We start from the raw sequence: 57,671 nt of genomic DNA on the forward strand, positions 1-57,671 counted from the left end.
ATAATGCTTAGTCTATTAGCACTGTACTGGACATTTGCATACGATCTTGAGCGCCATAATTTTGCAAAACTTATTAGTCTTTACGCAGCTCTTTTCTTTTTGAGTCTTAAACTTATTCAGTTCTTAAAATTAAATTTTAAAACACTTCTCATACTCGGTATACTAGTGCGCCTCATTTTTGTAATTGCCTTACCCAATTTGTCTCAAGATTATTTTAGGTTTTTATGGGATGGTAGATTAACGGCTCAAGGTTTAAACCCCTATCTCTTTACACCAGATCAATGGACGCAGTCCGGAACATTCCCTATTGAACAGGCCAATGAACTCCTAAAAGGAATGGGAAGTCTAAGTGCCCGGCACTATTCAAACTACCCACCGGTAAATCAATTCTTTTTTTGGCTTTCAGGAATACTTAGTGGAAATTCTATTTTTGGAGGAGTATTAGTTTTAAGACTATGTATTATAACTGCAGATTTAGGAATTCTCCTTATAGGTCGTAAACTTTTAGAAAGTTTAAACCTCCCACAACATCAGATTTTTTGGTATTTCTTAAATCCGTTTATTGTTATTGAACTCACCGGAAACCTTCATTTTGAAGGCGTCATGCTTTTCTTTCTTTTAGCAGCTCTATACCTATTACATCGTGAAAAATGGGTGTGGTCTGCTGTGGTTTTGGGGCTTTCAATTTCTGTAAAGTTGGTTCCTTTACTACTGCTTCCGTTATTTTACCAGCTAGTCATAAGTCAAACACCCGGCTTGGCACAAATACCCGAAAATCTGAATCATCTTGTTAGAAAACCGTTTCCGTCAATAATTAGGCTTTCAGCATTTTATGCACTTGCTATTCTTGTTTTTTTAGGTTCTTTTGCTCCTTTTATCACTCCAGATTTAATCAATCACTTTACAAGTACCATCGCACTTTGGTTTGAGAAATTTGAGTTCAATGCAAGTGTATATTACATCATACGGTATATAGGCTTTCAGACAAAAGGATTTAATATTATCGCAACAGCGGGACAAGAACTCCCTAAGTATGTGATAGCTGGTTTGCTGCTGCTCACTTTTATTAGAAAAAATAACACAACGATACGGCTATTGCCAGCTCTACTTTTTGGGATTAGCATTTATTTTTTACTATCTACCACTATACATCCGTGGTATGTAGCAACACCTCTATTGATTTCTGTTTTTACTAAATACAAATATGCTATCGTCTGGAGTGGTGTTGTAATGCTAAGTTATTCTGCATATCATATAGATTCTGTGTCAGAAAATCTCTGGCTTATTGCATTAGAATACGTTGTGTTAATAAGCTTTGTGTTATACGAATTTTCTCTAAAAAAGCTTAAAGACATTAATTATTAACAACTTAGAAAAACTCTATAGCCTATTTTTGATGCGAAATAATTATTAAACATTTACTCTTGAACTTTGTTGCGCGTTTTTCTCTAATAATATTTGCATATTTTGTCGTCCCAAGTATTTACTGTCAGGTTACTGAAATACCTGATTCAAATTTTGAACAGGATCTTATTGCCCAGGGATACGACACTAACGGACTCAATGGCAACATTCTTGATGCAGATGCCGCTGCCGTTACTGCCTACACTGCCGGCCGTAATGATATTACAGACTTTACAGGATTAGAAGCTTTTGTGAATATTGAAAATATAAACACAAATTCAAACTTATACACCACCATTCCCTTAAATACGCTTACCCGGCTAACTGAGTTTAGATTCTCAAATAATCAACTTATAACAAGCTTAGATTTTTCAAATAATCCTAATCTTAAAATTTTAAATATAACAGCTAGTATTAGAACCCCAATTCCTACGATTACTACACTGGATTTATCTAATAATTTATTTTTAGAACGAGTAAATATTTCAGTTTTTGCAAGTATAACTTCATTAACTTTCCCCATAACACCTACTCTGGTTGACATTGATGTTGCTCAGTTAAGTGTTCCTGTGTTTGATTTATCAAAATTAGAAGGTGATGTAGATTTTAGAATTATAGGGAGCAGAGTTGATACTAAGATTATTTACCCTACAAGTCCTACAGCACTTAAAAAACTTGAGTTAAGCAGTATCAATTTTCCGCAAGTAGATGCCTCTTCTCAAAAAGGTCTAGAACGTTTAGGAATATTTTCCTGCGATATTGAAGATCTTATTTTGCCCGAAACAAATACGCTAACTTACATAACTATTTGGGGACACAAATTTACCTCCTTATTAGACTTTTCTATTGTTCCCCAACTTACAGATCTTGATATTAGATCTAATAATGGTAATGTCCCACTTAGGGTTAATCTTAGAGATAATTTAGAACTTACAGATCTCAATTTTACCGGAGACTTAATGTCTGAATTAGATATTTCTCAAAATTCTAAATTACGTACTCTACGATTGTATAATAACTTATTTACTAATATAGATATAACAAATAATCCGGTTATAACCACTTTTGATGGTTACGACAACTTACTTACAGATATAGATTTGACAAAAAATTTATATCTCAAATACTTAAACATATCTCAAAACAAGATTCCCAATTTAGACGTTAAACTCAACACTGAACTTTATAGTCTTAATATTTCAAAAAATCTTTTTGTAGGTTCTGGTATTGACCTTACCCAAAATACTGAACTATCCTCTTTAGATGTTTCCTATAATCAAATCGAAAGTTTAGACATAACTCAGAATATTAAACTTTCTCGCCTAAATATTTCACATAATCTTTTTCCAGGTAACGATATTCTAAATCAGTTTGCTACAATTGTTGAAAATACAGGTAGATTAAATGGTTCGCTAATAGCTAATAACAACTTACTTTCAGGATCAATTCCAGATTTTTACGGCTTGTATGATTCCGCCGTTCAAACAAGACGGTTTCAACTGTATATCAATGATAATGAATTCCATTTTGGGGATTTTGAAGACCAACATTTTGGCCTGGTTGATTTGACAACAACCCAATCTTTAGGACCTTCGCCAGATGTTGTTATTCAAAACTATGAGTATGCACCACAGGCAAAAGTGAACCCCATTGAAAATTACACCCCAAATTCGGGTGATAACCTTACACTCACTACAACCGTAAGAGGCTCTCAAAACCATTATAAGTGGTTTAAAGATGGGATTGAACTTCCTGATGCACCAGACAGCCCTAATCTGGTTTTAGAAAATATCAACTCCTGCGATGCCGGGGTTTATTATTCTGAAATCACAAGCGAACTGGTTCCCTTTGAAAATTCGAATCCGCCGGGTACTAACGGTAAAAATTTGCTTTTAGTGCGTAATGATATTACGCTTACTGTAAATTATACAGAGCAATGTTCGGCATTATTAAATCCTGCTGATGGTGCTGTGAATGTTACCCGAAATCCCACAATAACCTGGCAAGATAGACTTGCTGCGTGCAGTTATATTTTAAATGTAGGAACAACCAGTGGTGGCGGTCAGATTCTAAATGATATTGATGTTGTTGACGCAAATTTTTATCAGTTTGTAAACAATTTGCCTGCTAATACAGAGATTTTTGTAAAGGTTACTCCGGTCTATGCCAGCGGCCCTATAACCAATACGTGTACTATCCGCTCCTTTACCACAAACACCACCCAACTTGATATTCCTACTTGTACTAACCTCATCGCTCCGTCAGATAATAGTGCTGATGTGGCAGTTGACACCAATCTTAGCTGGACACCCATTACTAACGCAACAGGTTATTATCTCACAATAGGTACATTTCCCGGTGGTGGTGATATACTTCCAAAAACAGATGTGCAGAACGCTACTACCTATAACGCCACAGCAGACTTTGCGAATGACATCTCTATATTTGTTACCATCAATCCATACAACACAGATGGTGAAAACATAGGTTGTAGTTCTGAGCAGTTTAGAACCGAACGTGCAGCAACTTTACAGCCGCCTTCTTGCACCTCATTGACCAGTCCGCTTGATGGGGCGACTGATGTTTCTATAAACACAGATTTAAGTTGGAACGCCGCAACCGATGCTACGGGGTATAGACTTACCGTAGGAACAACTTCAGGTGGAAATGAAATTCTCACAACTACAGACGTTACTGGTACAACGTACAATCTAACTGCTGACCTGCCCGAAAACACAGAGATTTTCGTTACTCTAATTCCTTTTAATACTGCCGGAAACGCCACAGGATGTAGTGAAGAATCCTTTACTACAGAAACTGTTTTACAGCCGCCTTCTTGCACCTCGTTGACGAGTCCTCTTGATGGGGAGACTGGTGTTTCTATAAACACAGATTTAAGCTGGAATGCTGTAACCGATGCTACCGGGTACAGACTTACCTTAGGAACAACTTCCGGTGGAAATGAAATTCTCACAAATACAGACGTTACCAGTACAACGTACAATCTAACTGCTGACCTGCCCGAAAACACAGAGATTTTCGTTACTCTAATTCCTTTTAATACTGCCGGAAACGCAACAGGATGTGCCGAAGAATCCTTTACTACAGAAACTGTTTTACAGCCGCCTTCTTGCACCTCGTTGACGAGTCCTCTAGATGGGGAGACTGGTGTTTCAATAAACACAGATTTAAGCTGGAATGCCGTAAGCGATGCTACAGGGTACAGACTTACTGTAGGAACAACTTCAGGTGGAAATGAAATTCTTACAACTACAGACGTTACCGGTACAACATACAATCTAACTGCTGACCTGCCAGAAAACACAGAGATTTTCGTTACTCTAATTCCTTTTAATACTGCCGGAAACGCAACAGGTTGTAGCGAAGAATCATTCACTACTGAAACACTTTTACAGCCACCTTCTTGCACTTCCTTAACCAGTCCGCTTGACGGAGCTACAGATGTTTCTACAAATACAGATTTAAGTTGGAACGCCGCAACCGATGCTACGGGGTATAGACTTACCGTAGGTACAACAGCTGGAGCAACTGATATTTTAAATGAATTTTCAGTAACTACAACGGCTTATGATTTACCAAATAATCTGCCCGAGAATACGCAGATCTTTGTGACTATTGTACCTGTAAATGCCACAGGTAGTGCAACAGGATGTAGCGAAGAATCATTCACGACTGAAACTGTTTTACAGCCGCCTTCCTGCACTTCGTTGACGAGTCCGCTTGATGGGGAAACTGATGTTGCTGTAGAAACCGATTTAATCTGGAATACTGCACCAACTGCAACCAGTTATCTGCTTTCTGTAGGTACAACAGCCGGCGGATCGGAAATTTTAGATGCTGTTTCAGTCTTAGGCACCACTTATAATTTACCAGACAGCCTACCAGAAAACACAACGGTTTTTGTGCGTATTACACCTGTAAATTCCGCAGGAAATGCAACAGGTTGTATCGATGAATCATTTACTACCATCACTTCAATCGTACCTCATAAGTTACGCTATGGCATTTCGCCAGATGGAGATGGCATTAATGAGTTTTGGAAAATAGAAAAAATCACAGATTATCCTGAGAATTTAGTACAGGTATTTAATCGCTGGGGAGATCTTGTTTTTGAGACCATTAATTATGACAATAGCAACAATGTCTTTAGAGGTATTGCCAACCGTAAGATGAATATGGGAGCAAATACGCTACCTGAAGGCACTTACTTTTTTAGAATAGATTTAAAGGGAGGTACAGAACCTCAACTCATTGAGGGCTTTATAGTCTTAAAACGTTAATTGATGGGATTTAAAAAATTATTACCTCTTAGTGCCTTCTTATTGATCTCTTGTAATACACTTGTAGCTCAGCAGCAGCCAGTATTTTCAGAATATAATTACAATACCTTGCTTTTAAATCCTGCTCATGCAGGATATTACGAAAACTCAGAATTTACACTATCTAATCAAAGTAGTTATAGCGGTATTGATGGTGCACCATCTACTTTTAACGCAACCGCAAACTTGACTTTAAACAATGAACACGTAGGTCTAGGCGCAGGTTTTTTACGAGATGAAATAGGTGTAAGTACAGTAACTAGTGCGTTTGCCTCTTATGCTTACAAACTCTATTTTGGTCTACAAGCCGCTGCACCACGGTTTCATAATTTTAATCCTAATGTAATTTCTTTTGGGATTACTGCAGGAGTGTTTAATTATAACGAAAATCTATTAGAACTAGGAATTTCTGAAGACCCTAATTTTCAGCAAAATATCTCAGGTACTATACCTACTTTAGGAATAGGAATTCTCTTTAATCGGAATAATCTATATGCTGGGCTATCTGCACCTAATTTGTTAGGTAATTCACTTGCTCCAGATAATGCCATTGCTATAAATACAGCAGCATACGCTTATGCAGGATATCGAATTTATACCGGAGTTTTTGATGAATTAGAGATTAAACCAAACTTTTTAATTCGTTATGAATCTGGCGCACCCTTATCTGTAGATCTTAATGCGATTGTTAATTATAAAAACAAGATCGAATTAGGAGCAGGCTATCGAACTTCTTCTGCTGTTAATGCAATCGCAGGTGTTTATCTTTTTGAACATTTTAGAATTTTATATAACTACACAATGCCTTTGATGAGCTCGCCACTTCCCAGTACTCATGGTCTGGTATTGAGCTATAGATTAGGTGAAGGGTACACAAATTAATCTATTTAACCGTTACGCTATATATACAACCTATTCTGCGTGTTTTGTAATTACGATCTTTTTTTGAAGTAATATTTCCGTCAAAACACTGGTCTAAAGTCAAATTAAAAGCCTTCAGTTCACCTTTTACAAGCTGCTCCTGCCCTTTTTCTATTATTAAGTAGAATGTAGATACCTCAGGCAAAACAAGGCTTCCAGAGGTCTTAATTACAGGTAACCGCTGTCCTAAATCCCAAATGAGTTCTGGAGACCCATTTTCAAATAAAAATACTGGTTTTCCATCAGCCTTAAGGGATTCTATTTTTGGTGCAAGCATTGCATAATCTTCATTTGTATAAGTAGCTTTTACTAGAGGAAAACCAAAAGTAATAAGTGCACAAGAGAAGATGATAACTGCGTAAAAAGCATTTTCAATATTCTTAGATTTTAAACTTCGGAAGATTAATACCGCGATAAATACTACTGAAATTTTAAGGAAGGTAAACCAAACCCACATAGAACCCGTGAAAGTATCTGCAAAAAAATACAGGACTATAGGACCGGCAAGTATGGCCACAAATGCTACAACTCCAAAATTAAAATAAACAGGATAGGTCTCTCGTTTATCTCGTAACTCACTAAATTTTCTAACCAGATATTCTATATAATAACTGGTATTTAATGCAAGTGGAATTAAAACAGGTAGTAAATATCTCGATTTCTTTTCTGGTATTACCGAAAGTAAAATCACCGCTGCAAGCGTCCAAATTAACGTGAAGCGATACGTTTTTAAATCTGACACCCGCGTTTTTAAATACGGATAAAGTAAACTGATAAATGCAGGGATAGTCCAAATTCCGCTTTGCGTGAAAAAACTCCAATAATAAAAGAACGAACGTGTATTATGATTTGCCCAGGCTGCAGCTTCCTTATCTGCTATAGAAGAGGCCGTATCTACATCACCAAAATATATAGTAAGTGCCCACCAAGAACTCAAAGCTAAGGCGATAAGTAGTAAAAGACTTAAAGGTAGTATTCGATTTTTATAAGATCTAATTTTATAAACCCAGGTGTATGCAATTAAAAAGGGTAATAACAATGCAAAGTGACTTACCGGCCCTTTACTCATAAAAGACATGCCTATAAATAGTCCTGCCAGAATTGCATTTCTATATACCCCGCGAATTTCGGCAAAAAACTGAAAAAGGAAATAAATACCTGCCAGCATAAAGGAATGTGCAAAAATATCCCAGGTGCCGTTACGCCCTGCAAATAACACATAAAATGATGTTGCTAAAATTAAAGATGCATAGAATGCTTGTTTAGGTATTAGCTTTAAGCACTTGTTAGAAAATACGTAACTAAAAAGCACCATTAAAGTTGTAATAATTGCAGAGGGCAGTCGCAATGCCCATAATTTTGTAATCCCAAAAATTGCCGCAGAAAATGCGCTTAGCCACGTAGGTAAAGGTGGTTTTTCATAGCGAGCTTCGCCATTCATCGTTGTAAATACCCAATTATCGTAATGCAACATTTCGCGGGCCGTATTAAAATTACGGGCTTCCATAATATTAGCATACAACACATCAAGATGTGGGAAAAATAAAAACAGACAGACTGCTATTAAAATAAAGGGATAATATCGTTGATGAATTTTCATTCTTTGTCAATACCTATTGCGAGACGCATATTTCTGAAATATATAAAAACACCCATCACATGCCCAACAAGTAAAACCGGATCTCTTCTAAACCAGGCATAGATTAATATAAGTATTCCGCCTATGAGACTAAGCAGCCAGAAACCTAAAGGTAAGGTTGATTTTTTCTTTCGTTCAGAATAAATCCATTGGTAGATAAATCGCAGTGTAAAAATGAGTTGTGCGACACTCCCTAGTAATAATAACCACAAAGGTATATCATCATTTTTAAAGAGTTTATCTAAATCGTAATGCCCGTTATTATACCCGTAAATCACAATTATAAGAGGAAAAACGAGTAAGAACAACCGTATAGCTTTTGGTGACTTTAGCCACTGTCCTTGCAGTTGTAGATTCCGTATATAAATAAAGTAAGTAAGTGTCTGACCTAGCATTATTGCAAAATCATCACGCAAATAACCATAAACAAAAAGTAAAAAAGAAGCACCCAGACTCAACCACCAGAATGTAGATGGTGTTAATACACGCTTTTGTTTTTCAGATAAAAACCATTGAATAACCAATCTACCCGAAAACATAAGTTGTGCAAAAAAACCAATGCTATAAATCCAGTAGGGACTACTCATATGATTTTTTAGCTACTGTATAATTGATATACTTTCTCTTCATCCATAAATAAGCGAAGCAATCCATTAATGGTCCTAAAAGCCTATTCCAAACTCCAAAATTTGCGGTACCGGCAACTCGTGGAAAATGTCGTATGGGTACTTGTACCGTTTTACCCTGCTGTAACATAATCATCGCAGGAAGAAAACGATGAAGCCCTCTAAACATAGGAATGCGCTGCGCGTATTCAGTTCTAATTATTTTTAATGGGCAACCGGTATCGTCCATTCCATCGTGTGTAAATGCTCTACGTATGTTATTTGCAATTGTACTCGACATATTCTTAACAAAAGAATCTTTACGGTCTGCACGATGTCCCGTTACAAGATCGTATTCTCCTATAAAAGGCATTAAGGTATTAAAATCTTCTGGCGTAGTTTGTAAATCACTGTCTATATAACCTACAAGTGGTGTTGTTGTATGGTCAAACCCAGCTTTAATAGCAGCACTCAAACCACAATTTTGAGCAAATGCAATAAATTGAAAGCCTTCACTTCTACTACAAATTTGCTCTATGAGCTCCTGGCTGTTATCTTTAGAACCATCATTAACAAAAAGTACCTGAGTAGGTACCGCTGCAATTTTAAAATAATCTTTAAATACCTGCTCTACACGAAGTAAGTTATCTTCTTCATTATAAACAGGAACCACTACGGTTAATCTATAAGACATACTAATAAATGAGTGTGCGAAAATAAGCAATACTTCTAAAGCAAATCTAAAGAATACCGATTTTTGTTAAATACCAAAATTTTTAAAACTAAAAAAACCTCATAAATACTAGATTTATGAGGTTTCATATATTTTTAAACGTTAAGCTTACATATCTAGCAAGTATGCAAAAATAAGTGGAGCCACAATTGTCGCATCGCTTTCAATTATAAACTTTGGTGTATTAATATCAAGTTTACCCCACGTAATTTTCTCATTAGGCACAGCTCCTGAGTATGAACCGTAGCTGGTAGTTGAATCTGAAATCTGACAGAAGTAACTCCAGAATGGCGTATCCTCACGCTCCATATCCTGATATAACATAGGTACTACACAGATTGGAAAATCTCCTGCAATACCACCACCTATTTGAAAGAAACCTATACCTTTCTCACTGTTGTTTGTGTACCAGTCTGCAAGGAATGTCATATACTCGATTCCAGACTTCATAGTTGTTGCTTTAAGCTCTCCTTTAAGAACGTAAGATGCAAATATGTTACCCATCGTACTATCTTCCCAACCCGGGCAGATAATAGGAAGGTTCTTTTCTGCAGCTGCGTACATCCAGGAATCTTTAAGATCTATCTCATAGTACTCTTCAAGCACACCACTTAAGAGCATTTTATACATATACTCATGTGGTAAGTAGCGCTCACCTGCATCATCTGCATCTTTCCAAATCTTGTGAATGTGCTTTTGTAATCTTCTAAAAGCCTCTTCTTCAGGAATACAGGTGTCTGTAACTCGGTTTAAGCCTTTTTCTAATAAATCCCACTCATCTTGAGCGGTCAAATCGCGATAATTAGGAACACGCTTGTAATGAGAATGAGCTACAAGATTCATAATATCTTCCTCAAGGTTTGCACCTGTACACGATATAATCTGCACTTTATCCTGGCGAATCATCTCAGCAAAAATTTTACCAATTTCTGCTGTACTCATTGCTCCCGCAAGAGATACCAGCATTTTTGCACCATTGTTTAATTGCTCCTCATAAGCTTTTGCAGCGTCAACTACTGAAGCTGAGTTAAAGTGCAAGTAATATTTTTCTATAAATTGAGAGATTGCTCCCTTAGTCTTCATCGTCATTTAAATCAAATTTATTTACGTTGCCCTTACTAGGCTTAGCAACATAACTATTATCGTAATTCTCTTCTATGTCCTGCCCTTCAAATTTATAGCTCAGCATTTTGTAATATAACTTTGCTGCTAAAAAGTCTGAAGAATTATCATTAGGGTTGGGGCAAAGTTCCATAAGGTCAAAACCTACCACATTTTTTTCAGCAAAAAGACGCTTTAAAAAATCCATAGTTTCATACCAAAACAAACCTCCCGGTTCAGGTGTACCAGTAGATGGCATAATTGAAGGATCTAAACCATCTAGATCAAATGTGATAAAAACATTTTCTGTACAAAGGTCTATAACATTATCAACCCAGTACTCATCCTGCACCATCTCGTGAGCAAAAAACGTTTTGTCTTCATCCATCACAGTTTTCTCAAGAACGTCCATACTACGTATCCCTACTTGAATAAGGTTTGTAGTCTGGCTTGCTTCATACATTGCACAAGCGTGATTACAGGTACTACCCATATACTCTTGTCTCAAATCTGCGTGCGCATCTATTTGAATGACTGTTAGATTATCAAAAAGCTCATTAAAAGCGCGTATTGCTCCTATCGAAACAGAATGCTCTCCTCCAAAAAGGGTTACAAATTTATTACGCTTTATAAAATCTTTAGTCACTTTATGCACTTCGGAAACAAGTGCTTCTGGAGAACTATTCTCTGTAATTGCCGGCGCTAAATAAACACCTTGCTGATATACTTCGGTATCTGTTTCAATATCGTAAGTTTCCATATTTTCAGAGGCATCTAAAAAGGCTTGAGGCCCTTTGTCTGCTCCTTTACCCCAAGTACTTGTACCATCGTAAGGCACGGGAATTAATACTATTTTTGAGGTTTCAAGTTTGGCAAATTCATCAGGGATGCCGGCATAATTTTTAGTTGTATTCATAACCTAAAATCTTGAGCAATTGTTCTGCTTTTTGTTGTTCGTTAAATATACGGGTTGTTAAGTTACCATTTTCATCTCTATCAATAAGAATATGTTTTGGCTGCGGAATTAAACAATGCTGCAGACCGCCGTATCCTCCTATTGATTCCTGATAGGCTCCGGTATTAAAAAAGCCAATATATAATGGTTTATCTTTCTTGTATTTAGGTAAGTAAATAGCATTACTATGCTGCTCACTATTGTAGTAATCATCGCTATCACAGGTAAGACCGCCTAATAGTACGCGCTCATACTCTTCTTCCCACCTATTAATAGGCAGTAAAATAAAACGTTTGCTAATTGCCCATGTATCTGGTAATGTCGTGATAAAAGATGAGTTTATCATGTTCCACTTTTCTCTGTCGTTCTGTTGTTTCTGATACAAAACTTCATATATAGCACCACCACTTTCACCTACTGTAAAGCTTCCGAATTCTGTAAAAATATTAGGAACTACAACATCTGCCTCTTCACAAGTGATTTTTATCTGGTTAATGATCTCATCTACCATATAGGCATAATCGTAATCAAACGCCAGTGAATTTTTTATAGGAAAACCTCCACCTATATTCAAGCTGTCTAAACTTGGACATATTTTTTTAAGACGGGTATATACCTTAAGACACTTATTTAATTCGTTCCAGTAATATGCAGTATCCCGTATTCCAGTATTAATAAAAAAGTGAAGCATCTTTAGCTCAACCTGATCATTATTTTTAATCTGGTCTTCGTAAAATGGAACAATATTCTTATACCCAATTCCTAAACGAGACGTGTAAAACTCAAATTTAGGCTCTTCTTCTGAAGCTATACGAATACCTATTTTAAAATCACCCTTAATGCCCTCAGACAGTAGGTTGATTTCTTCATAGTTATCTATAATAGGCACACAGTTTTTATGACCGTTATTCATTAGGTTTGTTATGTTCTCGATGTATTGATCTCTCTTAAAACCATTACATATAACATACGTATCGTCTGTGATTTTGCCGTTTTCTTTTAGCTTATTTACAATATCTATATCAAAAGCTGATGAAGTTTCAATATGAATATCATTTTTTAAAGCCTCATCTAAAATATGTTTGAAATGGGAACTTTTTGTACAATAACAATAATTGTAATGGCCTTTATAATTATGCTTTTCAATAGCATCTTTAAACCAGGTTTTTGCTCTATTGATATTATCTGATATTTTTGGCAGATAACTAAACTTTAAAGGAGCGCCATATTGCTCTACTAAAGCCATCAAGTCTATATCGTGAAATTGTAAGTGATTTTCTTCAAGCTTAAAATCTTCCTGAGGAAAATAAAAGGATTGATCTATAAGATCTATATATTTCGTATTCATCAAATAATTTAAAGTGTGAAATGTAAAAAAAGAATTTGAGATAAGACACCAAGAAATCTTAAGGTATTGTAAAAGATCTCTTATTTACCTCAATTTTATTTATCTATTCAACCATTTTAGATTCAAATTTAAAAAACAAGCACCCATCTATTGCAGAGTAGGTACTTAAAGCATCATTAGATTATTAATTTCCTGTTGGCTCAGATGTTTATATTTTCCGCGCGGAAGATCTTTTTTAGTAAGAGAGGCTATAGTCACACAGTCAACACGTACCACTTGATACTCTAATTGTTCAAAAATCGTACGTATTACACTGTTACCCACGTTACGTAATTTAAGTCCTATTTCCTTTTTAGGAGAACCAGTTACATAACTTATATCTTCAACAAATATCTTTTTACCTTCAACAACAATACCCTTAGCAATTTTTTCTAAATCTTCTGCTTTAAGGTTTTTGTCTAGTTCTATATGAAATAATCGAGGCAGCCCAGCTTTAGAGTTCGTTAACTTCTGCATTAATTTCTCATCATTAGTAAAAAGAATGAGACCGGTTGCATTGCGACCTAATCTGCCTACCGGCTGTATTCTAGATTTAGTAGCAGGTGCTACAAGATCCATCACAGTCATCCCTTTTTCATTACTTGTAGTTACCGAAAATCCTTTAGGTTTGTTAAGTAAAACGTAAGCTTTAGGCTCAGGGTTAATGCGCGTACCGTCAAAACGAACATCGTCATCTAGCTTCACTTTGTACCCCATTTCATTAATGATCTCGCCATTTACTGAAACCTGACCTGTTGCGATATACATATCTGCCTCACGTCTTGAGCAAACACCACTGTTGGCAATATATTTATTAAGACGTATACCATCTTTTGCTTTATTCTTTGCAGAAGTACCTTTTGAAGCCTCTGATGCTTTACTTTTTGCTGCAGCGGCCTTTGCAGGGTCTGTTGTTTTCCTTTTAATAGGTGCATTGCCTCTTGCATTGCTTTTACTGCGTATATTATTAGAACCGCGACCAGACGCTTTCCCGTCTCTACTGCTTTCCTGATGTCTGCTCATAAATTTAAATTTTGGCAAAGATACATATTTAAATAGCGAAAATAGAGGATATAAAAAGGCTCGCAATTTCGTTTTCAATAGGTTATTTTATCAGATCAATTAACCTTTACTTCATATAGTTTCAATCCTTTACCTATTGAAGTATTAATGGCGTAACTAAACTTCTTTCTAATTCATATAAAAATAGCTGCAAATTGAAATTATTCTGACAAATGATATAATTCTGTTTCAGTTTTGACAATTGTAACGCTTGTGTTAAGCGTACTATGGTTAACCTAAAAGGAAAGATTTAATTGGTTTTTGATAATGTCGTAATTAGCGATTCACTAAGCTAATGACACTACATTTGACTCATCAATCTTAAACAAAATGTTATGAAAAAATTACCGCTTATTTTATTCTTATCAATCTTTAGTTGGGTAAATGCATCAGCAACTACAGACCCAAAACCAGAAGCCGCCAGCGCAGTACTTAGAAATCAAATAATAAACTTATTAGGCACTCCCGAACTTGATTTACAGGATGAGCTTTTAGAAAGTACTATTCAATTTATAGTGACTGCTCAAAAGACTATTGTCGTACTTAATGTCACTACAGAAAGTGCCCAGTTAGAAAATTACATTAAGAACAGACTTAACTATAAAAAAACCGAAATAGAAGTAACAGGTAATCGTATGTACTACTTACCCTTCAAAATTAAAAAAGGGTAACTTTTGAATTATTTATTTTATTAGCCAAAAAAAACCACTGCTCTGCAGTGGTTTTTTAGTTTAAATAATTCGGTTTATTACTAGGTCTGTATCTATAAGAAGAATACTAAATACACCAGAAACAATAATAAATTTTAAAATATTATGAAGTAATACATAGTGCATTTTTGCACGTGACCACCAGAGCCAATACGAGAATATAAGTAACAACGCTATGCTTCCATAAAAATAATATCGCATGAGACCCACATCAAAATAATTTACTAATAAGAAAGTAGGCAGAATCGTTAGAATAATAAGAAGAGTTATGACTGCCTTTGTTGTTCGCTCACCGTAAACAATAGGTATATTTCTATGTCCTAATGCAATATCACCCTTTATATTCTCTAAATCTTTAATAAGCTCACGCATAATTATAATAAGACCTAAAAACGTAGCATGTACAAATATGACTTTTTCAAAATTACTGTAGTAAATAAAGACTGCGAAGAAAGGAATTAAAGCTAAAGATGCAGAAGTGAGATTACCTAAAAAAAGTATTTTTTTAAGCTTATGAGAATAAAACCAAATCCCAAATATATATCCTGAAAAAAACAGCACTGCAAAAAAAGAAACTGAGCTTGCGACAACGACTGCTAAAAAATTTAGTATAAAATACAAAGTGAGTATTTTATTTTGACTCACCATATGATCTAATCGGGTCTTTTGCGGGCGATTTATTAAATCTTTCTCGCTATCGTAGAAACTATTTATAATATAACCTCCTGCAATTACTAATGCTGAAGCTGATACAATTGCAAACAAATTGAGATCTAGCAAAACTTCACGAAGCGGGATATCTGGCGATAAAATAAATATAGAGGCTAGATACTGCGCTAAAATAATAATGAGAATATTATACCCCCTCACAACCGAAAACAAACTAAAAAACTTAAGAAGTAAAAGTTTGTTTCTTCTGCTTATACGAGACATAAACTATATTTAAGTAGAAGTATTCTAGAAGTTGTAAACGACCTCTAGCTTATGACCGTCTAGGGCCTTACGGGCTTTATCTATATCTTCGGTAAAACCCAAAATATAACCACCACCACCAGAACCGCAAAGTTTGAGATAAAAGTCGTTAGACTCAATACCTTGCTTCCATAACTCATGAAAACTTGCAGGAATCATAGGTTTAAAGTTTCCTAAAACCGTTTTAGAGAGCTGCTTAACATTACTTAATAAAGACTTCACATCACCTTTCAGAAAATCGTCTACGCAAGCATCTGTATGTTTTACAAACTGTGTTTTAAGCATTTTCCTAAACCCTTCTTGCTTCATACTTTCCATGAAAATATGAACCATAGGAGCTGTTTCTCCCACAATACCACTATCTAAAAGAAATACAGCGCCTTTACCATCTAAAGTTTGCGAAGGTATACCGGCAGGCTCAATATCGTCTTTGCTATTAATTAAAATAGGTAGACTTAAATAACTGTTTAAAGGATCTAGACCTGAAGATTTTCCGTGGAAAAAAGATTCCATTTGACCGAAAATCGATTTTAGTTTTAACAGCTTGTCTCTGGTAAGATTTTCTAGGACCGTAATTTTATCTAAAGCATATTTATCATAAATAGAAGCTACTAAAGCGCCACTACTTCCTACACCATAACCTTGTGGAATAGTACTGTCAAAATACATTCCTTCAGCTACATCTGCTTTTAATTCATCTATATTAAATTGAACCAATTCTGGCTGCTCAGTCTGTAGCGTTTCTAAATAAAAGGCAAAACGACCCAAACTTGCATTTGATTTTATTGCATCTTCGGTAGGATTTTCATCTACTTTAAGAGCTCCATTATAGAAGTTATAAGGTATAGACAAGCCTTTAGAATTTTTGATAATTCCGTACTCACCAAACAGAAGAATTTTTGAATAAAATAAAGGTCCTTTCATAGAATAATCCTAATTAATCAATCACAAAGTTACAACTTTATTGCTCCTATTCCCACGTTATCAAAAATATACCTCTTATCCTGGCAATAAGAACTTAGTGTAGATTTAATAAATTCTTGAACTTCCTCTTTATACTTCTTCGGAAATAAAACGTGAACATTAGCTCCAGCATCTAGTGTAAAACATACCGGAATAGACGTTTCACGACGGAATTCCCAAATTTCATCAATGATTTTTAAAGTATTAGGCTTCATCAAAATAAAATAAGGCGTACTTGTAAGCATCATTGCATGCAAAGTGAGTGCCTCACTTTCTACCAGATGAACAAACGCATCTAGATCACCACTTTTTAATATCTCGATAAGTTTTAAAATATTCTCGTTTGCCTGGTCAAATCTACTTGGAGCGAATGGATGATTATGCATTAAATTATGACCTACCGTACTACTTACCTGCTTTTCTCCTTGATCAACTAATAAAATAGCATCCTGATAATCTTCAAAATTCTCGTGCACTTCGTACGGGTAAGAAATCCCAAAAAGATCACTACTACCTTTTATATCCTGATGTTCACCCCAAACAACCAGCGGCCCTTCAAGAGAGCGACAACCACTGCCCGACCCTAATCTTGCGATAAAGGATGCTTTTTGAATAAAGTATTGATCATCAATAGATGGTTGCATTTCACGCTCCATATCCATAAGACATAAAGCAATAGCACTCAACCCACTAGCCGATGAAGCAATACCTGAACTATGCGGAAAGCTATTAGAAGTATCTATTACAAAAGTGTAATCCTTTACAAATGGCAAATAAGTAACAATTCGGCTAAAAAACTGATGTATTTTAGCTTCAAAACCGGGTTTGTGTTTGCCATCTAACACTACTTTTACTTCAAAATCGTCTTCAAATGTTTCTCGCTTCTCATAATGTAATGTTGTCGTCGTCTTGCACGTATTTAGTGTAAAACTTACAGAAGGATTTTTTGGAATCTGTACACTTTGCTTTCCCCAGTATTTTATAAGAGCAATATTACTAGGAGATGCGTAACTCACAGATTTACTCGTAAGAGCCTGTGTGTATTCTGAAGGTAAGAATTTTGAAATTGTCATAGCACAAATATAAAACCTATAAAAACTTCTCAAAGGGTTCAACAGCTTTTTTAAACATCGAGCACTAAGAAATATTTTTATAAATTAGTCTGAAGAAATACACCTATGATTTCAAAGAAAGTAAGACGTATTTTAATTGCAGTTTCTATTTGCCTTGCAGTAGGATTTATAGGTGCTATAGCAACACAAAGTAGCGTAGCAACGTGGTATCCTACATTAACAAAACCGTTCTTTACCCCACCTAATTGGCTATTTGCCCCGGTCTGGACGGCACTTTATATTCTCATGGGTATTGCAGCAGGTTTAGTTTGGGATGGTGGCTTTTATCATAAATGGGTTAAAACAGCACTTTATCATTTTGGCTTTCAACTCCTATTAAATGCGTTTTGGTCAATTATCTTTTTTGGGCTTCATCTCATAATGCCGGCTCTACTTGTTATTATCGCCCTGCTCATACTACTTCTATTTACGTATAAGTGGTTTAGGGTTGTAAATGTTAAAGCAGCCTTTTTACTCATACCTTATATAATATGGGTATGTTACGCCACTGCTTTAAATTTTGAAATCTGGAGGTTAAATTAGAGCTGCTTTGATATAGCCTGAGCAGCAATGTAGCCACCCGTCCACGCACTTTGAAAATTAAACCCTCCGGTTATCGCATCTATATCTAAAATTTCACCCACAAAATATAACCTATCAAATTGCTTACTTTGGTACGTTTTAAAATCTATTTCTTTTAAATTGACACCTCCTGCAGTCACAAACTCCTCTTTAAAAGTACTTTTCCCATTTACCTGGAAAATACTTTCAAGCAGTTGACGTTCTAAATTCTGAAAATCATTTTTAGTAGCATCGGCCCATTTTTTATCGGGCTGTATAGCTGAAGCTTCAACTAGACTTTGCCATAATCTTTTGGGTAGATCAAATGGGGACCATTTTGTAATTGTCTGCTTTGCTAACTTAATTTTAATATCTGCCAACTGTTCTTTCAGTTCTTCAGATTCTAATTTTGGAAGCCAGTTAACACATATAAAGAAATCATATTCCAGTTCATTTAAAACTCGTGCTCCCCAGGCTGAGAGTTTCAAAATTCCCGGGCCGCTCATACCCCAATGCGTTATCAGAACAGGACCTTCGCTATAAGACAAATCTACGTCAGAAGTACTTGATAATTTAATAGGCTTCTTAGTTCTATCTAATAAACTAACCTTTGCTGGAGTAGATAAGCCGGCAAGTGATTCTATACGCTTATCTTTAATATTAAATGTAAAAAGAGAAGGCACGGCAGATATAACTTTAACCCCTTTACGCTCTATAACATTCAACATTTTAGGATTGCTTCCGGTAGCTAATACAACAGACTTTGATATGAATTTTTCGGTTTTACCTTTTACCTGCCATTGACCTTCAATCTGCCCGATATCTACTATGGGACATTTGGTTTTAATAGTTATACCGAAGGTTTCGGCCTCCTTTAAAAAACAATCTATTATAGTCTGCGAGCTATCACTGGTGGGGAAAATTCTTCCATCATCTTCAATCTTGAGTGATACGCCTCGTTCCTCAAACCAGGCCATCGTATCTCCCGTTAAAAAAGTATGAAATGGCCCTAATAATTCTCTTTTACCTCTGGGATAGTTATCTGTTAAAGGCCTGGGTTCAAATATAGAATGCGTGACATTACATCTCCCACCACCCGAAATTTTAACTTTTTCAAGAACCTGAGCACCTCTTTCAACAATTAGAATGTTTAGGTTAGAATTTAACTTGGCAAGGTTAATAGCCGTAAAAAAACCGGCAGCACCTCCCCCTATTATAATGGCATCATAAGTCATAGTTGCAAAGATACACGTGTAAAAAATAAGGTGATCATTTAAATTAGAAAATCTAACTTTTTATAATCAAACACTTAATCGATTTAGCACCATTAAATACAGCTGTTTAACTTAATTTAACCTTGTTAAAGTGAATTATTTGACGTTTTTCACCTAAATATTGATTTTAAATTATCGAAAAGCATGTTAAATGTTATTAAATTTTTAGAATTTTCATTAATTTAAAACCTAAAGAATACAATGTAACTATCAAGCTGTTTGTTCATATGCTTTGCATTATTGATAATTTTAGATCAAAAAATAATCGATTTATTAATTAATCAGCAATACATTGCGAATAAGCGTATAAAATACGTGCTTTTTTACTACATCGATTTCGCAACTTAAACGTTGTAGTAGCCGCTATTATTCATTTTTTTGTATAAATTTAACAACCAGAATCTTTTAAAAACTAAAACAATTTAAAATTAATTTTATGAAGCAATTTATACTTAAAAGTATGCTCTTTTGCGCTTCGCTATTACTGGCAGGTATGGCACAAGCACAAACGGTATCGGGAACAGTATCTGAAGCAAATGGCCCGCTCCCCGGGGCTAACGTTCTTGTAAAGGGAACAACAAATGGTACAACTACCGACTTTGACGGTAACTATACCATAAATAATGTAGCAGCAGGGAGTACCTTAGTATTTAGTTACGTTGGCTTTTCAGCTAAAGAAGTTGCTGTGAATGGTAAATCTACTATTAATGTAACTTTAGATGAAGATGCAGCGGCACTTGAGGAAGTTGTCGTTATAGGTTATGGATCTACCACTGTAAAAGATGCTACAGGATCTGTTGCATCAGTAACTTCTGAAGATTTTCAGAAGGGTGTTATCTCATCACCAGAACAACTTATACAAGGTAAAACTGCTGGTGTGCAAATAGCATCTGGTAGTGGTGAACCTGGATCAGGAGTTGCAATACGTATTCGAGGTACTTCTTCTGTACGTTCTAACAATAACCCTTTATTTGTGGTTGATGGTGTTCCACTTCCATCTGGAGATACTTCGGCAGAAGGATCTAACATTGGAGTAGGAACGAGTTCTGCTAAAAACCCATTAAGTTTCTTAAACCCTAATGATATTGAAAGTATAAGTATTCTTAAAGATGCTTCTTCTACTGCTATATATGGGTCTCGTGGCGCAAACGGTGTAGTAATTATTACTACTAAGAGTGGTCGCGGCGGTGCAAGCGGTGGTACTTTTGAAGTCTCATCTGAAGTGAGTGTAGCAAATGCTGCAAATGAATATGACTTATTAGATCGTCAACAATTTCTAAGTACAGTGGCTGCTTTTGGTGGTTCGGCTACAGATTTTGGAAACAATACAGATTGGCAATCACTAGCTTTACGCACTGCAATTTCTACAAACACAAACGTTGCTTATTCTCAAAACTACGGTTCTGGAAATGTAAGAGCAACTTTCAACTATGGAAATCAAGAAGGTGTAATTCAAAAATCATCTCAAGAGCGTATCGTAGGAAGATTAAACGCTTCTCAGCGTCTTTTTGATGATAAATTGTTGCTTACATTACAGAGTACTTTATCTCGCGTAAATGATGAGTCACCACCATTAAGTGGTAGTGCAGGTTCTACTGGTGACCTTTTAGGAGCTTCATATTCTGCAAACCCAACTTGGCCTGCAGATCCTACATTTAATCCTGGAGATAGAATTAACCCTTTAAACTTAATTCAAAACTTTCAAAGTCAGTCTGAAACAGATCGTTTCTTAGTAAACCTGTCTGCAGCATATGATATTACAGATGCATTTTCTGCAAAGGCAACTTTTGGATATGACAAAGCAGAATCAACAAGAAATGGTTCTATTAATGCAAATTCATTTAACGTAGCTCGTGGAGCCGGTGGAAATGGTAGAGGTGCATTGAATGATCTTGAAAACAATAATCAACTTTTTGAAGTAACTCTTAACTACAAAAAGGCTTTTGACAATTCAAATCTTGATGCACTTGTAGGTTTTTCATATCAAGAATTTCAAGTGTCTGGTAGAAACATTGAAGGTTTTGGCTATCAATCAACTAATCTAGATCAAATGGCAGACGATCTTAATTCTGCTGCTTCACGCTTAGAATCACTAATTACAGGAGGATATCAACAATATGGTTATTCTGGCGGAACAGGATTATTTGTAAATAGATTATTTCCTGCTCCATCAGGAGAGAATTTAGGTGATGTATCTAACTTAGCTTTAAGGTCTGTATTCGCAGATACATTTGATAATACAGATGAATTACAATCTTATTTTGCTCGTGTTAATTATACTCTTGCAGATAAATACTTATTTACTGCTACTGTAAGAGCTGATGGTTCTTCTAAATTTGGTAAAAACAACAAATACGGTATATTCCCATCTGCTGCTTTTGCCTGGAAGATTAACAACGAAGATTTTGCAGGAGACACGTTCTCTACGCTTAAATTGAGATTAAGTTATGGTATTACAGGTAACCAGGATGGTTTAGGCTACGGCCAGTTTGTGCAAAGACAACGTTACTCTGGTGGTGGTATAAATGACGATGGTGCGATAAACATTCCTGGTATCACTACCGTATCATTCCCTAATCCAGACTTGAAATGGGAAGAAACTACACAATATGCTGTAGGTTTAGACTTCGGTCTAGGTAACGATCGCTTTAATGGTAGTTTTGATGTGTATCGTAAAGAGACTCGCGATTTACTTTTAAATATTAATGCTGCTCAGCCTTCGCCACAACCTTTCTTTTTCCAAAATATCGATGCTATTGTATTAAATACTGGTTTAGAAGCGGCTTTGAATTATGATATTCTTCAAGGAGATGATTTCAGCTGGACAATAGGTGTAAATCTGGCATACAATAAAAATGAGATTCAGGATTTTAATGGAAGACTTGCTGCAGGTACCATTCGTGGTGCTGGTTTAACAGGTGCTTTTGCACAAAGACTTGAGACGGGTCGCCCTATTTATTCATTTTACTTAAGAGAATTTATTGGATTTGACGAAAGTGGAAACCCAACATTTGAAGGTGGTGTAGATAATCAAAAGTTTGTAGGTAAAAGTGCTTTACCAGACATTACAGGTGGTATATCTACCTCTGCAAATTATAAAAACTGGAGTGCTTCTTTATACTTTAATGGGCAAGCCGGAAATTACATTTACAACAACACTGCAAATGCATTCTTTACAGGAGGAGCAATTGGAAGCGGAAATAACGTAACTGAAGATGTAATTGACTTAGCTGGTGTAGAAGGAAGATTTGCTGAAGCATCAGTTTCTACTAGATTCTTAGAGAAAGGTGATTTCTTAAGATTACAAACTGCATCTATCGCTTACAACGTACCTATGGAAGATGTAGGTTTCTTTAAGACTATGCGTTTTAGTCTTACTGGTCAAAACTTATTTGTACTTACAAGCTACAGTGGTTTAGATCCTGAAGTAAGTGTAGTACCTGGTGGTGGAGATTTATTAAATGGTTTACCTATTGCTGGTATTGATTACTCGTCTTTCCCTAGACCACGTATCTATAGCTTAGGAGTAAACTTAACTTTTTAAAAAAAATTGATATGAAAATAAAAACTTTAATTAAACCCTTTACCCTATCAGCATTTATAATGGTTGCTATGGTATCGTGTACAGATTTAGAAATAGACGAGACAGACTCTATTATTAGTGAAGACACAGGAGATTTTACATTTACCCCTCTTGCTGATCCCGCATCTTCGTTAAGTGACCTATACAATAAAGTAGGCGGGGATTTTCAAGGGCAGGATAACATTTATGCTCTTAATGAAGTTACCACAGACGAACTTTTAGTTCCTACTCGAGGAACAGACTGGGGTGATAATGGGGTATGGAGACAGCTGCACACTCACACCTGGAATGCTGCCCATATTTTTGTATTAAACTCTTGGAACACATTAAATCAAAATGTTTTTAGAGCTACAGAAATTATAGAAAGTAATCCATCAGCGGCGATAGTTGCTGAAGCAAAATTCTTAAGAGCTTATAACATGTTCTTTGTTATGGATTTTTATGGTTCTGTACCTTTTAGAGAAGTTACAGAAGGGCCTAAAGTAAATCCTAGAGTATTATCTCGTGTTGAGGCTTATGAGTTTGTAATGCAAGATCTTACTGAAGCTATGGCAGATCTTCCATCAACAGGACCAGATCTAACTAAGACTGTTAAAGCGACTAAAGAAGCTGCGCAATTCCTAAAGGCAAAACTGCACCTCAACGCTGCAATCTACAATGGTACAGGAACATTTGACCCTGCAGATATGGATGCCGTAATTGCTGCTGTTGACGCAATTACAGCTAGTGGTTTTGCTGTAGAATCTACAAGAAGTTATTTTGAGATTTTTGAACCTACAGAAGACACAGAGACTATTTTCTTTTTAAGAAGTGAAGTAGCTGCAAGAATATGGAATTCTTTACACTACAGTCAAAATGCTCCAGATAATACAGGTGGTGGTTGGAATGGTTTCTCTACACTGGCAGAATTCTATGACAAATTTGAAGGAGATCCTAATACAAATTTCGCTGGCGACGGTCAGGAAGAGCGTCGTGGTATTGTTTGGGATAACACTAATGCTAATGACTTAAATCTAGGAATAGGATATGGCTTCTTAATAGGCCAGCAATATAATGCAGATGGAACAATGCTTAAAAACAGACAGGGCGGACCACTTTCTTTCACTAAAGAAATCCCAGCTCTTGTAGGTAACACAGAAATACAAGGTATACGTTTGCTAAAGTATCACCCATACGATCCTATCCCAGATACAGGTGATGATACAAGCCCTTTAATTGAATCTTTTAGAAGACACCAGATCTTCTTTAGATATGCAGATGCCTATTTGATGAAAGCAGAAGCAATGTTTAGAAAAGGACAAACTGCTGAAGCTTTAACGATGGTTAATAACTTAAGAGCAAACAGAGATAATACTCCTGCTTTAACAAGTTTAGATGCAACATCATTATTAGATGAGCGTGCAAGAGAATTGTTTATTGAAACGTGGAGAAGAAATGACCTTGTTCGTTTTGATCAATTTACTGCTCCTTGGAGTCTTAAAGAAGTAACCGGTGATCCTAATAAAAACTTATTTCCTATACCGGAAATCGCACTGTTATCAAATCCTAATTTAGTTCAAAACCCGGGTTACTAAAACCCATTTATTTTTAGCCTAATTTAAAAGAGAGGATCACAAAATGATCCTCTCTTTTAAATTAGTAATTTTCCCATAAACTGTAGGACTTCATTTTATGCCACGATTAAACATCCTTTTTGTAATCGTACTCTTCACTTTAGTTTGCTCATGCAAACAAAAAAATGAGATCTACAAATTATCACAAGTGACAAATTCTGGTGTTTTATTTAAAAATGAAATTAAAAGTACTCCAGAACTTAATATTTTGAATTACCTGTACTTCTATAATGGTGCTGGGACCGCTATTGCAGATTTCAACAACGACGGTTTATTAGACCTTTATTTTACAGGAAATCAAGTTGCAGATAAGCTGTATCTCAACACAGGAAATCTCACTTTTAAAGACATTTCTACAGAAGCCGGAATAAATCTGGAGAACACATGGAATACCGGTGTAACCACTGTAGACATTAATTATGACGGCCTTTTAGATATTTATGTTTCTACTGTTAGTGGCCACCTCAATCTAAAAGGACATAACAAACTATTTATAAACCAGGGTTCAAAAGATGGAATTCCATCATTTTTAGAAAAATCTACTGAGTACGGTTTAAATTTTACAGGACTTTCTACGCAAGCTTCTTTTTTTGATTATGATCTAGACGGAGATCTCGACCTTTACCTACTCAATCATTCGGTTCACCCAAACTCGAGTTACGGTCGCGCGGCCATACGCAGTATTCCTGATAGTATTAATGGCGATCGTTTTTATATAAATAACAATGGCAACTACTTAAACTATACAGAACAAGCAGGTATCTTATCAAGCAAAATAGGATATGGATTAGGTATTTCTGTAAGCGACTTGAATAATGATGGATATCCCGATTTATATATTTCCAATGATTTTTTTGAAAATGATTACCTCTATATAAATCAAAAAAATGGCACTTTTAAAGAGGAAAATACCGCTTCAAAAATTCTTGGACATACCTCCCATTTTTCAATGGGTTCTGATATGACAGACATCAACAACGACGGTCTTTCAGATATTCTAAGTCTAGATATGCTTCCTGAAAAACTTGAGGTCTTAAAAGCGTCTGGTAATGAGTACGCCTACCCTATTTATCAGAATCAGCTTAGAAATGGGTACGATTATGAGTTTATGCAAAATGCATTACAACTAAACCTAGGTAATAATCGCTTTTCAGAAATTGCTTTTCAGAGCGGCATCGCTGCAACAGAATGGTCCTGGAGTCCGCTAATTGCAGACTTTGATAATGATGGATATAAAGACATTTATATCGCTAACGGAATTTTGGGCGCTACTAATGATATGGATTTTGTGAATTTTATTTCGAATGACGCCATTCAAAAACGTCTGGGGAAAAATATGACCGAAAGGGAAATGGAATTCATCAAAAAAGTCCCTAAAACTCACGTCTCAAACTATGCCTATAAAAATATGGGAGGTCTTTCTTTTGAAGATGTCACTAAACAATGGACTTCATCAAAACCATCTTTTAGCAATGGTGCCTCTTATGCAGATTTAGATAATGATGGTGATCTCGATATTGTAGTAAATAACATTAATGAAGCAACTTACATTTTAGAAAATAACACCGCTCAATCTAAAGAAAAACAAAAAGGAATCACTATTAGATTTAAAGGTAGTAAAGAAAACACATTTGGAATAGGTGCTAAAATAACCATCTTCGTAAATGGTATGATGCAGGTATTTGAAAATTATACAACACGCGGTTTTATGTCTGCAGTACCGCCATCAGTTTTTGTAGGCCTGGGAAATTCAGAAAGTATAGACTCGCTTCAATTAGTGTGGCCTTCAGGTAAAGTTCAAAAACTAAAAAATATTCAGATTAAGGAAAACATACTACTAAAAGAGGAAGATGCAATTAGTAAACTTACATCAACAGATCCTTTTCAATCTGAAATTCAACTAGTCAATGTAGCATCAAAAATAGATTTTGTTCATAAAGATGGTAGCTCTATAGAGTTTAGCCGTGACGCTTTGATACCGTATGCTAATACAAACACCGGCCCACAGGTAAAAGCAGCAGATTTAAATAACGACGGTCTTGAAGATCTCATTATTTTAGGTGCTAAAGGACAGGAAACAAAATTGTATTTTCAGAATAAAAAGGGTGACTTTGTCAAAAAAAAGCTACCCGAAGCCGCAAAAGATGCAATACACGAAGATACGGCTGTAGCCTTATTTGATGTAAATAATGATGGCTTAACAGATATACTTATCGCCAGTGGTGGAAACGAATTTATCACAGGAAAACCGCTAACTCCCAGACTTTACTTAAATTCTGATAATGGTTATATTTTAAGCGAAAATAAATTTGATGGTCTTTACATTAATGCTTCTAAAATAAGTCCTGTAGATTTTGACAATGATGGAGATCACGATTTTGCAATCACTAGTGATTTAGTTCCACATGAGTTTGGTGCAACACCAAGTAGTTACCTATTTATGAATGACGGTAAAGGCAATTTTAAAAATGTCACTGATAGCTTAGCGCCTGAATTCTCAAAAACCGGAAATGTAAAAGACCTTATTTGGGCAGACATTGACGGTAATGGTTATAAAGACGCTATAGTTTGTGGCCACTGGATGCCTATTCAGATTTTTCTAAATAATGGAAAAAAATTAACCCTTCAGAAAAGTTCGAGCCTTGATTCAACAAATGGTTTATGGAATGCGATTATTGCTGAAGATTTTGATAATGATGGTGACCTTGACTTTATTGCAGGGAATTGGGGACTTAATACAAGGCTTACAGCTTCCACAGAAAAACCTTTAAATTTATACCGTTATGATTTTGATGCTAATGGTAAGATAGACCCGGTAACGACCTATTTTTATAAGGATACTGAAACAATACTGTCGACTAAAGATGAGATCGTAAAACAAATACCATCACTCAATAAGAAATTTCTTAGCTATCATGCCTTTGCAGAAGCACGTGTTCAAGATTTATTTTCAGAAAAACAATTAAAAAAAGCCGATAAAAAAAAGGTCTTTATGCTAGAAACTTCCTATTTTGAGAATACAGGAAATGTGATGTTTAAAGTACATAAATTACCTTTTATGGCGCAAATATCAAGCACTAAAGCAATCTTTACAGATGACTTTAATGACGATGGTTTTAAAGATATTTTATTGTTAGGAAACGACAGTGAGATAAGCACTCAATTGGGTAGACAAGATGCTTCTCACGGAATATTCTTACTCAACAACGGTCAAGGTTCTTTTAATCATACAACACAGCACAATGTTAATATCAAAGGTGCCTCTCGCAGTATCACACCTATTAAAATAAAGGACAGTTTATTTTATATAATAGGCAGAAATAATGAAACCCCACTATTTTTAAGAAAAGAAAACTAAATGAGATTTTTAAAAACCCTTTATATACTAAGTCTTAGTTTGCTGATTATCTCTTGCGAAAAAAATAAATCTGAGAACGAAGAAACACTTCCTGAAACCCCTAAATTATTTAGTCTTTTAGATCCTTCTGAAACTGGTTTAGATTTTACTAACACCATAACAAACAGTAAAAACTTCAATATTTTTAAATACCGTAACTTTTATAATGGTGGTGGTGTTGCTATAGGTGACATCAATAATGATGGTCTTGCAGATATTTACATGAGTGCAAACATGGGGGAGAATAAATTATTCTTGAATAAAGGTGATTTTAAATTTGAAGACATTACAGAAAAGGCTGGAGTGGGTGGTAATAAGCCATGGTCTACAGGTGTAGTAATGGCAGATGTTAATGGTGATGGCTTACTCGATATTTATGTGAGTAATGCAGGTAATATGAAGGGTGATAACCACGATAATGATCTTTATATAAATAATGGTGATTTAACATTTACAGAAAAAGCAACACAATACAATCTGGCAAAATCGGGTTTTTCTACGCAGGCCAGTTTTTTTGATTATGATAAAGATGGCGATCTTGATGTCTATATATTAAATAATAGTAACGTGCCCGTGAGCGGTTTAGGTTTTGCAGAGCAAAGAGATACTCGCGCCGAAGACTGGGAAAATGTCCCTGACATCTTCAAAGGGGTAGGAGATTTATTAATGCGTAACGATGGTGACACTTTTACAAATGTGAGTGAAGAAGCTGGTATTTATGGTAGTCTTATAGGTTTTGGACTAGGGGTTATGATAACCGACATCAACAATGATTTATGGCCAGACATCTATATTTCTAATGATTTTTATGAGCGTGATTATCTATATATAAATCAAAAAGATGGCACTTTTAAAGAAGAAATAAAAAACTGGACATCTCACCTCTCGCTTTCTGCAATGGGCGTTGATATGGCAGATATAAATAACGATGGGTTGCAGGATATATTTATTACAGATATGCTGCCAGAACCTGAAGAACGCGTCAAATCTGTTATGGAATTTGACAGTTACAACGTTTACAAACTAAAGCAGGGTAAAGACTTTTACCAGCAATTTATACAAAACACACTACAGGTTAATAATGGAAATGGATCGTTCTCAGAAATAGCCTATTACAGTGGTGTAGATGCCACAGACTGGAGCTGGGCAGGATTATTAGTTGATTTAGATAATGATGGCTACAGAGATATTTATGTGACTAATGGGATTAACCACGACTTAACAGACCTTGATTTTGTTGACTTTTTTGCAGACGAAATTATTCAGGATATGGCGCTAACTGGTAAGCGACAGGCAATAGATTCTATAATTAATAAAATGCCTAAAAAACCACTTTCTAATTACGCATATCGCAATAAGAAAGATTTAACCTTTGAAAATGCTGCTAAAGAATGGGGATTAGACACTTTAAGTATGTCTAATGGTAGCGCATATGCAGACTTAGATAATGACGGCGATCTTGATCTTGTAGTTAACAATGTAAATATGAAGTCGTTTGTTTTTCGAAATAATGCAGAAAAGGAAACAAAAAATCACTTCCTAAAAGTAAAATTTAAAGGTGGCGTCAAAAATCCGTTTGCGGTAGGGGCTTCAGTAAAACTGTATATTAACGATCAGATTATCTTTCAGGAATTATATCCTGTACGTGGTTTTCAATCTTCTATGGAATACCCAATGACTATAGGCCTTGGTGATGCGACGGTCGTAGATTCTATGCGCGTATTATGGCCCAACGATAAAACCCAACTTTTTACAGCATTAAAAGCAGATCAAACTTTAGAACTTGATCAGGCAGAAGCTTTAGAGACATTTATTCCTCAGAAAATAAAGAAAACGAGAACTTTACTTACAGAACTTACCACGAGTAACTTAAACAGTTCGCCAGAAAACGCTTATAATGATTTTGATTATGAGGGTATGATATCTAAAAAACTGTCTGAAGAAGGTCCTGCACTTGCCGTAGGTGACGTCAACGGTGATGGCAATGACGACATTTATATTGGCGGTCCTAAAGGTCAAGCAGGAACACTTTACTTACACCAAGGTAAAGGGAAACTAGTTGCAAAAAATCAGCCGGTTTTTGATTTAGATGATTTTTATGAAGATACCGCAGCAAGCTTTTTTGATGCAGATGGCGATGGCGATCAAGATTTACTAGTAGCTTCAGGAGGTAATGAAGTGGGCAGAAAAGAGGTCTTTAAGCCCAGACTTTACCTCAACGATGGCAAGGGGAATTTTACTAAATCTCCAGAAGAATTACCTTCAGCCTTTCAAAATATGAGTGTTGTAGCTCCAGAAGATTTTGACGGCGACGGTGATATTGATGTATTTATAGGGTCTCGCAGTGTTGTGGGTGTTTATGGCATAGATCCTACACATTTGTTTTTAGAAAACACCGGTAACGGCAAGTTTGTAAATGCTACAGAACGCCTTGCATACGACACTAAAGACGCAGGTATGATAACTGCCGCTATCTGGCTTGATGTAGATGGTGACTCTAAAAAAGACCTGATAACGGTTTCAGAATGGGGAAGCCCTATCATTTTTAAAAATTCAGGAAAACGCCTCTCAAAAGCTAAAAATGAACTGAGTAATAATATGGGCTGGTGGAACACAATTGCAGCCGCAGATATTGATAATGATGGAGATATAGATCTTATTATAGGTAATGAAGGTCAGAATCTACATTATCTACCTACAGTAGAAAATCCGTTAGTGATGTATATTAATGATTTTGATAATAATGGTACCATAGAGCAGATCACAACGATTCGGAAAAATGGAAAAGACTATCCCATACATCAGAAAAAAGAAATTACAGCACAAATGAGTTCGCTTAAAAAGCAAAACCTTAAAGCTTCAGATTATGCAAAGCGGTCTATAGACGGTATTTTTTCTGCGGAAAGTCTTCAGAATGCGATTAAAAAGACGGTTTCTTATTCACAATCTATGATGGCAGTAAATGATGGTAAAGGTAATTTTACCCTCAAGCCACTACCCTATCAGGTACAATTATCTTGCGTTTGTGACATCATCACTGCAGATCTTAATAAGGATGGCCTGGCAGATTTAATTATGGCCGGTAACAATTTTGAGTTTAAACCTCAATACTCGCAGTTAGATGCTAATTATGGTAGTGTACTTCTCAATGCTGGAAACACTAATTATAATTGGCAAAATTATAATAACAGTGGCTTTTTTATAAAAGGGGAAGTGAAACACCTTGCAAAATTTAAAGACAAAACCGGAAGCACCTATATTGTTGCGGCCATTAATAATGATAAACCAAAGATCTTTAAATTAGATGAATAAATACATTCAGGCACTTTTACTAATTCCTGTTTTAATTTCGTGTTCAAAAGACCCGGAATTATTCACCAATCCCGATGTTATAAAAGCAGGAATTACCTTTAAAAATACATTAACTGCTACCGAGGATATGAATATTCTCGACTACCTCTATTTCTATAATGGGGGTGGTGTCGCAGTGGGCGATATCAATAATGACGGCTTACAGGATATTTATTTTTCGGGAAATCAGGTAAAAAATGAGCTGTACTTAAATAAAGGGAATTTACAGTTTGAAAATATTACCGAAACGGCAGGTGTAGCCGGCAACAGCGACTGGAATACGGCTTCAGTGATGGGAGATGTAAACGGTGACGGCTTTCTCGATATTTATGTTTGTGCAGTTGTAGGACTTAATGGCCTAAACGGGCATAACGAACTTTTCATTAATAACGGCGATAATACGTTTACAGAAATGGCTGAGGCATATGGTCTTGATGTAGATACATTTTCTTCATCGGCTGCATTTTTAGATTATGACTTAGATGGTGATTTAGATATCTATATTTTAAATCACGCTGTGCATACACAAAATTCTTTTGGTAAAGCCGAATTACGTTATGAACGCAATGCACAAACCGGTGATAAATTAATGCGGAATGACGGCGATCACTTTACAGATGTGAGTGAAGAAGCGGGAATTTATGGAGGTATAAATAGCTACGGACTTGGTATTGCAATTTCAGATTTTAACCTTGATGGTTACCCTGATATTTATATAGGAAACGATTTTCACGAGGATGATTATTACTACCTCAACAATGGAGACGGCACGTTTACCGAAGATTTAAAAAATCACTTTGGGCATACCAGTAGATTTTCTATGGGTAGTGATGTTGCAGATTTAAATCACGATGGATGGCCAGATCTTATATCATTAGATATGCTGCCTGAAGATGAGAACGTCCTAAAATCTTCTGAGGGTGACGACAACATACAAACCCAGCGCTTACGCACAGATAAATATGGTTATCACTACCAGTTCACACGCAATATGCTTTATATAAACCGAGAAGGCGGTGCGTATCAAGAATCAGGGTTATTAAGTGGTATTGCCGCAACAGACTGGAGCTGGAGTGCACTTTTTGGCGATTATAACCAAGATATGCAACAAGATTTATTTATATCTAACGGAATACCTAAACGCCCTAATGATCTTGACTATATCAAGTTTGTCTCTAGTGATCAGATTCAAAATAAAATTAGCAACACTGCACTCATAGATCAAAAAGCACTTAAAAAAATGCCAAGCGGAAAAACACACAATTATGTGTTTGAAGGTTCGGCAGATTTATATTTTAAAGACCGTTCTTCTAGCTGGATTGTAAATGATACGTTAGCATCAGGAGCAACTGCCTATGGTGATTTAGATAATGATGGCGATATTGACCTCATCACAAACAATATTAATGCGTCACCCACGCTGTACATAAATCAGACTAATTCCAAAGCAAACTATTTAAAAATTAAGCTCCAGAGCCTTGCTCAAAACAACTTTGCAATAGGCGCAAAAGTTTATGCGTATGCTGGCGGGATAAAACAATATAAAGAACTGTACACAGTGAGGGGGTTTCAGGCATCTTCAGAACCTTTAATTCACTTTGGTTTAAACGATATTAACAAGGTTGATTCTTTACGGGTAATCTGGCCAGATCGCACAACTCAGGTTCTCACTAATATTGAAGCAAATCAAACCATAGTTATAAAGCCTAAAAATGCAATTGCATTCAACTACAGCTCACTCATTAAAAAAAGTACACCGCTATTTAAAGCAGTGACAGATAGCATAGGCCTTGATTTTACACATAGGGAAGATGCATATTCAGATTTTGATCGTGAGAAATTAATACCATACCAACTGGGAGATCGCGGCCCTGCAGTAGCTGTAGGAGACCTTAATGGTGATGGTAAAGATGACATTTTCTTTGGCGGTTCTAAATTTATCCCTTCACAAGTATATCTTCAGCAAGATTCTTCTTTTGTGAATACAGGTTACCCCCGTATTAAAAAAGATTCTATACACGAAGAAGTGGTTGCCGTTATTGCAGATTTTAATAAAAATGGTAAAAAAGACTTGTTCACGGGCACCAGTGGCGGCGATTTTTCTAATAAAGCCAAACCACTACTAGATGCTTTATATTTAAATAATAGTGTTGATTTTCAAACAGGCTCTTTACCTCAGCTATTTGAAAACACATCGGTTCTTGCTGTACATGATTATGATCAAGATGGTGATCTAGATGTTTTTGTAGGTTCGCAAGGTGTTACCGGTAGCTTTGGCAAATTACCTTCTTCCTACCTACTTGAAAATGATAAAGGAGTTTTCCGCATAGCGCAAGAATTTAAAGAACTGGGAATGGTAACTGCAGCTATTTGGGATGATTTTGACGGTGATAATAAACAAGACCTTATTGTAACCGGCGAATGGATGGCTCCTGTTTTTCTGAAAAATAAAAACAATAAATTTAGCCCTGTTAGTAACACTAAAGGAGACTTAGAAGGTCTTTGGCAAAGTATAATCGCTTTTGATATAGACAACGATGGCGATATGGATTATGTACTGGGTAACTGGGGCGAAAACAGCAAATTTAAAGCCTCATCAGAATATCCTATGATTATGTACTACAATGATTTTGATAAAAATGGTCAAACTGAAACGATTGTAGTTACAGAAAAAAATAAAAATTATTATCCCTTATTGGGCTTAGATGCACTTGCTTCTCAGGTGGTTAGTCTGCGTAAAAAGTACAGCACATATAAGAGCTTTGCGGGCCAGACAATAGAGCAAATTCTTGATGAAGATCAACTTAATACCAGCAAAAAATTAAAAGTAAGTACATTAAAATCGGGGTATTTACGCAACGATTTGGGCACATTCACATTTGTGCCTTTTAATAGAGATTTTCAGGTTGCTCCTGTAATGACTTTTTGTAAATTCGATTTCGATAATGATGGTAAAGATGAGTTACTTGCTGCCGGAAATTATTTTGGAGTACAACCCTTTCACGGTAGATTAGACAGTTTTACCGGTGCTTTAATTAAGGATAGTAATACCATATATTATGGGGATAAACTAGGATTAGATTTTGCTCAAAAATCAATTAGACAGCTTAATATAATCTCTTTTAACACTAAAAAGTATCTTATCGCTACTCCTAATAATGGCAAAACACAACTGTATCAATTAAGCCAAACAACCAAAAATTAGCTTTTGACTATGTTTAAAAAATCTATACTCCTATTTTTTTCGTTGCTAGTATTATTGTCCTGTACAAGTGAAGAGAAACATATCGTTATCACTCCTGACGATTATAATGATGCGGTAGAGAAAGTAACTGAAGTTATCATTCACGATATTTTCTCACCTCCTGTAGCTAGTCGTATTTACGCCTATTCTAATATTGCGGCTTACGAAATTCTTGCTCAGAGTAGCACAGAATATACATCGCTGGCAGGAAAACTTAAAGATTTGCCTGAGACGCCTAAACCAGATTCTGCAGCTGTTGTAAATTATGATTTAGCAGCACTTATCGCTCAAATGGAAATCGCTAAAACCTTGATTTTTTCTGAAGAGCGAATTACAGATATAAGAGACAGTCTCTATATTAAATGGGAGGATCAAAATCCTACAGAGCTTGCTGCTTCTAAAGCCTATGCGCTTAAGGTTACAAATCATATTAAAGCCTGGATGGATGGGGATAATTATAAGCAAACCCGAACTATGCCAAAATTTTCGGTAAATCCTGATAATCCTTCTCGCTGGCAACCTACTCCTCCCGCCTATATGGATGGTATAGAACCTCACTGGATGAAAATTAGAACCTTTGTTATTGATTCTGCATCTCAATTTAAGCCCATTCCACCACCAGAATTTTCTATGGAAAAAGATTCTGAGTTCTACAAACAACTCATTGAAGTATATGATGTGCGTAATGCGATGACTGAAGAAGGTGATGCTTCAGAAAAAATGGCGATTGCGCAATTTTGGGATTGTAACCCATACGTATCTACGCACAAAGGACATCTCATGTTTGCAACTAAAAAAATCACTCCCGGCGGTCATTGGATCGGGATTGTAAAAATCGCAACTAAAAAAATGGAAGCCGATTTGATGGAAACCGTTTACGCTTATACAAAGACTTCTATTGCACTCTTTGATGGCTTTATAAGCTGCTGGGACGAGAAGTACAGAAGTAACCTTATACGTCCTGAAACATTAATTAATCAATACATTGATGATGGCTGGGCTCCGGTATTACAAACGCCACCTTTCCCAGAGTACAGTAGTGGTCACTCTGTTGTATCTGGTGCAGCAGCAGAAGTTCTAACCGAAATTTATGGTGACGATTTTAGCTTTGACGATGATACAGAAACCCCTTACGGTTTACCAGTGCGCAGTTTTAAATCATTTAGATCTGCATCTAGCGAAGCTGCTTTAAGCAGACTTTATGGAGGTATTCATTATAGAGCAGCTATTGACGAAGGTCTCAAACAGGGTCGCGAAGTAGGCCGTTACATCGTTGGGAAATTAGATCTAAAAGCAAATACCGCTCAAGCCTCAAACTAGTTTATGAAAAAAGTGATTTTTGTAGTTACTACTTTATTACTAGTAGCTTTAGGTTGGTATTTATTTCTAAAACCCAGCGATTTTACGATTAGCTTTAAAGTTAAAACAACGCCGGGTACAGTCATACAATCTGTCAAAGCCTGGGATTTAAGTTTAGAAAACAGCAAAATAATTGCTCAATACAACTTTGATGCGCTTGTACAGCAGCGATCTATTGAAGGGTCTACCATAAATTATACTTATCGGTTTTATGCAGTTAATGATTCTACAACTAAGGTTAGTGTAGGTGTAAAAGATCTCGATAATAGTATTTATAATAAACTCACCATCCCATTTGCAGATACAGACTTTGAAAAAAAAAGCGCAAAAGATATAAATGCATTTTATACAATTTTAAAAAAGCATCTTAGTGAATTAAAAATTAATATTACGGGTATTGAGAGCACACCGGCTACGTATTGTGCTTACGTTAAGTTAGAAGGTTTACAAATAGAAAAGGCAAAAGGAATGATGCAGAATTATGGTTATATAGGAGATATTCTTGCCGCGAATAATGTAGCTTTTAATGGACCTCCATTTGTAGAAATTACAAATTGGGATATTAAAACAGACAGCATATCGTATAATTTCTGTTTTCCTATAATTAAATCTGACAGCCTTCCGCAAGCGAAAGATATTAGATATAAACAATTGCAAAAAACCGAAGCAATTCACGCGGTTTATAATGGCAACTACATAACTTCAGACAGGGCCTGGTACGCACTTATTGCCTATGCTAAAAGAAATAATATCTCCATAGAGCAAAACCCCTTAGAAGTTTTCTTTAATAACCCCAATATGGGAGGCAACGAATTAGACTGGAAAGCTGATATCTATATGCCTTTAAGAAAAGACACGCTCAACTAGATCATCTTGAGGCTAATTATTAACAACTTCAATTTAAAAAGTCAAACGTTAGTTTTAGACCTTGAATAACCATTGTAGTCCCTATAATAGCAATTATTAACCCCATTATTTTACCTATTACTGAAATTACATTATCTCCAATTTTAGCAGCAATAAAATCACTTAAGCTAAAGGTTATATAGGTAAGGACACACATTAACCCAAAAATTAAAATCACTAACCCTATATTTACATAGGTTGCGTTTGATGTAAAATTCATTGCAGTTACTATAGTCCCTGGCCCGGCAAGGATGGGTATCGCTAAAGGTGACACAGCAATATTCTCATCAAAATTAGTCTCTTTTAAATGCTTAACTCCAGACTTTCTTGACTGAAGCATATCAAACCCTACATAAAAAATAAGTAACCCACCAGTAATCTTAAAAGCAGGAATGGTGATACCAAAGAGTTGAAAAATAAATTTACCCAGCACCACAAACACTGCTATAATTATAAATGCAACAAGAATTGCTTTTTTATTAACCTTTTGTTTTTCAGCTTTGCTGGCACCCTCGGTTAAGGATAAAAATATAGGAATATTAGACAGCGGATTCATAATTGCAAAAAAGCCTGTAAATACCGAAATACAATACGTTAATAGGTCACTCATAATGCTATTTTTAAAATAGGTAAACCTATTATTTAATTTCTAAATTTAACTGTTTTCCTTCGGCCTGGGCTTTTTTATCTTTTTGCACACCTACAGCAATACCTATGGCCATACCTATAGGCAAGCCTATTCCTAAGAGTCCCATATTTCCTAAAGCCGCTCCAAAAGCAACACCTAAGGGAATCCCAAAAACCGACATTCCCAGAGCAAGCCAGAGGTTTCTGTAATGATTTTTAGGAACTATACCGGTTTCTTTCTTTACTACTTTTAATATATGCCCTTGAGAGGTTCTCAATAAACTATACAATTGCTTATCTGAATAATCTTTCCTATTAATATGATCTACTTCTTTATTTATAGATTGAATAACAAACTCCGGCAACTCCCTTTCATTTAAAACATCTAACAACTCTTTAAATGGAATGATTTGCTTTTTGTGTTTACCTTCTTCAGAGTTTGGTCTTGTATTTAGAGAGTTTATTTTCATCAGTAGAATTTAATTTAAATCTAACAAAAAACCCTGTAAATTGAATATTTACAGGGTTTTTCTAATATATTAATTCTAATTTTTAAACTTCAGTGGGCTGTCCTGAGCTTACTTTAACCTCTTTACCGTTAAGTAATATCGTTAAGTCTGAACCTTTATCTAAACTAAAGATCTGCTTTCCTTTAGATACCGCAACTTTTAAAATCTGCCCTCTAAAATTTAATTTAAATGAAAAACCGTCCCACGCAGTGGGCATTTTAGGGTCAAATGATAACATGTCATTCTTAATTCGCATACCTCCAAAACCTTCTACAACACTCATCCACGTGCCGGCCATACTGGTAATATGTAAACCTTCGTGCACTTCTTTGTTATAATCATCAAGATCAAGACGTGAGGTTCTCAAATAAAACTCATAAGCCTGGTCCATCTGATCTAATTTTGCAGCTTGTATCGCGTGTACGCAAGGGCTTAGTGACGATTCATGAACGGTAAAAGGCTCGTAGAAGTCAAAGTGTTTTTTAAGTTCCTCTTGCGTAAAGTGATCTTCAAAAACATAAAAACCTTGTAATGTGTCTGCCTGTTTGATATAAGGTGATCTCAAAATACGATCCCAACTCCATTTTTGATTTATAGGCCGTTCAGATTTTGAAAGATCTGCAACGGTAACTAATTCTTTATCTAAGAAACCATCTTGTTGTAGGTAGATTCCATTTTCTTCTGAAAAGGGTAAATACATTTTTTCAGAAACGTCTGTCCATGTATTTAACTCTTCATTAGATACGCTTGTCTTTTCTGCAATTCTTTTGTAATCTGAGCTATACTCTTTAGACACTTTTTTAACCTGCTCTGCGGCATATTTTAGACACCACTTCGCAAGGTAATTTGTATAAAAATTATTATTTACATTATTCTCGTACTCGTTAGGACCGGTAACCCCTAGTATCACAAACTGCTCTTTCTTAGCAGACCATGTAGCGCGTTGTTTCCAGAAACGAGCTACAGCGATAATTACCTCTAGACCTTTTTCTGGAATGTAATTATAATCTCCTGTGTAGCGTACATAATTGCTTATTGCAAAAATCATAGCTCCGTTACGGTGTATCTCTTCAAAAGTAATTTCCCACTCATTATGACACTCTTCCCCGTTCATAGTTACCATAGGATACAGCGCCGCACCATCTTTAAAGCCAAGTTTTTGTGCGTTTTCTATCGCTTTTTCAAGATGCTGGTAACGGTAGGTTAACAGGTTACGCGCAACTTGCTGGTCTTTTGTTGCCATATAAAAAGGAAGGCAATATGCTTCTGTATCCCAATAGGTTGAACCCCCATATTTCTCACCGGTAAAGCCTTTAGGCCCTATATTAAGACGTGCATCTTTACCTAAATAGGTTTGATTTAATTGAAATATATTAAATCGAATTCCCTGCTGTGCTTTTACATCACCGTCTATCACAATGTCTGCCATAGACCAGATTTCTGCCCAGTCTTCTTTTTGCTTAGTAAGTAAGTTTTTAAATCCTTTATCTAATGCAATATCTAATACAGCCGCTGCTGCACTCTTGAGTGAATCTTTATCGTGATTTAAAGAAGTGATATATCCCGCATATTTCTGAATTGCAAAAGCCTCACCTTCGCGAATATCAGTCTCATAAACGTGACCTATATACGTTTCGGTCTTGTTAGTTTTGAGGGTCAATGAAATCTCTTTCCCGTCTACCGTAAATGTGTTTGACATTGCGGTACACACGTGAAAAAGCGTTTTCATTGTATGTGCGGTAATAAATGCCTTATTACCTTGTTCCTCTACACTTAATGTATTCCAGAATTTATCATCCCAGTTTGTATCTTCATTAGTAATACCGCTATCTAAATACGGTTCATAACTAATACTCACATCTTTATTTAATGGAGTTACTTCATAATTTATAGCTCCTAATTCATCATGTTCCAGACTTAAAAAGCGTTTTGAATTCACTTTTAAATGGGTTCCATTTTGAAGTTCTGCCTCAAAGCTTCTGCCTAGCCAACCTTCTTTCATATTAAGCTCGCGTTTGAAGTCTTTAACACTTTTTACAGTGTTAAGATCTAAAGACTCACCGTCTACAAGAACTTTTATACCTATCCAGCTGGGTGCATTTAGCACTTTAGCAAAGTACTCAGGATACCCATTTTTCCACCAGCCTACTCGTGTTTTGTCTGGGTAATAAACACCACCTATATAGCTTCCCTGAAAAGTTTTTCCACTATATTCTTCTTCAAAATTAGCACGTTGCCCCATGGCTCCGTTACCAATACTAAATAAGCTTTCTGACGATTTTACATGCTCTTTTTCAAATCCTTCTTCTAAAATTGCCCACGGTGCGGGTATGATATAATCTTGATTCATGGTATTAAGCGTTGATTAGTTGGTCTAAAAATTGGTTGTTTATTTCGGTAAAATCTTTAAATATATAGTCTGCTTCGTGTAGCGTTGCTGCATCACCTATTCCTACACTCACCATATTTACTCTATTTGCGGCTTGTATTCCGGCAATAGAATCTTCAAATACAATAGTGTCTTTAAAATCTATCTCAAGTTCTTCTGCTCCCATAGTAAATACCTCAGGATCTGGTTTAGCCTTTTCTACATGGTTACCATCTACAATAAAATCAAACATATCGTAAAGCCCTACACGTTTTAGAATAGGCTGTGCATTTTTGCTTGCCGAACCTAAAGCCATTGGAATATTTTTTTCTTTTAAATAGTTGAGTACTTCTAAGACTCCGGGTAAAATATCGGCTTTGGTCATTTTTTCTATATACCCTAAATATTCTGCATTTTTAGAAGTTAACCAACCATCTTTTTCCTCCTGAGTGGCTTTTCTATTTCCTATTTCAAGTAATATTTCTAAAGAGCGTACACGGCTTACACCTTTAAAACGCTCATTCTGTTCTTCAGTAAATTTAAAACCCAGGTCATTTGCGAGTGATTTCCACGCTAAATAATGAAAGCCTGCGGTATCTACGATCACACCATCAAGATCGAATATAAATCCTTTTTTACTCATTCTAATTTATCGGTTTAATTTGCGTGTAGATTCTCGTTCTACAAGACTTGTATCTATATAAGCGGTATCATAAACTTCATTTTCCGTTTCTTCACGCTCTAACTTTTCAATAAGTATTGCTGCTGCTTTGCGTCCCATTTCTTCTCCATGTTGACTCACTGCTGTTAAACTTGGAATCATATTCTCAGACAATTGACCATCTGTGAAACAAACAATAGATACATCTTCAGGAATTTTCTTTCCTAGTTTAGTCAACACGCGTGTTGCATGAACAGCGAAGAATTCATTAACAGTAAAAATTCCATCAAGTTCATTATTAGTAACAAACTCTTCTATACGTTTTTTTGATTCTTCAGTAAGGTCATCTATATTGTCTAGCTTCAGTATTAAATCGTCATTAGCTTCAATACCAAAATCATCAAGAGCATCCAGATATCCTTCAGTACGTAACCTTCCTACACTTATATAATCTTCAGAAGTGATAATTCCTATTTTACGACAACCACTGCGTACCATATGGGTAACTCCTTTTTTAGCTCCCGCTTTATCATCTATTAATACACGATCGCAAGCAATACCTTCAACAACGCGGTCAAACATTACAACAGGCATGCCCTGTTCAATAACCTCATTTAAGTGATGATAATCTTCTTTAAGCATAGTTTCTTTAGAAATAGAAAGTATAAAACCATCTGTACTTCCATTTGCCAGAAGCTCCATATTCTCAACTTCCTTATCAAAACCATTATTAGATAAACAAATAATCACATTATAATTACGATCACGTGCCTCTTGCTCGATACCACTAATCACCGTAGTAAAAAAATGATGTACAATTTGTGGTATGATAACACCAATGGTATTAGTTCTTCTATTTTTTAAGCTTAATGCTATATTGTTAGGCTTATAGTTATATAACTTAGCGTAAGCTTTAATTTTCTCACGGGTTTCTTCGCTTATTTCGGGGCTATCTCTCAATGCTTTAGAAACAGTAGAAATAGATACTCCAAGTTCTTTAGCTATAAGTTTGAGGGTCAGTTTTCTTTTCATAATTCAAATCCTAATATAATTTATATTCGATTTTATCTTTTTATTGTACTAAATTTAAGAATTCTGCAAAATTAACTAACTAAATCGATTAAGTTATCTTAAATTTTATTAATTTTCCAACGTTTTCTCCATTATATATGACTTATAAAACATCTCATATTGAAAGATATAGCCATAATAACAACCTTGATTCTTGTCCTTATTTCCTGTAAAGAAGAAAAGAAGCCCATTTCAAAGCCTAAAGATACTACAGACATGACATATTACGAAAATTTTCGCCCACAATATCATTTTTCTCCAGAAGCACATTGGATGAATGACCCTAACGGACTTGTTTACAATAACGGAACGTATCATTTATATTTTCAGTATCATCCTGAGTCTTCTGTTTGGGGACCTATGCACTGGGGCCACGCAACCAGTAAAAATCTAAAAGACTGGAATAATGAACCTGTAGCTCTGGTACCAGACTCTCTAGGATATATATTTTCAGGAAGTGCGGTTGTAGATTCTTTAAACACATCTGGTCTTGGGACTCTAGAAAACCCTCCTCTTGTAGCGATGTTTACCTATCACGAGCCAAAAGGTGCCGAGGCTAAAACAACAAATTATCAATATCAGGGAATCGCCTACAGTCTAGATAACGGACAAACTTTTACTAAATACGAAGGCAACCCGGTAGTGCCTAACACAGAAAACCTGGTAGATTTTAGAGACCCAAAAGTTTTTTGGGATAAGGAAACTCAAAAATGGATTTTAATCCTCGTTGCCGGCGATTACGCTATGTTTTATAATTCAGACAATTTAATTGATTGGACATATCTTAGTGAGTTTGGTAGAGATAGAGGCGCGCACGGTGGGGTTTGGGAATGCCCAGATCTTTTTCCTTTAACAGTTGCTGAAACCGGAGAGACTAAATGGGTTCTATTTATTAGTATTAATCCCGGTGCACCTAATGGAGGTTCGGGAACTCAATATTTCATTGGCGAATTTGATGGTAAAACATTTACTTCAGAACAAAAAGAGGAGAAATGGATTGATCTGGGACGTGATAACTACGCAGGTATTACCTATAATAACCTACCCGAAGATCAACGTATTTTTATAGGGTGGATGAGTAACTGGGAGTACGGACAGGAAACGCCCACAGAAGCCTGGAGAAGTGCTATGACGCTTCCGCGGAAACTAGAATTACATAAAACAGATGATTATTACCTATCTAATAATCCACTTTCAGATTTTACGGAAGGTTTAGAAGTTTTGACTCCACAAACCAAATTAGAATCAGAAGTTCTCTCTTTTACAGACAGTTCTCTACATCAATCTAAAATCTATTTTGAGGTGCCAAAACCAGTAGTAGATTTTGAACTGGAATTAAGCAATACAAAAAGAGAACAATTGACGGTTACTTTTGATGCAACTTCTCTTGAGTATACCTTAGATCGAAGCAAAAGTGGCCAGACTTCATTTTCAGAAAAATTTGCTATGCCCCCTATGAAAGCTCCAGCGATTTTTAACAATGATCAAATTGCTGAATTTTCTATATATCTGGATGCTTCATCTATAGAGTTTTTTGGAGATGGTGGTATGAACGCACTTACAGCTCAATTTTTTCCTAATGAACCATACACAAAGTTTAAACTAAAAACCAAAGCAGCGATTTCAAATTTAAGCATTACCCCTATACCCAGTATCTGGCAGAAATAGTTACTCAATAAAAAATACTTAAATGAAAGCAGTACAAAAATGGTCAATCACTGTAGCCTTAGCGGGATTTCTATTTGGCTTTGATACCGTAGTTATATCTGGAGCTAACTTGCCCGTTAGACAGTTATGGGACCTTTCTCCTCTTTTTCACGGTTTATTCATAATGTCAATGGCCTTATGGGGTACGGTTTTAGGTTCACTTACTGGTGGTATTCCGTGCGATCGTTTTGGAAGGAAAAAAACCTTATTATGGATTGGTGTTTTATACTTAGTCTCTGCTGTAGGTTCTGCCCTATCGCCAGACCCTTATCTATTTTCTTTTTTTAGATTTATAGGTGGTGTGGGTGTGGGTGCTTCATCTGTGGCAGCTCCTACCTATATTTCTGAAATTTCTACAGCATCAAATCGTGGTAAACTAGTTGCCTTATATCAATTCAATATCGTTTTTGGTATTCTTATCGCATTCTTTTCCAACTATCTTTTAGAGGGTTTTCAGGGGGCAAATGACTGGCGCTGGATGCTAGGTGTAGAAGGAATCCCTGCAATACTTTACATTTTACTGGTTTTGGGAGTTCCTGAAAGTCCGCGATGGTTATTACATAAACGAAAAGACGAGAAAGCAGCTTTTGAAATTCTCAATCGCGTGTATCCTGTTGACGAAGTTCAACACAAAATAGATACTATAAAAACTGAACTTGCCAAGACTTCAGATGATGTAACCCTATTTACTAAACGCTACAAAAAACCACTTATACTGGCATTCTTAATTGCGTTTTTTAATCAAGTTTCAGGCATTAATTTCATATTGTATTATGCACCAGAAATATTAGTAAAAGCCGGTCTAGCTACAGAAGACTCTTTATTTAATTCTATTTCTATAGGTGTTATTAATCTCATATTTACATTTGTGGGCGTAGGCTTAATAGACCGCCTGGGTAGACGTACGCTTATGTTTATAGGCTCTATTGGCTATATTATAAGTTTAGCAACCGTTGCGTGGTGTTTTTACACAGGAGCAAATTCCTCTATACTTTTAGCTTTTATATTAATGTTTATTGCCTCACACGCTATAGCGCAGGGAGCTGTAATCTGGGTTTTTATATCTGAGATTTTTCCCAATAAAGTACGCGCCTACGGTCAATCCTGGGGTACCGGCACACACTGGGTATTTGCTGCACTAATAACCCTGCTCACACCTGTTTTTCTAGATAGTGAGGATGGTATATTTAAAGATAACCCATGGCCTATATTTGCGTTTTTTGCAGGTATGATGGTCTTACAATTGTTATTTACCAAGTTTATGATGCCCGAAACAAAGGGTATTTCGTTAGAAGAATTAGAAGATAAATTATTAGGTTAAGATGAAAGAGTCAATTAAAGCAATAAGTTTTGGAGAAATATTATGGGATGTATTTCCTGACGGAAAGTCGTTAGGGGGTGCGCCGCTTAATCTATGTCTAAGATTGCAAAGTCTGGGCGTTTCTATGCAAATGATTAGCAGGTTAGGTACAGATGGTCTCGCTGAAGAAACACGTTCTGCTATTGATAAATTTGAACTTAATCAAGATTTAATACAAGAAGATGATGATCTTGAAACCGGGCAGGTACTGGTATCTTTAGATGATCAAGGAAGTGCTTCTTACAAAATTAAAAGTCCTGTTGCCTGGGATACAATAAAACTTACCGAAGCAAATCAAGAAGCCGTGGCCCATGCAGACTTGTTTATTTTTGGATCTCTAGCTGCCCGTAATGAAGTTTCAAGAAACACCCTTAAAGAGCTACTTCCTCAAAGCAAATTTGCCATTTTTGACGTAAATCTGAGAAAACCGCATTACAAATTAGATCATATTGTCCAGTTTATGAAGCAGGCGCAACTAATTAAAATGAATGATGAAGAATTAGCTGAAATAGTAACTCATCTTGAAATCAAAAGTTCGGTTATGGAAGATCAACTGGCAGCCATAAGCAAACATACTAATACCCAACTTATTTGTGTAACCTGTGGCGACGCAGGAGCTGTACTTTATAAAAATGGCCAAATGTTTTCTCATACCGGCTATAGCACAACTGTAGTAGACACCGTAGGTGCAGGAGATTCTTTTTTAGCCGGGTTAATAAGCCAACTTTTTAGAGAAGAAAACACTCCAGATGATGCGCTTGCCTTTGCCTGTGCATTAGGCGCACTAGTCGCCGGTAAAAAAGGAGCTAACTCAAAAATCTCAAAAGAAGAAATTCTTCAGAAAATGGCAGAATAACTATTCTGCCATTTTCTCGCACAGCGCAATAGTTTCTTCTACATGTGCCAACGTGGTTCTGGGATTAATCAAACACATTCTTAAAACTGTTTGACCATTTAAAATTGTAGTGACTAGCATCGCCTCACGAGAATCAACTACTTTTTCTGAAATTTTAGAGTTTAAATTATCAAGTTCAGCTTCAGTTAAATTGCGGTCTATAGGATTGTATCTGAAATTGATAATCGCCAATGTGGCAGGAGATACCACTTCCCACTTTTTACTTTTCCTGAGAATACTTTCTACTTTTTCGCACAAATCAAAATTGTATTGCACCGCTTCCCGAAACGCTTTGAGGCCAAAGGTTTTAATACTCATATAAAACTTAAGAGCTCTAAATCGTCTGGTAAGTTGTATCCCGTGATCGTAAAAGTTAATTTCTGAACTGTTTCCTTCTACATCCTTTAAATATTCGGGCTTTTCAGTAAAAGTACCACTCAGCCATTTATGATTACGCACCAGTAAACATCCCATTTCGTACGGCTGGTAAAACCACTTATGCGGATCAACGGTAAGCGAATCTGCCTTATCTATACCTTTTAAAAGTTGCTTGCCGTTTTTTGCTAAAATTGCCGCTCCGCCGTAGGCGCCATCAACGTGAAACCAAAGGTCTTCGCTTTTTGCAATCGCTCCTAACTCGGGGAGTTGATCTACCGTACCGGTATTTGTTGTACCTGCAGATGCTAATAAACAAAAAGGCTGTAACCCCGCAAGACGATCTTTATTAATCGCATTTTTCAGTTTATTTAAGCTAAACTTAAACTCACCGTCTGTAGGGATAAGACGTATCTGATCTTTTCTAAAACCTATTACGCGTATCGCTTTTATATTTGAAGAGTGAGCCTGGTCTGAAAGGTAAATAACCGCTTTAGAAAAATCGTCACCACATTTGATATTACGGGCGGTTACCAGCGCAGTTAAATTTGCCATAGAACCCCCACTGGTAAATATACCGCCACCCCTTTTCTGCGGAAAACCATACAAATCAAGAAGCCAGTTTACAGTTAAGATTTCTAACTCAGCAGCAGCGGGAGAAGCAATCCACCCACCAGAAAAAACATTAAACCCTGTAGCTAAAGCATCTGCAATAGCGCTTACATAGTTACTGGGCCCGGGAACGAAAGAGAAAAACTTAGGGTGACTTAATAAATTAGTATAAGGCATAACCTTCTCCATCACCGTATCTAATACAGCATCTACTGGGGTTGAATGCTCAGGAATTGATTCTCCCAATAAAGAATCCATCTCTTTACGTGTAGCTAACGACACCGGTTTTTTATCTTCCTGTCCTAAATGATGTGCAATTATAGAATCAATAACTTTATAACCATACTGGCGCATTTCTGCTTCAGACAATTCTAATCGTGCTTCTGGATTGGCTTTCATCATTTATATTTTTTGCAAAACTAGTTGTTTAAATAACTACTAGAAAAATATCCTTCATAAGAAGTCTTAAAATAATAATGTTTGCCGATATCGAAGTAGTTGTGATATCCTTTGTTTTATAAAATAATTAAAGATCTAGAAAACAACAGTACTTAAGATTGCTCTAACTTTACCACATAATTTAATCAATTGGGTTTGAAAGATAGCATATCCAAATTTCTGTCATTATCTACTTTATTTCGTTCTGCTTTTGTTCTAAGCCTTATTGGGGTTTTTGCATTTATAATTGATTTTGGTTACGAGCAGTCTTATCAGATTCAAAATTTCTTAAATGCCTATTACCTTGTAATTCTCTTTGTAGGTATTGCTGTGACGTTAGTGCGCTATTTTACCTTTTCTAAAAAACTAAGCACTCAGGTAATCGTATTTGATGCCCTGTCAATTCTATTCACAATTTATGTAATTGGTATTCATTTTTTTTCGCAAGAAGCATACAGACACCTCAGCTTTTTGTACAATGACAATTGGATTAAAGTTGCCATCTTACTCACTTTTATAAGAGAATTTGCCGAGCAGCGCCTCAATTACAGGCGTAACTACCTTAACCCTGCACAATTATTTATTGTAAGTTTTATTGGTATTATTTTATTTGGAACGCTACTGCTCAAGTTACCCAACGCAACTTACGATGGAATTTCATTTTTAGACGCCCTGTTCACCTCAACCAGTGCAGTCTGCGTTACCGGTCTAATCGTAGTAGACACCGGCAGTTATTTCACTCCTTTTGGTCAACACATCATTGTTTTCCTCATTCAATTAGGGGGGCTGGGGATACTTACATTTGCGAGTTATTTTAGCTATTTTTTTAAAGGGGTAACCTCTTTTGAAAATCAGGTTGTTTTAAGTGATATGACTAATTCTCAGAAAATAGGCGAAGTATTTTCTACCTTAAAACGCATCTTAATTATAACATTTTCTATAGAAGCTATTGGTGCGTTAATCATTTTTTCAAGTTTAGAAGTTAAACACATACCCGAGTTTTTTGACCGGGTATTTTTTGCAGTTTTCCACGCGGTTTCTGCTTTTTGTAATGCCGGTTTTTCTACACTTTCTAATGGCATTTATGATCTAGATTACCGCTATAATTATGTAATGCAGCTTACCTTAATTGGCCTCTTTATTTTTGGAGGACTAGGTTTTCCTATCGTAATCAATGTGATTAAATATTTAAAGTACAAAATTATAAGTCCGCTTTTATTGGGTCGCACAAAAACAACGATTTACAAACCCTGGGTTTTAAGTCTCAATAGTCGTATTACCTTAATCACCACAGGAAGTTTAATGGCAATAGGCACGGTTATATTCTTCTTCAATGAGTATAATAACACCTTAGTAGAGCATAGAGGATTAGGGAAATTTTTCACTGCTTTTTTTGGGGCGACTACCCCGCGTACGGCCGGGTTCAACACCTTAGACATGAACCAGCTTCACTTTTCTACACTCATGATGATATTCTTTCTCATGTGGGTAGGAGCCTCTCCCGCATCAACTGGTGGTGGTATAAAAACAAGTACGTTTGCCATTGCAACCCTTAACTTTTTTAGTCTGGCGAAAGGAAAAACGCGTATCGAAGTGTACCGCAGAGAGATTGCTGATATTTCGGTGCGCAGGGCTTTTGCAATTATTTCGCTTTCACTGGTTGTAATAGGTTTTGCAGTGATCTCAATTGCTGCTTTTGACCCCGAGAAAACCTTACTCAGCATCGCTTTTGAATGCTTTTCTGCTTACAGTACTGTGGGTTTAAGTTTAGGAATCACCGCTACATTAACCGCTGCAAGTAAAGGAGTTTTAATTATCGTGATGTTTATAGGTAGAGTAAGTATGCTTACGATTATGATTGCGCTTTTTAGAAAAATAAAATACAAAGACTATCGCTATCCTACGGAAGAAATTTTGATGAATTAAACAGGTTTAGATTATGAAATATATCATTTTAGGATTAGGAAATTTTGGAGCTTCTTTAGCCGAAAAATTAACAGCTTCAGGAAACGAGGTTATAGGTATCGACATTAAAATGAATCGTGTTGACGCTTTAAAGGAGAAAATAACACATACTATTTGTCTTGATGCCACAGACGAATCTACTGTAACCGGCTTACCTCTTAAAGATACTGATATTGTTATTGTTGCCGTAGGCGAAAATCAAGGTGTGAATGTAATGATCACCGCATTATTTAAAAACTTGGGCGTAAAAAGATTAATAAGCAGAGCAGTGAACTCCCTTCACGAGAATGTTTTAAATGCAATAGGGGTTGATGAGATTGTACATCCCGAGCAGGAAAGCGCCGAACGCTGGGCAAAAAAATTGTGTATGCGGGGTGTTGTTGATTCGTTTGAACTCAATGAATATTTTAGCATTGTAGAGATTAAACTGCCTTCTCGTTATGAAAATAAAACAATTGAAGATGTAAAGTTTAGAGAGCGTTATAATCTACTGGTACTAACAACAATAAAAAATGCACACGTTCCTACTAATATAGGCAAACGCAAAACCATTATAGATGTACAGAGTGTCGCTACGCCTCATTTACTTCTTGAAAAAGATGATATACTTGTGCTATACGGCTCAAATAAAGACATCAAGAAATTTGTAAGCTCAAAATAGTGCCTAAAACATAAAACAAAATGTTTCCGAAGAAGAATAAAAACACCTCCGGAAACGTATTTTACTTATAAGGTTTTAAGTTATTTTTTCAATACCATAAAAAGCAACGCCGCAAATACTGCTCCTATAATGGGCCCAACAACCGGAATCCACGAATAGCTCCAGTTACTATCTATTTTTCCTTTGATAGGTAATAATGCATGAACAATACGCGGACCTAAATCACGTGCAGGATTAATAGCATAGCCGGTGGTACCTCCTAAAGAAAGGCCTATTCCCCAAACAACAAATGCAACTGGGATAGCGCCTATAGACCCTAAACCTACTTTAGTTCCTGCACCATCATTAATCTCGGCTTCAGAGAAATAAAACACACAGACTAACAAAACAAAGGTTCCAATAATCTCACTTATTATATTTCTAAATTTATTAGGAATTGCAGGTGCTGTACAAAAAACTGCACGCTTCAGACCACCATCTTCTGTGGCATCAAAGTGATCTTTATACATCACATAAACGAGTGATGACCCTATCATGGCACCTATAAACTCTGCTGCAATATATGTGGGTACATCTGCCCAAGGAAATAAGCCACTTACAGCCAATCCTATAGTAACTGCTGGATTTAAATGAGCGCCGCTATAAGGGCCGGCAACTACCACACCTACAAAAACTGCAAGTCCCCAGGCTGTAGTGATTCCCATCCAGCCGCTACCGTGACCTATGGTTTTATTTAAAATATCATTAGCAACTATCCCACCTCCTAAAAGAATGAGTAGTCCTGTACCTAGAATTTCTGCTATAAAAGGAGTCATAAATATAAGATGTTATAGGGTTGTCCAATATTCTAAAGCCTTAATTGCACGATACCAACCTTTGATACCTTCTTCAATTTTTGCTTTGTCTTTTTTAGGTTCAAAACGTTTATCCTCTTCCCACATCTCTTGTATTTGCTCTTTACTATCCCAGAATCCCACTGCAAGACCAGCAAGATAAGCTGCTCCTAAGGCAGTGGTCTCAGTAATTTTAGGTCGTATTGTAATTGAGTCTAAAACATCTGCCTGAAATTGCATGAGTGTATTATTTATAGAGGCACCACCGTCTACACGCAGTTCTTTTATTTCTATCCCCGAATCTGCGTGCATGGCTTTAAGAATATCCATTGTTTGATACGCAATTGCTTCAATTGAAGCTCTGGCTATGTGTGCATCTGTTGTACCTCTTGTGATCCCAAATATGGTTCCTTTCCCTTTTTGATTCCAGTAGGGTGCACCCATCCCTGCAAAAGCAGGAATAAAGTAAACGCCTTCTGTAGATTCTACAGAACCGGCTAATTGCTCAACATCCTCAGATTTTTTAATTATTCCCAGACCATCACGTAACCACTGCACAACAGCTCCTCCTATAAAAATACTTCCCTCTAAAGCATATTCTGTTTTACCTCCTATGCGCCAGGCTACAGTAGTTAACAGGTTATTTTTAGAAAGTATGGGTTTATCACCTATATTCATCAACATAAAACACCCGGTACCGTAAGTACTTTTTACCATTCCCTTTTTAGTACACATTTGACCGAACAACGCTGCCATTTGATCACCTGCAATACCAGCAATAGGGATTTTTGAAGCAAAAACTGTTGTTTTAGTATGACCATAAATCTCGCTACTGTCTTTAACCTCAGGAAGCATACTTTTAGGGATATCAAAAAGCTCTAGAAGCTCATCATCCCATTCCATCGTATTGATATTAAAAAGTAGCGTTCTACAAGCATTAGTAGCATCGGTAACGTGGAGCTCTCCTTTAGTAAATTTCCAGATAATCCAGGTATCTATCGTACCTAATACGAGATCTCCAGCTTCAGCTTTCTCACGTGCTCCTTCTACGTTATCAAGTATCCATTTAACTTTTGTCCCAGAAAAATAGGAGTCTATAACGAGACCGGTTTTCTCCTGAATCATTTCAGTCTTACCGTCTTTCTTTAAGCTATCGCAATAGTCTGCAGTACGCTTATCTTGCCAAACAATAGCATTGTATACGGGTTCCCCGGTTTTACGGTCCCAGACGACAACGGTTTCCCGTTGATTTGTAATACCTATTCCTGCTATATTTTTTCCATTCAACCCTTTAGAAACAGTAGCTTCCGCAGCGACCCCTGCTTGAGTAGACCAGATCTCCTGAGGATCGTGTTCTACCCATCCCGGCTTTGGAAAATATTGCGTAAACTCCTTTTGAGCTACTGAAACAATTTTCCCTTTCTTATCGAAAACGATTGCGCGAGAACTCGTAGTTCCCTGATCAAGGGCTAAAATATACTGGTCCATACTATACTGGTTTTATTGGTTATAAAAGCACCTCAATTTAATAAATTAAGGTGCTGGGTTGATTATATTATATTGAAACTGCGCTATTACTTATACAATAATGATTTGCCAGTTTCGTAAAAGCCTCTATTTGATTTTGTTTCCAGGCCTCGTCTTTATTTAATTCCTCAGCAATTAGAGTCGCAACTTCTGCAGTCATCTCTTTTGCGGCCTCTGCATCGAGAAATAAAGCTCTAACGCGTCTTGCAAGTACATCTTCTACGGTACGTGCCATTTCATTACGCACTGCCCATACAATTTCTGCCTTGCAAAAAGGTAATCTTGAATGTAGCTTTTGACCCAGGCTAGCATCTGCTGCTATTAGTGCTGCAATACCTTTTTGATCTGTGCCATAAATATATAAATGATTCTCGCGATCGTGAGTAGGCATTGCACCATGAATCGAGAGATTTGAAGTCTGGCAAGCTTTTTTCGGAAGTTTTTTAAGTGCAATGGCCTTATTAATGGTGTCCTGAGCCATACGTCTATAGGTTGTCCACTTTCCTCCGGTTATCGTAAGTAAACCTGATTCTGAAACAATAATCTTGTGACTTCTTGATATTTCTTTAGTCTTTTCTGAATTGTCTTTAGGAGCCGCAAGCGGACGTAAACCTGCAAAAATACTACGCACATCAGAACGCTTAACAGGCTTATCGAGATAATTATTAAATGTTTTGAGTATAAATTCTATCTCCTGCTCTTGCGCCTGAGGCTCTAAGCTATGATCATCAAGATTTGTATCTGTAGTCCCTACAAGTACTTTATCGTGCCACGGCACTGCAAATAAAACCCTTCCATCATCTGTCTTAGGAATCATTATTGCGTCGTCTCCCGGTAAAAATGATTTGTCAAAAACTAAATGCACACCCTGACTTGGCACTATAGATTTTCGGGCATCACTTTTCTGCATTTTTAAAATCTCATCAGAAAAAACGCCTGTAGCGTTAATAACCAAATCACTTGAAAAAGAATATGGCTTATTAGTTTCAACATCTTGCGCTTCAACCCCAATTATTTTCCCTGAAGGATTCTGTATTAAATCGGTTACTTTAAAATGATTTAAAAGTGTTGCCCCTTTCTCAATTGCCGTTTGAGCCAGATTTATGGCTAAGCGTGAATCATCAAACTGACCATCTTTGTAAACCACACCTCCGTACAATCCCTTCTGGCGTAAGGTTGAAAGACGTTCTACCGTTTTTGTTTTATTAATATGTGTAGATTTTCCCAGACTTAATTTACCCGCTAGAAAATCATAAGCTTTTAAACCTATTGTATAATAAATACCCTCCCACCAGCGGTAATTAGGTATTACAAAACTTTGGTTTTTTACTAAATGCGGTGCATTTTGCTCCAGCAATCCACGCTCATGCAATGCTTCTTTAACAAGGTCTATATTCCCTTGTGCGAGATACCGCACACCACCGTGCACTAATTTCGTACTTCGGCTTGAAGTACCTTTTGCATAATCTACCTGCTCAAGCAATAGGGTTTTGTATCCGCGGGTTACACTATCTAAAGCCACTCCTAAACCTGTTGCGCCACCACCTACGATGATTACATCCCACTTATTAGTTAGTGATAAATCATTAATTATGCGATTGCGGCTAAAAATATTCTCCTCCATTTGTGTTTTACTAGTGTTGATCTTAACAAAGATAAATATATTGAAATAAAACGAATGTGAACGAAAGTTAAAGTTTCGATTTAAACATCATTAATACTAAAAACGAATATAAACGAAACTAAAAGAAATACTTTTATTGTATTTGTAATCGTGTATCTTTACCTTATTCTTTCTTGAAAAACACTACAGGCACTTATTATATATGGAAAGGCATCAATTAATTCTAGAACAATTAAAAAGAGAAAAACATCTTAAGGTAGCTACGCTTTGTGAACGCCTTGATGTTTCTGCCGTAACCATTCGAAAAGATTTGAAACTTCTTGAAGATAAAGGTCTGCTTTTTAGAACCCATGGCGGCGCTTCTTTAGAAAACCCATATATGAATGAGCGCGATGTTACTGAAAAGGCTACAATTTCTGCTACTGAAAAATCTATGATTGCTGAAGCAGCAGCGGCGCGTATACAAGAAAATGACTCTATTATAATTGCCAGCGGAACCACAGTACAACAACTAGGAAAAGCAATAGTTCCTAAAGGAAAACTCAACGTAATTACCTCATCGCTACTTGTAGCAATTGAGTTATTGAAGCATAAAGATATTGACATTATTCAACTGGGCGGAAACATCAGACACCGGTCTGCATCCGTAACCGGGCATTATGCAGAGCATATTTTAAATCACATATCATCAAATCAATTTTTTATGGGTGTTGATGGGATTGATCTGGATTATGGGTGCACTACTACAAATATTGAAGAAGCTATTCTCAATCAAAAAATGATGGATGCCGCTCAAAAAACAATTATTCTAGCCGACTCTTCTAAATTTGGGAAACGCAGTCTTGCAAAAATTTGTAATCTAGATGATATTAGCGAAATTATTACAGATAAAGATCTTTCTCCTGCTATTGCAGACCGTATACAAGAAATGGGAATTAAACTAACCCTGGTTTAATTATTCAACCTTAGCTTCATATACTTTATTTTACTGCGGTTATGGGTATAAGTAAGGTGTATAAAACCTTTTGAATCCTGGATGATAGCAGGATAACTAAATTCGCCTTTTTCTTCATCCTCCAACTTTGAAATGTCTTCCCAGAGCGTGCCATCTGCACTATAGGCAAGGTTTAGTTTATTGCGTCCATCAGACCAGTCTTTGCCCGCTTCTGCAGGATTATAAACTAATAAAAAACCACCCTCATTCAATGTCAAAGCATCAATACCGCTATTTGGATTTAAAACTGTACCGGCTTTAGCAGTAGACCAAGATTTACCTGCATCTGTACTGGTACTTTCTAAAATATAATTTTGATCACTTCGCAACAACGCTTTAAGAGTTCCGTTTTTTAGCTGAATTAGCGTAGGCTGAATTACTTTAACCGAATCTGCAGATGGAATCGCAACCCTTTGCCAGGTTTTACCTTGATCGCTAGATAATTCTACGTGAGATTTCCAGGTGTTTCCATCTTCACTTTCTATACTCGACGGACTCACAATAACTCCCGAATCTAATTGAATGGGTTTGTTTTTTATAGGTCCTAAAATACCCTCAGGTAAACGTATTGCGTCAGACCATGTTTTGCCATCATCTGTAGAACGTTTCAGCATTCCCCACCAGGTTGATGGTGATGGCCCTTCTTTATAAAATAACAACAACTCTTGTTGTTGATTTTTAAATAAAACAGGATTCCAGGTAGGATTACTTATCGTATCATTTGGTGTTTTTCCGTCTGCTATTTTTGATGGCGCAGCCCATCCTGAATCTGATTTAATGCTTTGATAAATACTTACATCAGGGTGACGCTCATACTCGCCACCAAACCAGGCAGCGATTATAGTTCCTGCTTCGGTTTCAACTAATGTTGACGCATGACATTGCGGAAAATCTGATTTATTATAGATAAACGCGTTTTCTAAAACCTCAACCTCAGGTAATTTTTTTTCAGCACAGCTTGAAAAGAGAACACTTGCAACCAGAAGAAATTTGAATTTTAAAAACATATAAAAGCTATAGTATATTAGTTGAGTTCACCTACAATTAACTTTCCGTGATAAGCTTTTGCACCTAAAAGCTGGTCTAATTCAGTTAAATTAAATTGAGAAATTTTACCGGCAGGCATTACCGTAATTTTAGAATCTGCAGCTTTTAGCATTTGAGTTAACGTTTCTGCTCCATCAAAAGCATTAGATTTCCCGCCAGCAGTTAAAACCGTGTCGATGCCTTCTATATGGAGTAACTCTTTTAATGATTCTATAGGATTAACAGTTTCGTCAATAGCCTTATGAATAACGACCTTTAAAGGTTGTGCAATTTCTGTAAGTTCTTTAATCTCCTTTATATTGAGCGTAGCATTAACATTTAGCACACCAAAAACCACTCCTTCTACTTTTAAGGCTTTACAATGTTGGATACAGGTTTTCATATGTTCCAGTTCATCTTCATTGTAAAAGAAATCTCCATTGCGTGGTCGTATCATTACCCGAACCGGTATACCTACCGCTGCCACAACCGCTTTGATCAAATCTGTTGAAGGCGTCAACCCTCCAAAAGCGAGATACGCGCACAACTCTAACCGATCTGCTCCTTTAGCTTCAGCCTTTACAGCTTGTTCTAAAGTTTCTACACAGGCTTCTTTTATATAATTAACAGACATAGGGGTTTTCTTTTAATTCTTAGCTTTTAGGAGTTTCCAGCGTTTCTGAAGTGATAACACCCTGCAATTTTCCTTCCTTGAAAAGACCAGTTTTGACAGTTGTTCCGGGTTTTAATTTTAAGGGAATACTATATAATTTACTTTTAGCAGTAGGGTTGCTTCCGTCAACTGTAAAGTAGATAACGCCATCCCACTGTTTATGAAGACTCACACTAAAGTTCTTATGCTTTTTGTCGTATTTAGCGTTTATTTCAATGTTATAAATAGTTTTTGCATAATTAATTCCCTGATATTCATAACGTATTAATTGCTCAGGTAATCGCTTTTTAAAACTCTCCCAGTCCTTGTGCTCCTCCCCACTCCATACCACTTCAGAAAGTGCGCTAATTCTAGGAAAAACCATATACTCGCGACTGGCATCTGTAGGTAAATACTCTGTCCATAAATTAGCTTGCGCGCCCATAATATACTTGCCTTCTTCAGCAGTTAAAACTTCTGGAGTTGGCTTATAAGAATACACTTTATCTAGCGGAAGATATCCTCCTATATTTAAGGGTTCTTGCTGAAGGTCGCCCTGCGCATGATCAAAATA

The 57,671-nt window shown here is 36.2% G+C and carries 41 protein-coding genes (2 of these 41 cut by a window edge); 18 read left to right on the forward strand and 23 right to left on the reverse strand.

Features of this window, described 5'->3' with window-relative positions; all coding sequences use genetic code 11:
- The 3 genes in view from ACIGAM_RS00255 to ACIGAM_RS00265 are tightly spaced (at most 59 nt apart) and all read left to right on the forward strand, a layout consistent with a single transcriptional unit that may run on beyond the window.
- Window positions 1-1,365, forward strand: partial view of a mannosyltransferase gene (locus tag ACIGAM_RS00255; RefSeq protein WP_396509478.1) — the 3' portion only. Its footprint begins 39 nt before the window's first position; the window shows 1,365 of its 1,404 coding nt (coding positions 40-1,404); its start codon lies beyond the left edge, outside the window; its stop codon occupies window positions 1,363-1,365.
- A gap of 59 nt (window positions 1,366-1,424) precedes the next feature.
- A complete protein-coding gene (locus ACIGAM_RS00260) occupies window positions 1,425-5,705 on the forward strand; it encodes a gliding motility-associated C-terminal domain-containing protein (RefSeq protein WP_396509479.1) in 4,281 nt (1,426 codons plus the stop codon).
- Between the two features lie 3 nt (window positions 5,706-5,708).
- Window positions 5,709-6,626 (forward strand): PorP/SprF family type IX secretion system membrane protein, encoded by a 918-nt coding sequence (locus ACIGAM_RS00265; protein ID WP_396509480.1) that lies wholly within the window; start codon window positions 5,709-5,711, stop codon window positions 6,624-6,626.
- Between the two features lies 1 nt (window position 6,627).
- On the opposite strand, the gene ACIGAM_RS00270 is transcribed toward ACIGAM_RS00265, so the two are convergent.
- From ACIGAM_RS00270 to ACIGAM_RS00300, 7 genes are all read right to left on the reverse strand, one after another.
- The gene (locus ACIGAM_RS00270) at window positions 6,628-8,265 is read right to left on the reverse strand and encodes an ArnT family glycosyltransferase (protein ID WP_396509481.1); all 1,638 of its coding nucleotides are present in this window, start codon (window positions 8,263-8,265) and stop codon (window positions 6,628-6,630) included.
- Window positions 8,262-8,891: a lipid-A-disaccharide synthase N-terminal domain-containing protein gene (locus ACIGAM_RS00275; RefSeq protein WP_028376520.1), complete on the reverse strand. Its 630-nt coding sequence runs from the start codon at window positions 8,889-8,891 to the stop codon at window positions 8,262-8,264. The genes ACIGAM_RS00270 and ACIGAM_RS00275 overlap by 4 nt, the downstream gene beginning before the upstream one ends.
- The gene (locus ACIGAM_RS00280) at window positions 8,884-9,603 is read right to left on the reverse strand and encodes a glycosyltransferase (RefSeq protein WP_396509482.1); all 720 of its coding nucleotides are present in this window, start codon (window positions 9,601-9,603) and stop codon (window positions 8,884-8,886) included. The genes ACIGAM_RS00275 and ACIGAM_RS00280 overlap by 8 nt, the downstream gene beginning before the upstream one ends.
- 147 nt (window positions 9,604-9,750) lie before the next feature.
- Window positions 9,751-10,725: a deoxyhypusine synthase family protein gene (locus ACIGAM_RS00285; protein ID WP_028376522.1), complete on the reverse strand. Its 975-nt coding sequence runs from the start codon at window positions 10,723-10,725 to the stop codon at window positions 9,751-9,753.
- Window positions 10,715-11,659, reverse strand: coding sequence for an agmatinase (gene speB / locus ACIGAM_RS00290; protein ID WP_396509483.1), 945 nt, complete (start codon window positions 11,657-11,659; stop codon window positions 10,715-10,717). Before speB ends, ACIGAM_RS00285 begins: the two co-directional genes overlap by 11 nt.
- Window positions 11,646-13,046 carry an arginine decarboxylase gene (locus ACIGAM_RS00295; RefSeq protein ID WP_396509484.1) on the reverse strand — a complete coding sequence of 467 codons (1,401 nt, stop codon included), beginning with the start codon at window positions 13,044-13,046 and terminating at the stop codon, window positions 11,646-11,648. The genes speB and ACIGAM_RS00295 overlap by 14 nt, the downstream gene beginning before the upstream one ends.
- Before the next feature lie 165 nt (window positions 13,047-13,211).
- A complete protein-coding gene (locus ACIGAM_RS00300; protein ID WP_396509485.1) occupies window positions 13,212-14,108 on the reverse strand; it encodes a pseudouridine synthase in 897 nt (298 codons plus the stop codon).
- A gap of 374 nt (window positions 14,109-14,482) precedes the next feature.
- Between ACIGAM_RS00300 and ACIGAM_RS00305 the strand changes: the two genes are divergently transcribed.
- Window positions 14,483-14,818 carry a hypothetical protein gene (locus ACIGAM_RS00305; protein WP_396509486.1) on the forward strand — a complete coding sequence of 112 codons (336 nt, stop codon included), beginning with the start codon at window positions 14,483-14,485 and terminating at the stop codon, window positions 14,816-14,818.
- 60 nt (window positions 14,819-14,878) lie between these two features.
- On the opposite strand, the gene ACIGAM_RS00310 is transcribed toward ACIGAM_RS00305, so the two are convergent.
- Genes ACIGAM_RS00310 through ACIGAM_RS00320 form a run of 3 tightly spaced genes read right to left on the reverse strand, consistent with a single transcriptional unit; the run spans window position 14,879 to window position 17,865 of the window.
- A complete protein-coding gene (locus tag ACIGAM_RS00310) occupies window positions 14,879-15,790 on the reverse strand; it encodes a geranylgeranylglycerol-phosphate geranylgeranyltransferase (RefSeq protein ID WP_396509487.1) in 912 nt (303 codons plus the stop codon).
- Window positions 15,791-15,814: 24 nt separating this feature from the next.
- On the reverse strand, window positions 15,815-16,753 hold the full coding sequence (locus tag ACIGAM_RS00315) for a mevalonate kinase (RefSeq protein WP_396509488.1): 939 nt from the start codon (window positions 16,751-16,753) through the stop codon (window positions 15,815-15,817).
- Window positions 16,754-16,782: 29 nt separating this feature from the next.
- Window positions 16,783-17,865, reverse strand: coding sequence for a diphosphomevalonate/mevalonate 3,5-bisphosphate decarboxylase family protein (locus ACIGAM_RS00320; protein WP_396509489.1), 1,083 nt, complete (start codon window positions 17,863-17,865; stop codon window positions 16,783-16,785).
- Between the two features lie 105 nt (window positions 17,866-17,970).
- On the opposite strand from ACIGAM_RS00320, the gene ACIGAM_RS00325 reads away from it, so the two are divergent.
- A complete protein-coding gene (locus tag ACIGAM_RS00325) occupies window positions 17,971-18,447 on the forward strand; it encodes a TspO/MBR family protein (RefSeq protein WP_396509490.1) in 477 nt (158 codons plus the stop codon).
- Here the strand turns inward: ACIGAM_RS00325 and ACIGAM_RS00330 are convergent.
- The gene (locus ACIGAM_RS00330; protein ID WP_396509491.1) at window positions 18,444-19,700 is read right to left on the reverse strand and encodes an NAD(P)/FAD-dependent oxidoreductase; all 1,257 of its coding nucleotides are present in this window, start codon (window positions 19,698-19,700) and stop codon (window positions 18,444-18,446) included. The genes ACIGAM_RS00325 and ACIGAM_RS00330 overlap by 4 nt on opposite strands.
- A 475-nt stretch (window positions 19,701-20,175) precedes the next feature.
- Here ACIGAM_RS00330 and ACIGAM_RS00335 point away from each other — a divergent pair, with 475 nt between their 5' ends.
- From ACIGAM_RS00335 to ACIGAM_RS00365, 7 genes are all read left to right on the forward strand, one after another.
- A complete protein-coding gene (locus tag ACIGAM_RS00335) occupies window positions 20,176-23,283 on the forward strand; it encodes a SusC/RagA family TonB-linked outer membrane protein (protein ID WP_396509492.1) in 3,108 nt (1,035 codons plus the stop codon).
- A gap of 11 nt (window positions 23,284-23,294) precedes the next feature.
- Window positions 23,295-24,896 carry a RagB/SusD family nutrient uptake outer membrane protein gene (locus ACIGAM_RS00340; RefSeq protein ID WP_396509493.1) on the forward strand — a complete coding sequence of 534 codons (1,602 nt, stop codon included), beginning with the start codon at window positions 23,295-23,297 and terminating at the stop codon, window positions 24,894-24,896.
- A gap of 97 nt (window positions 24,897-24,993) precedes the next feature.
- Window positions 24,994-28,293 (forward strand): VCBS repeat-containing protein, encoded by a 3,300-nt coding sequence (locus ACIGAM_RS00345; protein ID WP_396509494.1) that lies wholly within the window; start codon window positions 24,994-24,996, stop codon window positions 28,291-28,293.
- Entirely contained in the window at window positions 28,294-31,644 is a 3,351-nt protein-coding gene (locus ACIGAM_RS00350) for a VCBS repeat-containing protein (RefSeq protein ID WP_396509495.1), read from the forward strand.
- Window positions 31,637-34,888 (forward strand): VCBS repeat-containing protein, encoded by a 3,252-nt coding sequence (locus tag ACIGAM_RS00355; protein ID WP_396509496.1) that lies wholly within the window; start codon window positions 31,637-31,639, stop codon window positions 34,886-34,888. Before ACIGAM_RS00350 ends, ACIGAM_RS00355 begins: the two co-directional genes overlap by 8 nt.
- Window positions 34,889-34,897: 9 nt before the next feature.
- A complete protein-coding gene (locus ACIGAM_RS00360; RefSeq protein WP_396509497.1) occupies window positions 34,898-36,247 on the forward strand; it encodes a vanadium-dependent haloperoxidase in 1,350 nt (449 codons plus the stop codon).
- 3 nt (window positions 36,248-36,250) lie between these two features.
- Window positions 36,251-37,153, forward strand: a complete 903-nt coding sequence (locus ACIGAM_RS00365; protein WP_396509498.1) for an AraC family transcriptional regulator — start codon at window positions 36,251-36,253, stop codon at window positions 37,151-37,153.
- Window positions 37,154-37,181: 28 nt separating this feature from the next.
- Here ACIGAM_RS00365 and ACIGAM_RS00370 read toward each other — a convergent pair whose 3' ends face one another.
- The 5 genes from ACIGAM_RS00370 to ACIGAM_RS00390 form a co-directional block, all read right to left on the reverse strand.
- The gene (locus ACIGAM_RS00370; protein ID WP_028376539.1) at window positions 37,182-37,802 is read right to left on the reverse strand and encodes a MarC family protein; all 621 of its coding nucleotides are present in this window, start codon (window positions 37,800-37,802) and stop codon (window positions 37,182-37,184) included.
- A 28-nt stretch (window positions 37,803-37,830) separates the two neighbouring features.
- The gene (locus ACIGAM_RS00375; protein WP_396509499.1) at window positions 37,831-38,289 is read right to left on the reverse strand and encodes a hypothetical protein; all 459 of its coding nucleotides are present in this window, start codon (window positions 38,287-38,289) and stop codon (window positions 37,831-37,833) included.
- An 82-nt stretch (window positions 38,290-38,371) separates the two neighbouring features.
- Window positions 38,372-40,678 carry a glycoside hydrolase family 65 protein gene (locus ACIGAM_RS00380; protein ID WP_396509500.1) on the reverse strand — a complete coding sequence of 769 codons (2,307 nt, stop codon included), beginning with the start codon at window positions 40,676-40,678 and terminating at the stop codon, window positions 38,372-38,374.
- Window positions 40,679-40,682: 4 nt separating this feature from the next.
- Entirely contained in the window at window positions 40,683-41,339 is a 657-nt protein-coding gene (gene pgmB, locus ACIGAM_RS00385) for a beta-phosphoglucomutase (protein ID WP_396509501.1), read from the reverse strand.
- Between the two features lie 6 nt (window positions 41,340-41,345).
- Entirely contained in the window at window positions 41,346-42,389 is a 1,044-nt protein-coding gene (locus ACIGAM_RS00390) for a LacI family DNA-binding transcriptional regulator (protein WP_396509502.1), read from the reverse strand.
- Window positions 42,390-42,548: 159 nt separating this feature from the next.
- Here ACIGAM_RS00390 and ACIGAM_RS00395 point away from each other — a divergent pair, with 159 nt between their 5' ends.
- Genes ACIGAM_RS00395 through ACIGAM_RS00405 form a run of 3 tightly spaced genes read left to right on the forward strand, consistent with a single transcriptional unit; the run spans window position 42,549 to window position 46,351 of the window.
- Window positions 42,549-44,096 carry a glycoside hydrolase family 32 protein gene (locus ACIGAM_RS00395; protein ID WP_396509503.1) on the forward strand — a complete coding sequence of 516 codons (1,548 nt, stop codon included), beginning with the start codon at window positions 42,549-42,551 and terminating at the stop codon, window positions 44,094-44,096.
- 22 nt (window positions 44,097-44,118) lie between these two features.
- On the forward strand, window positions 44,119-45,456 hold the full coding sequence (locus ACIGAM_RS00400) for a sugar porter family MFS transporter (RefSeq protein WP_396509504.1): 1,338 nt from the start codon (window positions 44,119-44,121) through the stop codon (window positions 45,454-45,456).
- A gap of 1 nt (window position 45,457) precedes the next feature.
- Window positions 45,458-46,351 (forward strand): carbohydrate kinase, encoded by an 894-nt coding sequence (locus tag ACIGAM_RS00405; protein WP_396509505.1) that lies wholly within the window; start codon window positions 45,458-45,460, stop codon window positions 46,349-46,351.
- Here the strand turns inward: ACIGAM_RS00405 and ACIGAM_RS00410 are convergent, their stop codons facing one another.
- Window positions 46,352-47,776 carry a pyridoxal phosphate-dependent decarboxylase family protein gene (locus tag ACIGAM_RS00410; protein WP_396510073.1) on the reverse strand — a complete coding sequence of 475 codons (1,425 nt, stop codon included), beginning with the start codon at window positions 47,774-47,776 and terminating at the stop codon, window positions 46,352-46,354.
- 195 nt (window positions 47,777-47,971) lie between these two features.
- On the opposite strand from ACIGAM_RS00410, the gene ACIGAM_RS00415 reads away from it, so the two are divergent.
- Together ACIGAM_RS00415 and ACIGAM_RS00420 are read left to right on the forward strand one after the other, a co-directional pair.
- Window positions 47,972-49,741: a TrkH family potassium uptake protein gene (locus tag ACIGAM_RS00415; RefSeq protein ID WP_396509506.1), complete on the forward strand. Its 1,770-nt coding sequence runs from the start codon at window positions 47,972-47,974 to the stop codon at window positions 49,739-49,741.
- A gap of 13 nt (window positions 49,742-49,754) precedes the next feature.
- On the forward strand, window positions 49,755-50,441 hold the full coding sequence (locus ACIGAM_RS00420; RefSeq protein ID WP_396509507.1) for a potassium channel family protein: 687 nt from the start codon (window positions 49,755-49,757) through the stop codon (window positions 50,439-50,441).
- Between the two features lie 80 nt (window positions 50,442-50,521).
- On the opposite strand, the gene ACIGAM_RS00425 is transcribed toward ACIGAM_RS00420, so the two are convergent.
- The 3 genes from ACIGAM_RS00425 to ACIGAM_RS00435 form a co-directional block, all read right to left on the reverse strand.
- A complete protein-coding gene (locus ACIGAM_RS00425; RefSeq protein ID WP_396509508.1) occupies window positions 50,522-51,256 on the reverse strand; it encodes an MIP/aquaporin family protein in 735 nt (244 codons plus the stop codon).
- Window positions 51,257-51,268: 12 nt separating this feature from the next.
- The gene (glpK, locus tag ACIGAM_RS00430; RefSeq protein ID WP_396509509.1) at window positions 51,269-52,762 is read right to left on the reverse strand and encodes a glycerol kinase GlpK; all 1,494 of its coding nucleotides are present in this window, start codon (window positions 52,760-52,762) and stop codon (window positions 51,269-51,271) included.
- A 67-nt stretch (window positions 52,763-52,829) separates the two neighbouring features.
- Entirely contained in the window at window positions 52,830-54,425 is a 1,596-nt protein-coding gene (locus ACIGAM_RS00435) for a glycerol-3-phosphate dehydrogenase/oxidase (protein ID WP_396509510.1), read from the reverse strand.
- A gap of 202 nt (window positions 54,426-54,627) precedes the next feature.
- Between ACIGAM_RS00435 and ACIGAM_RS00440 the strand changes: the two genes are divergently transcribed.
- Window positions 54,628-55,380, forward strand: a complete 753-nt coding sequence (locus tag ACIGAM_RS00440; RefSeq protein WP_028376553.1) for a DeoR/GlpR family DNA-binding transcription regulator — start codon at window positions 54,628-54,630, stop codon at window positions 55,378-55,380.
- Here ACIGAM_RS00440 and ACIGAM_RS00445 read toward each other — a convergent pair.
- The 3 genes in view from ACIGAM_RS00445 to ACIGAM_RS00455 are tightly spaced (at most 19 nt apart) and all read right to left on the reverse strand, a layout consistent with a single transcriptional unit that may run on beyond the window.
- Window positions 55,377-56,426, reverse strand: a complete 1,050-nt coding sequence (locus ACIGAM_RS00445) for an exo-alpha-sialidase (RefSeq protein WP_396509511.1) — start codon at window positions 56,424-56,426, stop codon at window positions 55,377-55,379. The genes ACIGAM_RS00440 and ACIGAM_RS00445 overlap by 4 nt on opposite strands.
- Before the next feature lie 17 nt (window positions 56,427-56,443).
- Window positions 56,444-57,079: a copper homeostasis protein CutC gene (locus tag ACIGAM_RS00450; RefSeq protein ID WP_396509512.1), complete on the reverse strand. Its 636-nt coding sequence runs from the start codon at window positions 57,077-57,079 to the stop codon at window positions 56,444-56,446.
- A 19-nt stretch (window positions 57,080-57,098) separates the two neighbouring features.
- Window positions 57,099-57,671, reverse strand: the 3' end of a protein-coding gene (locus tag ACIGAM_RS00455) for a beta-N-acetylhexosaminidase (protein WP_396509513.1). Its footprint extends 1,305 nt past the window's final position; only the last 573 of its 1,878 coding nucleotides appear in the window; its start codon lies beyond the right edge, outside the window — the gene reads right to left on this strand; the stop codon is at window positions 57,099-57,101.

It is taken from the genome of Leeuwenhoekiella sp. NPDC079379 (genome assembly GCF_044542075.1).
Lineage (GTDB): Bacteria > Bacteroidota > Bacteroidia > Flavobacteriales > Flavobacteriaceae > Leeuwenhoekiella.

Bases quoted from the DNA above. Each gene is read 5' to 3' on its own strand.
- ACIGAM_RS00375 (WP_396509499.1), bottom strand. From the start codon at position 38,289: ATGAAAATAAACTCTCTAAATACAAGACCAAACTCTGAAGAAGGTAAA.
- ACIGAM_RS00270 (WP_396509481.1), bottom strand. From the start codon at position 8,265: ATGAAAATTCATCAACGATATTATCCCTTTATTTTAATAGCAGTCTGT.
- ACIGAM_RS00420 (WP_396509507.1), top strand. From the start codon at position 49,755: ATGAAATATATCATTTTAGGATTAGGAAATTTTGGAGCTTCTTTAGCC.
- ACIGAM_RS00390 (WP_396509502.1), bottom strand. From the start codon at position 42,389: ATGAAAAGAAAACTGACCCTCAAACTTATAGCTAAAGAACTTGGAGTA.
- ACIGAM_RS00265 (WP_396509480.1), top strand. From the start codon at position 5,709: ATGGGATTTAAAAAATTATTACCTCTTAGTGCCTTCTTATTGATCTCT.
- ACIGAM_RS00360 (WP_396509497.1), top strand. From the start codon at position 34,898: ATGTTTAAAAAATCTATACTCCTATTTTTTTCGTTGCTAGTATTATTG.
- ACIGAM_RS00370 (WP_028376539.1), bottom strand. From the start codon at position 37,802: ATGAGTGACCTATTAACGTATTGTATTTCGGTATTTACAGGCTTTTTT.
- ACIGAM_RS00335 (WP_396509492.1), top strand. From the start codon at position 20,176: ATGAAGCAATTTATACTTAAAAGTATGCTCTTTTGCGCTTCGCTATTA.
- glpK (WP_396509509.1), bottom strand. From the start codon at position 52,762: ATGGACCAGTATATTTTAGCCCTTGATCAGGGAACTACGAGTTCTCGC.
- ACIGAM_RS00405 (WP_396509505.1), top strand. From the start codon at position 45,458: ATGAAAGAGTCAATTAAAGCAATAAGTTTTGGAGAAATATTATGGGAT.
- ACIGAM_RS00440 (WP_028376553.1), top strand. From the start codon at position 54,628: ATGGAAAGGCATCAATTAATTCTAGAACAATTAAAAAGAGAAAAACAT.
- ACIGAM_RS00310 (WP_396509487.1), bottom strand. From the start codon at position 15,790: ATGTCTCGTATAAGCAGAAGAAACAAACTTTTACTTCTTAAGTTTTTT.
- ACIGAM_RS00400 (WP_396509504.1), top strand. From the start codon at position 44,119: ATGAAAGCAGTACAAAAATGGTCAATCACTGTAGCCTTAGCGGGATTT.
- ACIGAM_RS00355 (WP_396509496.1), top strand. From the start codon at position 31,637: ATGAATAAATACATTCAGGCACTTTTACTAATTCCTGTTTTAATTTCG.
- ACIGAM_RS00350 (WP_396509495.1), top strand. From the start codon at position 28,294: ATGAGATTTTTAAAAACCCTTTATATACTAAGTCTTAGTTTGCTGATT.
- ACIGAM_RS00425 (WP_396509508.1), bottom strand. From the start codon at position 51,256: ATGACTCCTTTTATAGCAGAAATTCTAGGTACAGGACTACTCATTCTT.
- ACIGAM_RS00380 (WP_396509500.1), bottom strand. From the start codon at position 40,678: ATGAATCAAGATTATATCATACCCGCACCGTGGGCAATTTTAGAAGAA.
- ACIGAM_RS00435 (WP_396509510.1), bottom strand. From the start codon at position 54,425: ATGGAGGAGAATATTTTTAGCCGCAATCGCATAATTAATGATTTATCA.
- ACIGAM_RS00410 (WP_396510073.1), bottom strand. From the start codon at position 47,776: ATGAAAGCCAATCCAGAAGCACGATTAGAATTGTCTGAAGCAGAAATG.
- ACIGAM_RS00450 (WP_396509512.1), bottom strand. From the start codon at position 57,079: ATGTCTGTTAATTATATAAAAGAAGCCTGTGTAGAAACTTTAGAACAA.
- ACIGAM_RS00280 (WP_396509482.1), bottom strand. From the start codon at position 9,603: ATGTCTTATAGATTAACCGTAGTGGTTCCTGTTTATAATGAAGAAGAT.
- pgmB (WP_396509501.1), bottom strand. From the start codon at position 41,339: ATGAGTAAAAAAGGATTTATATTCGATCTTGATGGTGTGATCGTAGAT.
- ACIGAM_RS00365 (WP_396509498.1), top strand. From the start codon at position 36,251: ATGAAAAAAGTGATTTTTGTAGTTACTACTTTATTACTAGTAGCTTTA.
- ACIGAM_RS00275 (WP_028376520.1), bottom strand. From the start codon at position 8,891: ATGAGTAGTCCCTACTGGATTTATAGCATTGGTTTTTTTGCACAACTT.
- ACIGAM_RS00295 (WP_396509484.1), bottom strand. From the start codon at position 13,046: ATGAATACGAAATATATAGATCTTATAGATCAATCCTTTTATTTTCCT.
- speB (WP_396509483.1), bottom strand. From the start codon at position 11,659: ATGAATACAACTAAAAATTATGCCGGCATCCCTGATGAATTTGCCAAA.
- ACIGAM_RS00305 (WP_396509486.1), top strand. From the start codon at position 14,483: ATGAAAAAATTACCGCTTATTTTATTCTTATCAATCTTTAGTTGGGTA.
- ACIGAM_RS00300 (WP_396509485.1), bottom strand. From the start codon at position 14,108: ATGAGCAGACATCAGGAAAGCAGTAGAGACGGGAAAGCGTCTGGTCGC.
- ACIGAM_RS00330 (WP_396509491.1), bottom strand. From the start codon at position 19,700: ATGACTTATGATGCCATTATAATAGGGGGAGGTGCTGCCGGTTTTTTT.
- ACIGAM_RS00315 (WP_396509488.1), bottom strand. From the start codon at position 16,753: ATGAAAGGACCTTTATTTTATTCAAAAATTCTTCTGTTTGGTGAGTAC.
- ACIGAM_RS00285 (WP_028376522.1), bottom strand. From the start codon at position 10,725: ATGAAGACTAAGGGAGCAATCTCTCAATTTATAGAAAAATATTACTTG.
- ACIGAM_RS00445 (WP_396509511.1), bottom strand. From the start codon at position 56,426: ATGTTTTTAAAATTCAAATTTCTTCTGGTTGCAAGTGTTCTCTTTTCA.
- ACIGAM_RS00340 (WP_396509493.1), top strand. From the start codon at position 23,295: ATGAAAATAAAAACTTTAATTAAACCCTTTACCCTATCAGCATTTATA.
- ACIGAM_RS00320 (WP_396509489.1), bottom strand. From the start codon at position 17,865: ATGACAATTTCAAAATTCTTACCTTCAGAATACACACAGGCTCTTACG.
- ACIGAM_RS00345 (WP_396509494.1), top strand. From the start codon at position 24,994: ATGCCACGATTAAACATCCTTTTTGTAATCGTACTCTTCACTTTAGTT.
- ACIGAM_RS00325 (WP_396509490.1), top strand. From the start codon at position 17,971: ATGATTTCAAAGAAAGTAAGACGTATTTTAATTGCAGTTTCTATTTGC.